Source organism: Streptomyces sp. x-19, from assembly GCF_046549115.1.
In the GTDB taxonomy this organism is placed as follows: domain Bacteria; phylum Actinomycetota; class Actinomycetes; order Streptomycetales; family Streptomycetaceae; genus Streptomyces; species Streptomyces albulus_C.
Genome location: NZ_JAJPWK010000012.1, coordinates 1 through 56,362, shown reverse-complemented (window position 1 = coordinate 56,362; position 56,362 = coordinate 1). Strand labels below are relative to the sequence as shown.

Below are 56,362 nucleotides of genomic sequence, written 5' to 3'. Positions count from 1 at the left end.
GAGCATCAGCGCGACGCGTTCGAGGTCCCGCGGGACGGCCTCGTCGAGGGCCACCGCCCCCTCGGCCGGGGTCAGGGCGAGCAGTTTGAAGCCCGCCTCCCGCACGACGGCCAGATCGCGCGGCCAGCTCTCCAGGCGGGCGTACGGGACCGAGAAGACCGCGCCCATGGAGACCTTCACCGAACGGCGGTAGAGCGGGTCGGCGCAGTCCGGGGAGAGCAGGACCGCGTCCATGCCCAGGGCCGCGGCGCTGCGGAAGATGGCGCCGATGTTGGTGTGGTCGTTGACCGCCTCCATGACCGCGATCCGACGGGCGCCGGCGAGGAGTTCGGCGGCCGGGGGCAGCGGCTTGCGCTGCATGGAGGCGAGCGCGCCGCGGTGCACGTGGTAGCCCGTCACCCGCTCGGCGAGGTCCGGGCTGACCGCGTAGACGGGGGCCGGGACCTCGTCGATGACGTCGCGCATGACGTCGACCCACTTGGCCGAGAGCAGCATCGAGCGCATCTCGTACCCGGCGTGCCGGGCGCGGCGGATGACCTTCTCGCCCTCGGCGATGAAGAGTCCTTCGGCCGGTTCGCGCCGACGCCGCAGCTCGACGTCGGTGAGGCCGGTGTAGTCGCGCAGCCGCGGGTCGTCCGGGTCATCGACGGTGATGATTTCTGCCACGGGAAGAGAGTGCCTTGTCGGTGTCGAGGAGCGGGTGCCGGGGAGCGGATCAGCTACGGGGCGGGGGTGGCGGGGGCGAGGGCGACCACGTCGCCGATGACGATGACGGCCGGCGGGCGGACGCCTTCGGCCCGTACGGTCGCGCCGAGGGTGGCGAGGGTGGCGTCCACCCTGCGCTGGGCGGCGGTGGTGCCCTCCTGGACGACGGCGGCCGGGGTGTCCGCGGGCCGGCCGCACGCTATGAGCTTGGCCGCGATGGCACCGCTGTTCTCCACGCCCATCAGCACGACGAGGGTGCCGCGCAGCTTGGCGAGCGCGGCCCAGTCCACCAGCGACCGCTCGTCCTCGGGGGCGACGTGGCCGCTGACCACGGTGAACTCGTGGGCGACCCCCCGGTGGGTGACCGGGATGCCGGCGGCGCCGGGGACGGAGATGGTGGAGGAGATGCCGGGGACGACGGTGCACGGGATGCCGGCGTCGGCGAGCGCCTGGGCCTCTTCCATGCCCCGACCGAAGACGAACGGGTCGCCGCCCTTGAGGCGGACCACGGCCTTGCCGGCCTTGGCGTGCTCGATCAGGGCGTTGTTGATCGCCTCCTGCGCCATGAACCGCCCATAGGGGATCTTGGCGGCGTCGATGACCTCGACGTGCGGCGGGAGTTCGGCGAGCAGGTCGCGGGGGCCGAGCCGGTCGGCGATGACCACGTCCGCCTCGGCCAGCAGGCGACGGCCGCGGACGGTGATCAGGTCGGGGTCGCCGGGACCGCCGCCGACCAGCGCCACGGTGGGGGTGTGCGGGCGGCGGTGGTGCGGGGCGGCGATGCTGCCGTCGCGCAGGCCCTCGACGACGGCGTCGCGGATGGCCGCCGAGCGACGCGGATCGCGGCCGGTGAGGACCGCCACGGTGACGCCCTCGCTGCGTCCGGTGGCCGGGGTCCAGGCGGTGGCGGCCTCGGCGTCGTCGGCGCGGACGGCCCAGACGCGGCGTTCCTCGGCCTCCTGGGAGGCGGCGGCGTTGGCCTCGGGGTCGTCCGTGGAGATCAGCGCGTACCAGGCACCGTCGAGGTCGCCGGGCCGGTAGCGGCGGCGCTCCCAGCGGAGTTCGCCGGTGTCGGCCATCGCCTCGACGGAGGGGGTGGCGGACGGCGAGACCAGCAGGACGTCGGCGCCGGCGGCCAGGAGGGCGGGCAGCCGGCGCTGGGCGACCTGGCCGGCGCCCAGGACGACCACGCGGCGGCCGGACAGCCGCAGTCCGACGGGGTAGGCGGAGTGTTCGGCGACGGGCTCGGCCATGGTGGTGTGGGCTCCTCGTGCGGTGGTGCGAGTTCGACGCCCGGTTCAGTCGCTGCGACGCCGGAGCGACCGAGGGGTGGAACGGGCTGGGGAACGTACGGCCCCGGCCCACAGCCTATGGGGCTGCGGGCCGGGGGTCATGCGGGGGCCGGGCGCCCCGGTGTCAGCCCTTCTCGGTGACTCCGGCGGCGTCGAAGGTGGCGACCTCGTGCATGGCGCGGGCGGCGCTCTGCACCACGGGCAGCGCCAGCAGGGCGCCGGTGCCCTCGCCCAGCCGCAGGTCGAGGTCGACCAGCGGGCGCAGGCCCAGCTTGTTGAGCGCCGCGACGTGGCCCGGCTCGGCACTGCGGTGGCCGGCGATGCAGGCGGCCAGCGCCTCGGGGGCGATGGCCCGGGCCACCAGGGCGGCGGCGCCGGCGCTGACCCCGTCCAGGATCACCGGCGTGCGCAACGAGGCGCCGCCGAGGATCAGACCGATCATGGCCGCGTGCTCCAGGCCGCCGAGGGCGGCGAGGACGCCGATCGGGTCGGCCGGATCGGGCTGGTGGAGTTCCAGTGCGCGGCGGACCACGTCGACCTTGCGGACGTGCGTCTCGTCGTTGATGCCCGTGCCGCGGCCGGTGACCTCGGCCGGATCGACGCCGGTGTAGACGGCGATCAGCGCGGCGGAGGCGGTGGTGTTGGCGATGCCCATCTCACCGGTGAGCAGCGCCTTGTTCCCGGCGGCGACGAGGTCCCGGGCGGTCTCGATGCCCACCTCGATGGCCTTGAGGACGTCCTCCTGGGTCATCGCCGGGCCCTGGGTGAAGTCGGCGGTGCCGGGGCGGACCTTGCGGGGCAGCAGCCCGGGGGTGGCGGGCAGGTCGCCGGCCACGCCGACGTCGACCACGCAGACCTCGGCGCCGACCTGGTTGGCGAAGGCGTTGCAGACCGCCCCGCCGCCCAGGAAGTTGGCGACCATCTGGCCCGTGACCTCCTGGGGCCAGGGGGTCACGCCCTGGGCGTGCACGCCGTGGTCACCGGCGAAGATGGCCACCGCGGCCGGCTCCGGGATGGGCGGCGGGCACTGGCGGGACAGGCCGCTGAGCTGGGCGGAGATGATCTCCAGCATGCCGAGCGCGCCGGCCGGCTTGGTCATCCGCTTCTGCCGCTCCCACGCCTCGCCGAGCGCCTTGGCGTCCAGCGGGCGGATGCCGGCGAGCGTCTCCTGGAGGAGGTCGTGCGGGTCCGCGCCGGGCAGGGCGCGGCGGCCGTAGGTCTCCTCGTGGACGACCCAGGAGAGCGGGCGGCGCTTGGACCAGCCGGCCTGGAGGAGCTCGGGCTCGTCCGGGAACTCGTCGACGTAGCCGACGCAGAGGTAGGCGACGACTTCGAGGTGTTCGGGCAGGCCCAGTTCGCGGACCATCTCCCGCTCGTCGAAGAAGCTGACCCAGCCGACGCCGAGGCCCTCGGCGCGGGCGGCGAGCCAGAGGTTCTCGACGGCGAGCGCGGAGGAGTACGGCGCCATCTGCGGCTGGGTGTGCCGGCCGAGGGTGTGCCGGCCGCCGCGGGTGGGGTCGGCGGTGACGACGATGTTCACCGGCGTTTCGAGGATGGCCTCGATCTTCAGCTCGCGGAACTGCTTGGCGCGGGCCTTGGGCAGCGACTTGGCGTAGGCGTCGCGCTGCCGCATGGCGAGCTCGTGCATCTTGGCGCGGGTGTCGTCGGACCGGATGACGACGAAGTCCCAGGGCTGCGAATGGCCGACGCTGGGGGCGGTGTGGGCCGCCTCCAGGACGCGCAGCAGGACCTCGTTGGGGATCGGGTCGGAGCGGAAGCCGTTGCGGATGTCGCGACGCTCGCGGATGACGCGGTGCACGGCGGCGCGCTCGGAGTCGTCGTAGCCGGGCGCGGGGGGCGTCGTGGGCACCGGCTCGGCGGCGGGCGCGTCGGCCGGGTGCGCGGCGTCGCCCTCGGCGTGCTCGACGAACTGGGCGTCGTCCTGCGCGTGCGGGCGGGCCTCGGCGGCACCGTCCGCGTCCGTCGTCGCCTCCGCTGCCGGCTCGGCGGTGCCCGCGGCGTCGGCCGGGTCGGTCTGGGCCGGGACGGCGTCGGCGGGCGCTGCGGCCTGCGGGGCCTGGTCGGCGGCGGGCTGCTGCGCGGCGTCGGCGGGGGTCGGCTCGGCGGTGGCCTGGGCCGGGACCTCCACGATGGCGGGCTGCGGCTCGGGCGCGGTGGGCGCGTCGGCCGCCGGCTGGGCGGGGGCCTCGACCTGATCGGCGACGGGCTCCGGGGCGTCGAGGGGCTGCTCGCCCTCGGCCGCGGGCTGCGGCGTCGCGTCGGCGACGGCCGGCTGCTGTCCCTCGGCGGCCTCGACGGCCTCGGGGGCTGCGGGCTGCGGCGCTGCGGCGTCCTGGGGCCCGTTCTGGTTCGCCTCTATGCCGGGCTGTTCGGCGGCCTCCTCCGGAGCCGGCACGGCCTCGGGGGCGTCGGCGGCCTGGGGGGCGGTCTCTGCGTCGGCCGGGGCCGGCTCCGCCTCGGCGACGGGAGCGTCCTCGGGGGCCTGCGGTTCGGCGGCCTGCGTGGCGGCGGGCTCGGGCTGCTCGGCGGGGGCCGGAGCCTCGGCCGGGGCGGCCTGCGCCTCTTCCGCGACGGGCTGCGGTGCCGCGGCGTCCACGGTCGGCGGTTCCACGACCGCGACGGCCTCCTCGGGGGCGTCGGCCACAAGCTGCGGCTCCGCGGGCGGGTTCGCGTCCTGCGGGGCCTGGGGCGGCTCGGCGGGCGCCGGTGCGGGCTCGGCGGCCTGCGGCTCACCGGTGGCCTCGGGCTGCGCCGCCATTTCCGGGGCAACGACCTGCTGCTCGGCCACGGGCTCTTCCGCGGCGGGCGGCTGGGCCTCGGACTCCGCGGCCTCCTGGGGCACCACGGCGTCGACGGGCGGCTGCGGGAGCTCGGCGTCGGGGGCGGGCTGCGGGACGGCTTCCGCGGCGGCCGGCTCGGCCTGGGCCTCGGCGGCCGGCGGCTGCTCGGCACCGGGCTCCGCCGGCTCCACCGGGGCTTCGGCCGGGGCTTCCTGGGCGGCTTCGGGCGCCGCCTCGACGACCGGCGCGGCGGCGTCCGCGGTGGCCGGGGCACCCTCGGCGGGCACCGGCGCCGGCTGTTCCTGCACCTGCTCGACGGGCGCGGGCACGGCCTGGGCGGGCTCGACCGGAGCCTGCTCGGCGGGCACCTGCTCGGCCGGCAACGCGCCGTCCTGGAGGGGGGGATGGGCCTCGGGCACGACCGTTTCCGCGCCGGCCGGATCGCCCGGAACGGCCGTCGGCTCGGCCACGGGCACCGCCGCGGCCTGCGCGGACGCCTCGCCCCACGGCTGCACCTGGGCCGGCGCGTGCGACGGGATCTCGCCCAGCTGCGGGCCCGGCAACGGTCCCTGGCCGGCGGCCCCGTAGGACTGCTCGGCGAACAACTGGCCCTCGTAGGGGTGCTGGCCGTACGTCGGCAGGGCGGCGGCCTGCTGCTCCGGGTACGCGGCGGCCGCGGCCGGCTGCTCCGGGAACGGCTGGTCGGGCACCGCCTGGGGCTGCGCGGCGGCCGCCGCGTCGTCGGTCTGCGGCACGGTGGCGGGCTGCGGCTGGGCGGGCTGCTCCGGCAGGGGCAGCGGCGCGGCCGGGGCGGCCTCCACCGGGACGTCGAGGTGTTCGGGGCCGGCGGCCGGGCGGGCGGCCTGTCGGGCGGCCGGCTGGGGCGCGCCGGCGGGCCCGCGGTCGGCGAGCGAACGGACCACGCCACCGGTCGCGTCCGGGACCGGCGGACCCATGTGGAGCGGGCGGCGGGGCGCGGCGGTCTGCTCTCCGGCGGCTGCGGCCGGCACGTGGGGCTGCTGGGGGGCGGTGGGTTGCGGGACGCGGACCGCGCCGAGGTCGACGGAACCGGAGTCCCGGCCGCCGCTCTCGTGGTCACCGACCGCGGCGGGCACCTGCTCCGGCACGACCGGCGGCTCGAACGGCGCGGTCTGCTGCGCCGGAACGGCCTGCGGCTGCGGAGGGGCGGGCGGCGGCACCTGATGGACGCCGTGCTCGCTCCAGGCGCCCTGGGCGCCCGGCATCAGCAGGTCGTCGTCCTCGACGGAGCCCTCGGCCGGGCCGAGGTAGGCGTATTCGCCCGGGTGCTGGGCGGTGCCGGGGTCGGCAGGGGAGGGAACGGCCTGGGGCTGCCCGTGATGTCCGCCTGCGTTCTCCGGCTGTCCCTGGCCCGGGACCTGGCCGGTGTCGGTCATGCGTACCCCTCGCCCACTGCTAGTGCTCCTTCCAACCGCTCGTGCGACGCGCCGACCGGTGCGCACCGACGCCCCGATAGCGAGAACGAGCGAGCGCGCCTCCCGGCACGTCCGCCCTCAAGTGCTTCATTTTCGTCCAAAACCACGGCAATTTCCGGATATTGGCGTACGAAGCTGAAAGGGGAACGGCGGCGCAACGATCCGCCAGCCTACCTCGCGCGGGTGGTCTTCCTGGTCACGGGTGAGGAACGCGATAGCCGCTCAGCAAAAACACCACAGAGCGTTCACGTTCGACCCAAACGGAAGTGTCCAGTTCCACGGACTGCAGGAGGGCGCACTCGACTTCGTAGCCGCCGTCGGCGAGGGCCCGACCGAGTGCCTCGGCCTGGTCGCGCGTCGAGGCGTGGGTGACGATCCGTTCGGGACGGCGGGCGGCACAGGCCGTGACCACCTCCGCTCCCCCGGCGCCGATCCGCACCACGTCGGGCTCCGGGAGTTCCTCCAGGACCTGCGGCGCCCGGCCCGCGACGGCCTGGAGCTGGACGCCGTGCCGGCGGGCGAGGGCGCGGGCGCGGTCGCAGGCGTCCGGGTCGGCGTCGACCGCGATGACCGCGGCACCGAACCGCGCGGCCTCGACGGCGGCCGCCCCGCTGCCGGAGCCGATGTCCCAGACCAGGTCGCCCACCCGTGGTCCGAGGCGGGCGAGTTGGGCGGTGCGCAGTTGGACGGACTCGCCCTCGCCCAGCGCCCCGCCGTAGGCGCGGTCCGGAAGTCCCCAGCCGCGCGGGCCGGTCGGTTGGCCGACCTGGTTGCCAGGGGATCCGGCGATCCATCCGGTGCCCTGGGCGGCTGCGCCGGCCGGCGAACCGCCCACGACGATGACGACGTTGGGGTCGCGCCACATGTGGTCGGCGACCTTGTCCGATGTGAGGACCGTCACCCGTTCCCGAGTGGTGCCCAGGTCCTCGCAGATGACGAAGGTGCGGTGCACGCCGTCCAGGAGGAGGGCGAGTTCGGCGGGGCCGGCGCCGGGCGAGGTGAGCACCGCGACCTTGGGGTGGGCGCGGCAGACGTTGACGGCGCGGCGCAGATCGCGGCTGTGGGCGACGACGACCTGGGCGTCGTCCCAGGGCATGCCGGCCCGGGCGAAGGCCGCGGCGACCGAGGAGACGGCCGGTACGACCTCGACCTCCAGGCCGTATTCGGGGGCCCGCAGCGTGCGGACCACGCCGAAGAAGCCGGGGTCGCCGTCGGCGAGGACGACGGCCGTGCCGCGGTGCTGGGCGATGCGGCGGGCGGCCAGGGTGACGCTGCCGAGCCGGATCCGTTCGGCGGCCGCCGGGACTTCGGGCAGCGCGAGGTGGTGGGCGGCACCGGCGGCCAGGGTCGCGGCGCCGAGGGCGGAGCGGGCGGCGGCGGTCAGCGGAGAGCCGTCCCATCCGATCACCGTGACCCGGTCGGCCATGCTCGTCAGTCTCCTGGGTGCTGGTGGGGGCGTCCCGGGCGGGCGAGGGGGCGGTCGCTTCCGGGGGTGCGGGGGTGCCGGTCCGTGCTGGTCGGGGCGGGCCCGGCCGCCGTCCGGCAGGCCGAGGGTACCCCGGCGGGTGCGGGCGGGAGGTGGTTCGGGGTCAGTTCCACTCGGGGTAGGCGAAGCCGTTCGCGTCGGTCGTCCGGGCGGGGAGTCCGTCGAGGTCCTCGGGGAGCAGGCTCCAGACGATCTGGTCCGTGCGGATGTCGGTCCAGTCGCCGTCGTCCACCCGGGCCCGGGCTATGCAGGCGTTGCGCAGCACGCCCTCGCTGATGCAGCCGATCTTCTGGGCGACCTGCTGGGAGGCGGTGTTGCCGGCGGCGGTGCGCAGTTCCAGGCGTTCGAACTTCTGGTCCTGGAAGAGCCAGCGGGCGGTGGCGAGGGCCGCCTCGGACGCGTAGCCCTCGCCGCGCGCCCAGGAGGCGACGATGTACGAGAGCTCGGTGGAGCGCACCCGCCAGTTGGTGTTGCCGAGTTGGACGACGCCGACCAGGCGCTGGGTGAGGAACTCGGTGACCGCGAGGTCGAGGCCGCGTCCCGCGATGCGTTCGGTGGGCGCGTACGCGGTGATCCAGGTGCGCGCGGCGTCCTCGGTGTAGGGCTGGGGAACCGCGGTCCAGGAGGCGACCAGTTCGTCGTTCATCATCGCGGCCAGCGCGGGGACGTCGTCCTCGTCGAGCGGGCGCAGCACCAACCGGTCCGTGCTGAGGGAGATGTCCGGAAAGGTGGATGTCATGCCGATGCTCCAACGCCGTTGACTGAGGTGTGCTCCGGGACGCCACGGGCCGTGCGCGCCGTGCGGCCCGGGCCGTCCCGACCGTCTTGAATGCACCAGCATGCAGCATCGGCCGGCGGACGTGCCACGCGCCCGCGCCCCGGGCGTGCGGGCCGGCGCGAACGGGCCCGCCAACCAGGCCCGCCCACCCCCGGGAGGGGGCGGGCGGCGGGGAAGAGCCCTACGGGAGCTGCTGGTCAGCCCTTGACCGGGCCGAAGGCCGGGATGACCGAGCCGTCCTTGTAGGTGTTCTCGATGAACTTCTTGACCTCGTCGGAGTTGAGGAGCTTGGCGAGCTTCTTGACCCGCGGGTCGTTCTCGCGGCCCTTCTTGACGGCGAGGAAGTTGGCGTAGGGGTTGCCCTGCGCCTTCTCCAGGGCCAGCGCGTCGGTGGCGGGCTTGAGCTTGGCGCCGACCGCGAAGTTGCCGTTGATGACGGCGGCGTCGACGTCGGCCAGACGCGGCGCGGTCTGGGCGGCCTCCAGCTCGGTGATCTTTATGCCCTTGTTGTCCTTGACGTCGGTCAGCGTGGCGTCGGAGCCGACGCCGGGCTTCAGGGTGATCACACCGTTCTCGGCGAGCAGCTTGAGCGCGCGGCCCTCGTTGGACGGGTCGTTGGGCACCGAGACGGTGGAGCCGGGCTTGAGGTCGGAGAGCTTGTGGATCTTCTTGGAGTAGACGCCCAGCGGCTCGATCTCGACGTTGACGACCGGGACGATGTCGGTCCCGTTCTCCTTGTTGTACGTGTCCAGGAACGGCTTGTGCTGGAAGAAGTTGGCGTCGACCTGGCCGTCGTCGGTGACCTTGTTGGGCAGCTTGTAGTCGTTGAAGACCTTGACGTCCAGCTTCAGGCCCACCTGGGGCGCCAGCTTCTCCTTGACGTAGTCGAGGATCGTGGCGTGCGGGGTGGGGCTGGCGGCGACGACCAGCGGGGCGTTCGTGTCGTTCTTGTCGCTGCTCGCGGTGACGTCGGAGGGGGCGCTGCAGGCGCTCGCGCCGAGGGCGACGGCGGATGCGGCGGCCACGGCCACGGTGATCTTGATGGTGTTACGCACGAAGAGTGCCTCTTTCTTGTGCACACGGAAGTCCGTGTGAGCTGCGCCCGGCAAAGGGTCCGGGCCTACGGGATGCGGGTGGTGCTGGTGGCGCGGGGGTCAGGCGGCCTCGGTGACCGGTGCCGGCTCCTCGGTGCGGACCCGGCGCAGGCCGACCCGCAGGGAGGAGGCGCGGGTGCCGCGGCCGGCGAGCCGGCGGACGATCAGGTCGCCGACCACCTGGACGGCGGTGACGATGACGACCAGTTCGACGACGGTGACGACCATGAGCGGGGTGTCGTACCGCAGGTAGCCGTAGGTGTAGGCGAGGTTGCCCAGGCCGCCGCCGCCGACCGCGCCGGCGATCGCCGAGTAGCCGATCAGCGTGATGACGGTGGTGGTGACCGCGGCGACCAGGGCCGGCAGGGCCTGCGGGAGCAGCACCTTGAAGATGACGGTCCAGGTGCCGCCGCCCATCGCCTGCGCCGCCTCGACCAGCCCGTGGTCGACCTCGCGCAGCGCGGCCTCCACGAGGCGGGCGAAGAACGGGACGGCGGCGATGGTGAGCGGGACCACGGCGCCGGTCGGGCCGATGGAGGTGCCGACGAGGATCCGGGTGAAGGGCATCAGCACCACGATCAGGATCAGGAACGGGAAGGACCGCCCGATGTTCGCGATCGCGCCGAGGACCTTGTTCACCACGGCGTTCTGGAGCATGGCCCCGCGGGCGCTCAGGTGCAGCAGGACGCCGACGGGGACGCCGATGAGGACCGCGTAGAACGTGGACCACCACACCATGAAGAGGGTGTCGAGGGTGGAGTCGGACAGCAGCGGCTGCATGTCGTTCCAGCTCACTGGGCACCTTCCTTCTGGAGCGGGGTGGTCGTCGGGGCGTCGTCGGCGGTGGCACCCTCGACGACGTCGACCTGGAGACCCTGCTCGCGCAGGAAGCCGATGGGCACGACGTTCTCCTCGAAGCGGCCGGGCAGTTCGATGCGCATCCGGCCGACCTGCTTGCCGCCGAGGGTGTCCATGGCGGCACCGAGGATCGAGACGTCGACGTTGTAGGTGCGGGCCAGCTCGGAGATCACCGGCCGGGTGGCGGCCGCGCCGTGGAAGGTGACGTCGACGACCGTGCGGCCCTCGGCGGACGACTCGCCGCCGACCGGGAACAGCTCGCGGGCCAGCTCGGAGCCGGGGGTGGCGAGGAGCTCCGCGACGGTGCCCTGCTCGACGATCCGGCCGCCCTTCATTAGCGCGGCGGAGTCGCAGATGGTCTTGACGACGTCCATCTCGTGCGTGATGAGGACGACGGTGAGGCCGAGCTGCTGGTTGAGGTCGCGCAGCAGCGTCAGGATGGAGCGGGTGGTCTCCGGGTCCAGGGCGCTGGTGGCCTCGTCGGAGAGCAGCACCTTGGGGTCGCCGGCCAGGGCGCGGGCGATGCCGACGCGCTGCTTCTGGCCGCCGGAGAGCTGGCCGGGGTACGCCTGGGCCTTGTCGGCGAGGCCGACCAGGTCCAGCAGCTCCAGGGCCTTGCGGGCGCGGTCGCGGCGGGGGACCTTGAGGATCTCCAGCGGCAGTTCGACGTTGTCCTGGACGGTCCGCGAGGACAGCAGGTTGAAGTGCTGGAAGACCATGCCGATGTGGCTGCGGGCGGCGCGCAGGGCCGCGTTGGCGCGCTGGCCGCTGCCGCCGAGGGCGGTGAGGTCCTGGCCGGCCACCGTGACCGTGCCGGAGGTGGGGCGCTCCAGGAGGTTGAGGCAGCGGATGAGAGTGGACTTGCCGGCGCCGCTCTGGCCGATGACGCCGTACACCTCGCCCTCTCGGACGTGCAGGTCGACGCCGTCCAGGGCGGTGACCTCACGGCCTCCCGAGCGGTAGACCTTGGTCAGGCCCGTTGTGGTGATCACAGGGAATTCCGTCACTGTCGAGTGCTCGGCGGCTGGCCCGCCGGGCACGGGGCATTCTTGGCGAGTGCGGCAGGGGGAAACGGGGAGCGGCGGCGGGCGCGGGGCCCGGCTCCGGGTTCCGGTGACGCGGGGCGACCGAGGGCGCGGGGGTGCGGCGGTCGGCTCATGGCGGCAGGTCTCGCTTCGGGGCGCGAGGCTCAGGCGGGGGCCCTCAGCGGTCACACATTCGACACATGCAACGAGCACCGGGCGTGGGGTACGCCTCGGTCGCGGGGGTGCGGCGGCTCGTCGTGGTCATGGCGGTCAGTAAACCAGACAGCGGTACGGCCCGATCAACCCCGTCCGCATATCGGACACCGGTGCCCGACCCGTGGACGGCACCCCTTCCCACCTGGACGATCTTGGTCGGTCGGCCGTGGCCTGCACGGATGCCGGCGGTGGGGCGGAGCCCCGGCGGCGGGCCGACCGTCCGGTGCCGGACGGGCTGTGGTCAACGCCACGACCGCCGAGGCGCCCGCGCGCCGCGGCGCCGGCCCGGCGGGCCACGGCGGGGCCGGACGCGGTGATCCGCGGGGCGCCGATTAGCATCGGGCCCATGCCCCACACCCCCACGGCGCGCGGCCGCCTCGACCGGAGGCCGCGGTGATCGACGCGCTGACGATCGCGGTCGGCGTGACCGCTTGCGCGCTGGCCGCCTGGTGCGGCTTCGCCGCGTACCGCAACGAACCCACCAAGGACTGGCACTTCATCGGCATGGCCGTGGTGTCGCTGCTGTGCATCGCCCAACTCATCGTCGCCATAGTGCAGTTGACCGGCGGACACACCCCCGACAAGGGCACCGCGCTCTTCCTGGCGTACCTGCTCGGGGCCGTCGCGTGCGTGCCGGCGACCGGGTTCATGTCGCTGTCCGAGCGAACCCGGTGGGGTTCGGCCACCGTCGCCGCGGGCTCCGTGGTGCTTGCCGTTCTGGAAGTACGGCTCTTCGACATTTGGGGAGGCGGCAGTGTCTGAGACTGCGCCGAAGACCACGGCGGCCGATGCCGCACAGGAATCCACGGTCCGGGATCCGGCCACGAGGCTGGGCGCGGGCCCGGGGCGGCTGCTGGTCACCCTGTACGGGGTGTTCACCGTGGCCGCCGCGTCCCGCTCGATCTACCAGCTGATCGCCCAGTACGACCGCGCCCCGCTGGCGTACCTGCTGTCGGCGGGCTCCGCGCTGGTCTACGGCTTCATCACCTTCTCGCTGGTGCGCGGCGGCGAGGGCGCCCGCCGGGCGGCGATCGTCTGTTGCGCGCTGGAGTTGCTCGGGGTGGTCGGCATCGGCACCTGGACGCTGGTGGACCCCGCGGCGTTCGCGGACTCCACGGTCTGGTCGTACTACGGCATGGACTACCTCTTCATTCCGGTCGCGCTGCCGGTCACCGGGCTGATGTGGCTGCGCCGGGCCCGTACGGCGACCGCGTAGCGGGGGCGGCGTCCGGGCCCGCGCCGCGGGCCCGGACCGGCGTCACAGCACCGCGGCCGGCTCCTTCTCCAGCGTGACCAGGCTCAGCCGCTGGCTCAGCTGCTCGGTGCCGACCGGGGCGTAGCCGTGGCTGCGGTAGAGCCGGAGGTTGGCCTCGCTGCGGTGGCCGGCGAAGAGGCGGTAGCGCTTGGCGGAGCGGTCCTCGGCCAGCCGCCGTTCGACGGCGGCCAGCAGCCGGCCGCCGAGCCCGTGCCGCTGGAGCCGGGGGTGCACGATCAGCTTGCCGATCTTGGCGGTGCCGTCGGCGTCGACCGTGCCGCGCACCGAGCCGACGACCTCCCGGCCGAGTCTGGCCACCATGACGCAGCCGTCGGCGAGTTCGGCGCGCAGGGAGTCCAGCGTCTGGGTGAGCGGCTCGATGCCGTAGTCGTCGTAGAGCTCGGCCTCGGGCTGGTAACAGAGGTACTGGAGTTTGAGGATCTGCTCGGCGTCGTCGTCGGTCGCCGTCGAGATGGTCACGCTCGTGCCCATGCGCGTTTGCCTCCCCTTTTCGGTTCGCTGTCCGCTTCCGGACTCCCCGGCATTCGGCCGCGGCAATCGCCGCCGCAGGCATTCTGCGCGGGCATACGGGACAAGCGGAACGGACCGGCGCCAAGCTCCCCTGTGACATTGCCAACTCAGATGAGTGCGCCACCGGGTGGAGCCGGGCGCCGGTCCGGGCGCGCCGCGGGAGGTCAGTGCCGGCGGAACGCCTCGGCGGCGAGCAGCGCGGTGTCCGGATTGTCGGAGAACAGGCCGTCGATGCCGGTCGCGAAGAGCGCCTTGAAGTACGCGAGCGAGTTGCCGTAGGCGTCCGGGTCCTTGCCGACCTGGAAGTCCAGCGGCAGGAAGCTGTTCTCGTTGCGCACGGTGTACGGGTGGACGACCAGGCCGGCGGCGTGCGCGTCGCGGACCAGGGCGGTGGGCTTGCCCAGCTTGCCCTTGTCGTCCTGGGCGATGATCTGCGGCAGCCAGGGGCCGATGCCCTGGGCGAAGCCGGCGATCCACCTCAGCCCCTCGGGCTTGAGCAGGTCGGCGGTGGTGCGCGGGTCACCGGACTCGACGAAGTCCCAGGGCCGCACGGACGGCTCGTCGAGCAGGACCACCTTCGGGCACTTCACGCCCAGCTCACCGAGCCGGCGGAGGCTGCTGGGCTCGAAGGACTGCAGGAAGTTCGGGGCGTGCGCGGTGTGCCGGCCGTAGCGGCGCAGCAGGTGGGCGAGGCGCTCCTCCAGGCCCAGGCCCAGCTTGCGGAAGTAGGTGGGGTGCTTGGTCTCGATGTGCAGCCAGACCGGACGGCCGCGCTCGCGCCCCTTCTTCTCGGCCCACTGCAGGGCCTCTTCGAAGGTGAGGATCGGCCAGACGCCGTCGTAGAGGGTGTTGTGCTGGCGGACGTCCGGTATGCGCTCCTTGGCGCGCAGCGTCTTGATCTCGGCGAGCGTGAAGTCCTCGGTGAACCAGCCGGTGATCTTCTTGCCGTCGATGGTCTTGGTCGTCCGGCGGCCGGCGAACTCCGGGTGCCGCGCGACGTCGGACGTGGCGCTGATGTCGGGCTCGTGGCGCAGGATCAGGTGCCCGTCCTTGGTGGGGACGAGGTCACCGGCCTCGATGACGTCCGCGCCCATGTCGAGGGCGAGTTGGTAGGAGCCCAGGGTGTGCTCGGGGCGGTAGCCGCTCGCGCCCCGGTGGCCGACGACCAGCGGGACCGGCAGCTTGGCCGGCCGGCCGGCGGGCGCCGGCCGGTTCGCCGGGGCACCGGCCTGCTCCGCGCGCCCCGCGGCGTTCGCCTGTCCCGCGCAGGCCAGTACGGCCGCCCCGGCTCCCAGGGCCGCGGCGCCCAGTACCGTCCGCCGTCCCGGCTCGTGCCGCTTCTCCATGCCCGCGCTCCTCGTTCTACGTCGTGTCCCGGTGCGACCGGTGGCATTCCGGACGTACCGGGGGTTTCCGGTGTGTCCACGGTCCGGAAGGCGTCGGTGGACCCTCCCGGAAGCCCCTTGATCGTAAGCACGGACGGGTGATGCCGGGGAGACGCCCGCGAGGACTGTGGGGAACATGGACGTGACACACGTCAACTCTGCGTATCGACCCGGTGAACCCGATGTGCGCGCGGGAGTGACCCGCGAGTATGGTCCTGGGCTGCAGAGCGCTGTGCCGCCTTGACCTGACCACCACGACCCGGAGGGCCCGTTGTCCCGCATTGTGCTGAAGGCGATCCTCGGACTGATGATGCGCGTCCTGTTCCGCCCGAAGGTCGAGGGCATGGAGCGGATCCCGGAGACGGGTCCGGTGATCATGGCCGGGAACCACGTCACGTTCATCGACTCGCTCTTCCTGAGCCTGGTGGTCAAGCGCCCGGTGTACTTCATCGGCAAGGACGAGTACGTCACCGGCAAGGGGATCAAGGGCCGGCTGATGGCCTGGTTCTTCACCACCGCCGGGATGGTCCCCGTGGACCGCGACGGCGCGCGCGGCGGCGTGGCCGCGCTGATGACCGGACGGCGCATCCTGGAGCAGGGCCAGGCGTTCGGCATCTACCCGGAGGGCACCCGCTCCCCCGACGGCCGGCTGTACCGCGGGCGCACCGGCGTCGCCCGGCTCGCGCTGATGACCGGCGCCCCGGTCGTCCCGTTCGCCATGGTGGGCACGGACAAGGTCCAGCCCGGCGGCAAGGGCCGCCCGCACCTCGCCCCGGTGACCGTGCGCTTCGGCGAGCCGCTGGACTTCTCCCGCTACGACGGCATGGACCGGGACCGGTACGTGCTGCGGGCGGTCACCGACGAGGTGATGAGCGACGTCATGGAGCTGTCCGGCCAGGAGTACGTCGACGTGTACGCCACGAAGGCCCGCACCGCCGCCTGATCCCGCTGCGAACGCCACGGAGGGCCCCGTCCTTCAGGACGGGGCCCTCGGCGTTCTCCGGCCGCTACCGGGCGGTCAGCAGGGGACCCGGAAGCCGCCGGGCGCGCGCTGGCCCTCGGCGTCGCCGGCGAGCGCCTTGCGCAGCGCCTCCTCGGGGCGCGGGATGCGGTCCCCGTCGGCCTGGAGGAGCTGCTGGTGCTCGGCGACGGAACCGACCCGGGCGCCGGCGAGGCGGGCGTTCTTGACCGTGACGCGGTTCAGCTCGGACGGGGAGAGCCGGCGCCGGGAACGGACGTAGGCGATGAAGCTCTCGAAGTCCCGGGTGTGCCGGACCGGATCGGTGAAGCCGGTGAAGGCGCTGAAGCCGTCCTGGTTGATGAGGGTGTACGAGGGGGCGGCGAGGCGGTAGCGGCGGGTGAGGTCCAGCGGCTTGCCGTCGATACGGACGTCCGCGGGGTCGATCCGGTGCCCGGCCCGGCCGGCGGCGTCGAAGGTGTAGCGGACGTTCCCGGAGACGGCGAGCGGGGAGAAGGACAGGCCCTCGCCGGCGGTGGACGCCCACTGCTGTTCCAGGGCGTCGTGGAGCTGCCGGCCGGTGACCGTGACGGTCATGATCGGGTCGCCGAAGCCGACCGCGTTCCACGCCTGCCCGAAGGTGACCACACCGTCCGACGCCTCGTCGCGCACCAGGTCGCCGCCGATGATCGCGGCACCGACCCGCGGGGCCAGGGCGATGACGGCGAGTTCGGCGGGGACGTTGCGGTGGCCGCCGCGGTCGTCCAGCGGGCCGTGCGGCTGGCCGCCCGCCCACAGCGCCCAGTCGGCGACGAGGTTGCCCATGGTGGACTCCCCCACCGCGTTGCGGCGTCGGGTGAAGGAGGCGGTCTGGGTGCCGATCCGGGTGCGAGCGCGGCGGGCGCCGTAGCCCGCCCAGTAGTCAGCGATCGACTTCAGCTCCGGATCCGGCGTCACGTCGCGGGTGTTGGGGTGGTTGACGGAGGTGGTCAGCTCCCGGATCACCTTCCCGCTCACCGGGTCCAGCCGCAGGTTGATCTCGTTGATGATCTGGCCGTAGCAGCCGGCCTCGACGAACGGGCGGGGCACGCCCTTGGGGTCGGGCAGCATCATGGTGAAGGCGCAGTGCCAGTGGCCGGTGACGATGGCGTCGATGAGCGGGGAGACCCGCAGGGCCAGTTCGTAGGCCGGGCCGGAGGGGTTGGTGCCGCTTTCGAAGTTGCTGCCGGCGACCGCGCCGTCGTGCATGCTGAGGACGATCGCGTTGACGCCCCGGCTCTTCAGGGCCGCCGCGCAGCGGTTGGCGGTCTCCAGTTCGTCCAGGGTGCGCAGGCCGGGCTGGTAGGAGCCGGGGAAGGACTCGGTGCCGATGGCGGTCAGGTGGATGAAGCCGATCGGCAGCCGGCGGCCCCGGCCGGCGTCCACGTGCACGATGTTGTACGGCGGCAGCACCCGCTGGCCGGTGTCGTGCCACACCATGTTGGCGCTGTAGTAGGGGAAGTTCGCGCCGCGGAAGCGGTGGCCGGTGGAGTCGGTGAAGGAGACGTCGCAGCCGACGACCGGGAACGCCCGGCCGCGTTCCATGTGTTCCTTCAGGAAGACCGTCGACTTGTCGAACTCGTGGTTGCCGGCCGAGGCGAAGTCCAACTGGAGGGCGTTGAGGGCCTCGATGGTGGGTTCGTCGGCGAAGGAGGCGGCGTCGAACTCCCAACCGGAGAAGAGGTCGCCGGGGGCGAAGAAGAGGGAGTTGCGCCGTCCGGCGCGCAACCGCTCCAGGTGGGCGGCCATGTAGGCGACGCCGCCGACGGTGTGGCGCTTGCCGCCGGCGCCGGTGATGACGGAATTGGCGCCCGGGGCGCCCTGCAGATAGCCGTGCAGATCGGTGATGTTGAGCAGTTGGACGTCGACGTACTCGTCGGCCGTGGCGGCGTCGCGGGCGTGGCCGGTGGCGTAGGCGTTGGTGCCGATCGCGCTCGCGGTGGCCATCGCCCCCGCGGCGGTTACGAAGGACCGTCGTCCGATGTCGCGCACTGCGTCACTCTCCTGAGCGGGTCCGACCGTTGGGGGGACGACGGGAGAGTCAAGCGAGCCGTGCGGGACAACCGGCCACCAAGACGCGTACCGGGCGTGAACGGCAGGGGACAGTCGCCCCCAGGGGCGTGTCCTGTGGATCATGGCCGGTACGTGCGGTCACGATCCACGGGACACGCCTGCGTGGGGGCAGGGGGCGGGGCGGAGTCCCTCGTTCGCCCGCCGGGTGGGGCCTTACGGGTGCCGGGTGGTCCCGGAGCCGGCCATCGGCGCGGCCTCGGGGTCCGCCGCGGGCTCCGGCTCCGCGCTGTCCGCCAGCGACTGGCCGCGGAGCAGGAACCACGCGGCCACCGCGGCGCCCAGCAGCACCACCGCGCCGATTCCGGCCGCGGTGTCCACGCCGCTGACGAACGAGTCCTGAGCGGCCTTCAGCAGCGTCGCGCCCTGGTCGGCGGGCAGGTGGCCGACGGTTTCCACGGCCCCGCCGAGCGAGGAGCGGGCGGCGTCGGCGGCGGGTTCGGGCACGCCGGCGGGGGTGGCGAAGCCCTGGTAGATGCTGGTGACGATGGAGCCGAGCAGGGCGATGCCGAGCGCGGCACCCAGTTCGTACGCGGTCTCGGAGACCGCGGAGGCGGCGCCGGCCTCCTCCTTGGGCACGCTGGAGAGGATGACGTCGGCGGTGACCGTGAAGGCGAAGCCGGCGCCGATGCCCACGACGAACAGCAGGGTGCACAGCGCGAAGGTGCCGGTGTCGGCGTGCAGGGCCATGCAGCCGGCGAGCGAGAGGCCGACCACGGCGAGGCCGCCGGCCACCACCAGGCGCACCGACAGCCGTCGGGCCACCCAGCCGGCGGCCAGACCGGCCCCCACCGCGCCGATCGCGGCCGGGAGTTCGACCAGCCCGGCGTTGAGCGGCGAGCGCATCTGCACCATCTGGAGGAACTGCGAGAGGAAGAAGACCAGTCCGGACATGCCGAGGATGGTCAGCAGGTCGGCCAGGACCGCGCCGGAGAAGCCGCGGTGCTGGAAGAGCTTCATGTTCAGCAGCGGCGCGTCGAGGGTGAGCTGGCGGCGGACGAACAGCAGCAGGGCGAGCAGGCCGATGACCGCGGCCGGCCCGATGTCCCACCGCAGGCCGTGCACCGCCGCTTCCTTGACGGCGTAGACGACGCCGACCATGCCCACCAGGGACAGCAGGACGCTGGGGACGTCCCACGGGCCTGGTGCGGGGTTGCGGGACTCCGGGATCACCTTGGCGCCGACGACGACCAGCAGCGCCATCACCGGAAGGTTGATCAGGAAGACCGAGCCCCACCAGAAGTGGCCCAGCAGGAAGCCGCCGAGGACCGGCCCGACCGCGGTACCGGCCGAGGCCATCGCGCCCCAGATGCCGATCGCCAGGCTGCGTTCCTTCGGGTCGTGGAAGAGGTTACGGATCAGGGCCAGGGTGGAGGGCATCAGCGTCGCACCGGCCACGCCCTGGAGGGCCCGGGCGACGATCATCATCGACGGGCTGGTGGCGTAGGCGGCGAACACCGACAGCGCGCCGAACGCCACCGAGCCGATCAGCAGCAGCTTCTTGCGGCCGACCCGGTCACCGAGGCTGCCCATGGAGACCAGCAGACCGGCGATGACGAAGGAGTAGACGTCGCCGATCCACAGCAACTGGGTGCCGGACGGCCGCAGGTCCTCGCTGAGGAAGGGGGTGGCGAGGCCGAGCACGGTGGCGTCGACGCCGACCAGCAGGACCGCCAGGACCAGGACCGAGAGCGCGAGCCAGCGGCCCGGCCGGGGCTGCTCGTCCAGGTGGGCCGCACCGGCCCGTCCCGAGGCTGCACCGGGCCGCCCTGCGGCTATGGGATCGCTCATTTCTCCATGCTCCGTCGGATGCCGCCGAGCAGCAGCTCGGCGATCGAGTGGTTGAGGTCGTTCCGCGCGACGCGGCCCTCGTGTGCCGCCCAGGCGCCGGCGCCGAGGAGGCCGTAGAACGCCTCGGTCAGCCAGGCCGTGCTGAGGTCGACCCGGAAGTCGCCCTCCTCCTGGCCGCGGCGGAACAGTGCGGCGAGCCGGGCGTCGAGGCGGGCCCAGCCGGCGTTGACCGGCCCGCTCTCGAAGAGTTCGTTCTCGGTGAAGAGGAAGGCCAGCACGCCGGCGACCGGTTCGGCCTCGCGGACCAGGCGGCGCAGCGCGGCGGCGGCGTCCCCGTCGTCGAGCCGGGCGGCGTCCATGGCCTGCGCGAACCGCTCGATGCCGTGCTCCTCCAGGGCCCGGATCAGCGCGTCCCGGCCGGCGAAGTGCCGGTGGAGGGTCGCCCGGCTGATGCCCGCGGCGCGGGCGATCTCGTCCATCGACGTCGTGGCGCGGCGGGCGAGCAGCGCGGCGGCCTCGGTGAGTACCCGTTCTCGATCCACAGCCATGAGACACAGAGTACCCGAATGAGACGTTACTGTCTCATTTAATAAGGCCGCGCCTCATTCGGTGCCTCATCCATCCTCGCGCCGGAGCCCGCCCCACGCCACCGGCGGCCACGACGACGAGGGCGGCCCCCACCCAGGTGGGGGCCGCCCTCTCATCAGTCGGCTAGCGCGGCGCCCGCCGCGCCCTCGTCACTTCTTCGCCGCGGCCCACTCCTGCTGCTGGACCAGGTCCGCCCGCACCTCGGCGAGCTGCACCGCCACCGCCGACGGCGCGGTGCCGCCGCGGCCGTTGCGGGACGCGAGCGCGCCGGGGACGTTGAGGACGCCGCGGACGTCGGGCGTCAGGTGCGGCGAGATCTTGGCGAACTGCTCGTCGGTGAGCTGGTCGAGCTCGATGCCCTGCGCCTCGCACTCCTTGACGCACTCGCCGGCCACCTCGTGCGCCACCCGGAACGGCACGCCCTGCTTGACCAGCCACTCCGCGATGTCGGTGGCCAGCGAGAAGCCGGCCGGCGCCAGCTCCTCCATCCGCTGCCGGTTGACGGTCAGGGTGGCCATCATCCCGGTGAACGCCGGGAGCAGCACCTCCAGTTGGTCGCAGGAGTCGAAGACCGGCTCCTTGTCCTCCTGCAGGTCGCGGTTGTAGGCCAGCGGCAGCGCCTTCAGCGTCGCCAGCAGGCCCGTCAGGTTGCCGATCAGCCGGCCCGACTTGCCCCGCGCCAGCTCGGCGATGTCCGGGTTCTTCTTCTGCGGCATGATCGAGGAGCCGGTGGAGAAGGCGTCGTGCAGGGTCACGAAGGAGAACTCCTTGGTGTTCCAGACGATCACCTCCTCGGCGATCCGGGACAGGTTGACGCCGATCATCGCGGTGATGAAGGCGAACTCCGCGACGAAGTCCCGCGAGGCCGTGCCGTCCATGGAGTTGCCCACCGAGCCGCGCTCGAAGCCGAGGTCCGCGGCGACCGCCTCCGGGTCGAGGCCCAGGCTGCTGCCGGCCAGCGCGCCCGACCCGTACGGCGAGACCGCGGTGCGCTCGTCCCACTGCCGCAGCCGCTCCGCGTCCCGGGACAGCGACTGGACGTGCGCGAGCACGTGGTGGGCGAAGAGCACCGGCTGGGCGTGCTGGAGGTGGGTGCGGCCCGGCATCGCGACGTCCGGGTGCGCCTCGGCGAGGCCGATCAGGGCCTCCTGGAGGTCGGCCAGCAGCCCGCCGACGATCCGGGCGTGGTCGCGCAGGTACATCCGGAAGAGCGTGGCGACCTGGTCGTTGCGGGACCGGCCGGCGCGCAGCTTGCCGCCGAGGTCCGGGCCGAGCCGCTCCAACAGCCCCCGTTCCAGGGCCGTGTGCACGTCCTCGTCCGCGATGGTGCCGGTGAACGAGCCGTCGGCGACGTCGCGTTCGAGCCGGTCCAGCCCGTCGAGCATGCGGGTCAGCTCGTCGGCGGTGAGCAGCTGGGCCTTGTGGAGCACGCGGGCGTGCGCACGGGAGCCGGCGATGTCGTAGGGGGCCAGTCGCCAGTCGAAGTGGACGGAGGCGGAGAGTTTGGCGAGCGCCTCGGCCGGCCCGTCGGCGAAACGACCGCCCCAGAGCCGGACGTCGCCGTTGTTGCTGCTCACTAGCTGTGCTCCTCGTGGATGGTGGAATTCACGGCGAGCGCCGGACGGGCTGGCGATCAGCCCGCTCGGCGCTCGGACGGCGGACGGGGTATCCCGTGCGCCGGGCCCGGGAAGGTCAGCCTGCCAGGTCCCGCTTGGCTGCGATCTTGCTCGACATGCCGAACAGCTCGATGAAGCCCTTGGAGAGCGACTGGTCGAACGTGTCGCCGGTGTCGTACGTGGCGAGGTTGAAGTCGTAGAGCGACTGCGCGGACCGCCGGCCGGTGACCACCGCGCGGCCGCCGTGCAGGGTCATCCGGACGTCGCCGGAGACGGCCTGGTTGGCCTCGTCGACGAAGCCGTCCAGGGCCCGCTTGAGCGGCGAGAACCACAGGCCGTCGTAGACCAGCTCGCCCCAGCGCTGCTCGACCTGCCGCTTGTAGCGGGCCAGTTCGCGCTCGACGGTGACGTTCTCCAGCTCCTGGTGCGCGGTGATCAGCGCGAGCGCACCCGGCGCCTCGTACACCTCGCGGGACTTGATGCCCACCAGCCGGTCCTCGACCATGTCGATCCGGCCCACGCCCTGCGCACCGGCGCGGACGTTGAGCTGCTGAATGGCCTGGAGGACGGTGACCGGCCGGCCGTCGAGGGCGACCGGCGCGCCCTCCCGGAAGGTGATGACGACCTCGTCGGCCGCGCGGGCGGCGGCCGGGTCCTCGGTGTACGCGTAGACGTCCTCGGTCGGCGCGTTCCAGAGGTCCTCCAGGAAGCCCGTCTCCACGGCGCGGCCGAAGGCGTTCTGGTCGATGGAGAACGGCGACTTCCTGGTGGTGGCGATGGGCAGTCCGGCCTTCTCGGCGAAGGCGATCGCCTTGTCCCGGGTCATCGCGTAGTCCCGGACCGGGGCGATGCACCGCAGGTCGGGGGCGAGGGAGGAGATGCCGGCCTCGAACCGCACCTGGTCGTTGCCCTTGCCGGTGCAGCCGTGCGCGACCGTGCGCGCCCCGTGCTTGCGCGCGGCGGCGACCAGGTGCCTGACGATGACCGGCCGCGACAGCGCGGAGACCAGCGGGTAGCGGTCCATGTAGAGGGCGTTGGCCTTGATCGCCGGGAGGCAGTACTCGTCGGCGAACTCGTCCTTGGCGTCGGCGACCTCGGCCTCCACCGCTCCGCAGGCGAGCGCCCGCTTGCGGATGACGTCGAGGTCCTCGCCGCCCTGACCGACATCCACCGCCACGGCGACGACCTCGGCGCCCGTCTCCTCGGCGATCCAGCCGATGCAGACGGAGGTGTCCAAACCGCCCGAGTAGGCGAGTATGACGCGCTCGGTCACGGGCTTCTCCTTACGGTGGCGCATACGCTCGTAGGCATAAGTATGCACTGCACCGTATGTTTCGTCAATGAACGGGGAAGCCCCAGGTCAGAGGCGCCTCACGGAGGCGAGACCGGCACGGAACGACGCCCGCGAGCGGCACTCCCGGCGCCTTCAGCGCTCACCGAGCACCTCGCGGAGCACCTCCGCATGGCTGAGCGGCACCTCCTTCGTCGCCGCCAACAGGACGAGCGGACCGTCCTTCGCAAGCTCCCGCAGATGGGCCAGCGCGTCCTGCGGCGCCCCCTCGGCCAGCTCGGCCCGGTAGCGTTCGGCGAACTCCCCGAACCGCTCCTCGTCGTGCCCGTACCACCTGCGCAGCTCCGACGACGGCGCCACGTCCTTGCACCACTCGGCGTCGGCAACCCGCTCGTCGCCCTTCGCCATCCCCCGGGGCCACAGCCGGTCCACCAGGACCCGCACCCCGTCCGCCGGCTCCGGCGGGTCGTACACCCGGCGCACCTCGACCGCGCGCGCCGCCTGCGCCTTCTTCGCTTTGGGTGTTTTTGCGGACATATTTCCATCGAAGCACGGCCGCCCCACCCCCGCTCCGGGCCCCGGGAACGCTCCGGACGGACCCCGCTTTGGATTCATCGGCCGGGACAGGGTATTTTTCTTTCTGCACGCCCCGACCGGGACTCCCGGTCGGCACGAGCACCGGGACGTGGCGCAGCTTGGTAGCGCACTTGACTGGGGGTCAAGGGGTCGCAGGTTCAAATCCTGTCGTCCCGACGGTGCAGAAACGCCGAGGCCGCCTTCGCAGGGATGCGAAGGCGGCCTCGGCGTTTTTCCGTGCCCCTTTGAGAGGTCACCTCAAATTCATCACCCAGGGTGACCAAATTGCGCGGAAGGCTAGCCGAGGAACCAGGCGGTAGCAGCCATCGCCACGCCCAGGACACCCACGGCAAGCGACAGCTGGACGAGGCGGTGTTTGCGCCAGGAGATCCGCGACATGACGATCACCTGCCGGCTGAGGACAGGCAACGGATCCTTACTGCATAACGCCTCAGCGAGCCGGCACGGGGACCAGTGCCGCAGATGACCGAAGTACACGAACCCCGCCTGCCAATCCGCCTTGGAGCGCACGCGCCCCAGCCGGGGCATCACCACGACCACCGCCATGGCAATCGCCACGATCAAGAACCCCACCCCACACCAGTAGAGACCGATTTCGGCCATTCGTCCGCGGTCGGAAGCTGGGTCGGTGAAACCGCCGGAGAACGCAACGAGTGCGGTCACCGCCGCTGATTCAAGGCTCAACGCGAAGGACGCCTTGGCGTCGACTTTCCCTGTCCAGTCCATGAGGGCCGCGTGGATTCTCCAGGCGGTCTCAGTTGCGTCGTCATGGGCTTCCGACCGTCCGTCCATCGTCCACTCCTGCGGTCGCTTCAGTCAGCACGTCCTCAGCCTCCAAGGTGTTCGAAATCCTGTCTGCCGCAAGTGACACACCCAACTTCCTTTGCAATTAGACTTGTTGACGCCACGACATGTCGCAGGAGGGGAAGTGCCGCGTGCTGCTGTCCGCGCTGGTGACGCGGAGGTTCCGGCCAAGCCGATCCATCCGTTCTCGTCGGACGAGGTGCGGCTGATCCGCGCAACAGGGAGAACGCGGCACTGGCAGCAGGGCGCCGTCCTTTTCCTGGAGGGCGATCCGCCCGACAGCGTGGTGCTGGTCGAGGAAGGTCTGGTCAAAATCACGGCTGAGTCCGACAACGGGTACACCAGCATCCTGGCGATCCGAGGACCGGGCGAGCTCATCGGCGAGATGGCTTGCATCGACAACCGCCCCCGGTCCGCGACGGTGACCGCCATGCACGCCGTGCGGGGAACAACGCTCGCCTCGGAACGATTCCTAGCGTTGTTGGAAGAGCATGGACCTCTCGCCCTGTCCGTCTTGCGCAGCATCGCGGTACGACTCAGGGACTCCGACGGGTTGCGGGCTGACCACGGGGCATTTCCAGCCGGTATACGCGTCGCCCGCGTGCTGCTCGACCTTGCGGTGCGACACGGTTCTGACCTCGTCCTCCCCGGACGGCCGACGGGGCGAGTGCTTTCCGTACATCAGCACGAGCTGGCCGGAGCTGCGGGTACGTCACGCGAATCGGTGGTCCGGGCCTTGCGCCAACTACAGGAGCACGGGCTCGTGTTCCTCTCCCGAGGACACACTCACGTGCCCGACCTGCGGGCCCTCGCACGATGGGCCGGCCACTGAGCGTCGCATAACGCCTATGGCGTTGTGCGTCATCTGACGCTGTTCGGCCATGGACTCCGGGCTTATTCATGACACGAGGCGCCCGGGCGTGCCGAGGGGGCGGTACGGCCCGGGCGCCGGACAGGCAACCATGCGGAGAGGCAATGGAAGGCAAAGCACAGCATTACGCGATCCTCGTGGTCGACATCGAGAAGTTCGGCAGTCGGGGCAATCCGACCCAGGCGACGCTCCGCAAGCGGATGTACGAACTACTGGAGCGTGCCCTCGACGAGGCCGGCATCGATCACCGCGCAGAGCCGCGCCCTGTCGACCGGGGCGACGGTGTGTTCTGGCTGCTGCCGGGATCCGTACCCAAGACGGAACTGACCGGACGATTCGTCTATCTGCTCCAGGCTGCACTACGAGCACACTCCCACCACAGCAGCGCCGATGCCGCACTGCGGCTCCGCGCCGCACTGCACTACGGGGAGGTCGCGTGGGACGGACGCGGCTGGGTGGGCGAAGACCTCAACACGGCGTGCCGGATCGTCGATTTCCAACCGCTACGTGACGCCCTGGGTGCCGGAACGAGATCAGCCTTGGCGTTGGCCGTCTCAGACCCGTGGTACCGAGCAGTCGTCCGGCACGACTACCCGGAGATCGACTCCCGCACCTACCAGGCGGTGCGGTTCGACGCCAAGGAGATCAAGGGATCGAAGGTCTGGATCAGAGTTCCCGGATACGACACTCCGCCCGGCATCGAGCCGTTCGTTGCGGATGAGGACCCCGGCACGACGCTAAGTGCAGAAGGTGAGGGGACGGCGCCCGGCCACTCGGGCGAGAACCACAATCTCGTCAATGCTCACGTCCAGGCACAACAAGTCGTCGCCGGCGACCAGATCGTCAACGGATCGCTGCAGTTCGGCACGTGGCCAGGGCCCGGTAGCGCCATGGGGGACCGATGAAAGCACAAGCCGACGCCGTCGCTGCCGAAGCTGCCTCGCCGGAACCCAAAGTCGACGCCCCTGACAAGTTCGCCGGCGAAGAGGCGGACGCCTTCGGTATGCGGGACCTGCGGGAGGCGCTGGTCGGCCCACCCGGCGACACCCACGAACGGCTCGGCGCTGAGCGAGACGCCTTGGCAGGGCTGAAAGTCCGAGCGCACCAGGTCATCGGAGGTGACCAGTACGTCTTCTCCGCGAGCGGCGCACCCGTCCGGCTGGCCGAGATGTCAGCCGAGGAGATCGACGAGGCGAGGGAGACGCACGTCGCAGCCGCGGATCACGCCGAACTGACACGGCAGCTGGCAGCAGGTCCACGCGTACTGCTGCTGCGGGGTGCGCAAGGCATCGGCAAGTTCGCGGCCGCCCGGGCATTCCTCGTCGGGGCGGGGTACGGCCGGGTGTACCGGTTGGATCCTTCGGCCGACCTCACACGGTTCGATGCACAGACCGTCGGGCCGGGCTCGGGGTTCATCCTCGAGGACCTCCCGCAGGCCGCCGCTGATCAGTTGACCTCCTTCGATCTGAGCAATCTCGAGGCAGCGCTACGCAGGCGGAACGGACGGTTGCTCCTCACCGTGCCGTCGACGGTCCGGCTGTCGGAACCCGACCTGGAACGCTCGATTGTGGAAATGGCCGCCCGCGCAGATCCGAGGGAGGTGGTCCACGCCCACATGCGGTGGAGGTCGGGCCCCGGCCGGGCCACCCGGGTTCGCCGCATTCTGCACCGCAACGACGTCACGGCCCTGGTCGACTCCCTGAACAGCACCCCGGCCCTGGCCAGGGCCGCCGAGGCAGGGCGTCTACTAGCGGAACTCACCGGGCCGGACGAGGAAATCGCGAGGCTGGTGGCCGAACGACTGGAACGGTCGGAACTCTATGCCCCGCACTCCGTCGTCCCCTGGTTGGAAGAACTCCCGGACCTGGCCACGCAGTGCCTGGCGCTGAGCACCGCGGTGTTCGGTGGCGAGGCGTACGAGACGGTCGCCACGCTTGCGGAACGCCTCCGCGCCCTTCTCCAGCCCCCGGAGACCGCTGAACACCCGGACCGGCCGCGCAATCAGCCCTTCGCCTCCAGCGGCAGTCAGCGCTTGCGGGACATTCACGCCACCATCGTCGAGTCCGAGGTGGAGACCCGCCACGGCGGGGCACTCGGTCGCATCGTGCGGTTCCAGGACCCCGACACGGCGCTTCAGGTGCTGGAGGACGTCTGGGCCGAGTACGACGCCGTGCGCGAGGTATTGCCGGAGTGGCTCCGAAAGTGCGCCACGCACGACCTCCCGACAGTGGGGGTCCGTGCCGCAGTCGCGGCCGGGGTACTCGCTCAGCGTTCCTTCGAGTCGATCCGGGCACAGGTGCTCATGCCCTGGGCAATGGCCCGCGAGCCAGGCCTGCGGCACGCCGCTGCAACCGCGTTGTACGTCGCTGCGGAAGACCCCGCACACGCCCCGGCTGTACGGAATCTCATCACCGCTTGGAGTACGGCTGGCACGCCCTCCCGACTGCGGGCCGTCGCCGCTCGGGCCTGGCGCGTGCTCTTCGAGAACGACGGCACCGAACCGGCGTGGGCCCTTCTGCACGCGCTGGCCGCAGCCGAGGAATTGGACGTGGTCGATGCCGTGTGCACAAGTGTGACCGAGTACATGGCGCTTGACGGAGGACAGCACCAGCACGAGGCGCTCGACCTCGTGGACCAGTGGATGGCGTCTGGGCGCTACGGGCCGGCGCGTCTCTTCGTCGGGCAGCTCTGCTTCCTATACGCCGCGAACGACCTGCTCGTGCCGGGCCCGACCGAAGCCGAACGAGGGGACGCGCCCTCGTGGCCCGCCGTGCTGAGGGCCGCGGCGGGCGATGCCGCTGTCGAACGCCACATCGCGGTGCTGTGGGAGTCGGTCCTCAACTCGGCGGAAGTCTTCGAGCAGGCTCAGGAAATCCTGGCCAAGTGGGCTCTGCTCGTCGAACCCGACGACCACGGGCGCCGCGCACTGGCGCACCTGCTCGCAACCAGTGTCTCCACCCGGCGCACCGAACGGATCATTCGCCACCAGGCCGCGGCCTGGGCCCGGGCTGGCACTGGACCGGGAGCACCCCTCACCGCCCGCGAGGTACTGGCGTGCCTCGACGTTAGGAGCATCGCACCGTGAACTACCACCCGACCGTCAGCACATTCCTGGTCACCGGGCCGCACACGGTGAGCATGGGCAACCGTGGCCCGGCCGTCCTGCCCCACCAGGCCCTGGTCTTTTCGTCTGAGAACGGGGAGCCGGTCCACCTGCCCGGCCGCCCGTCAGCCTTCGCGGCCCGCAAGTTCCGGTACCGCTACGACGTGGACATCAGCGAGCACGCTGTGCAGTGGACAGAGGCGCTGCCCAGCGGCACCGGCGGCTTCAGTTTCCAGGCCACACTCGAGGCACGCTGGAAGGTCACCGACCCGCGGGCCGTGGTGAAGGGCAACATCAGCACACTCACCTCGGCCCAGGGCATCGTGTGCGTGGGTGTGCGCGACATGTTGTGGCCGCACACCGGCAAGTTCCCTCTGGAGGAGTGCGGAGCCGCCGAGGGCTTCCTCCGCTCCGCGTTCGGTGGGCAACCACATACCCTGCCCGCGGGACTGACCGTACTGAACCTCATCATCCGGCTCTACCTGGATCAGGACGCAGCCGCCCACCTTCGTGAGTTGAAGAAGCAGAAGTGGGGCATCGAACTCGTCGCGGGCGAATCGCAGAAGAAGCGTGCAGAGCAACGGAGCGAGGCAGAGCTGCTGGCCGAACGGGAACAGAACATCATCGAGGCCGCCAAGAGCGAGGGGGGACTCCTGAGCTACCTGATCGCGCAAGACCCCACCCGCCTGCGAGAGTCCATGGAGGAGATCACCAAACGGCATGACGTGACCGTGAGGCAGAAGTCGGAGCTGCTCAAGGATCTCGTCAACGCCAAACTCATCCAGCCAGCAGAAGCACAGGAGTTCTACCACTCCATCCACCAGCCAGAATCGCTGCTCACCACGGGTTCCGGCGTCGGCACGGGCAACACACACCAACCGTCGGCGCTCCCGGGAGCCATCATCCCGCCGCGCCCGGACGCACCGCCGCGCCCGCGCCCCGGGCGCGGCGCCCCGGACTCCGCCACGCAAAAGGGCGCGGCCCCGTCCAGCCCTCGGTCTCCGGACGCACCGCCAGCCTCGAACGCCAATGGCACGACGCGGCTGGACAAGCGGCGCGGTCCTCAGGGGCCGAGTGACGAATAAGCCAGCGCGGCACGGCCGTATGGCGAGGAGCCGGATTGCAGCCTCGGGGTGCCAAGCCGGTTAGCTGCAACCACCCCGTACCGTAGGGCGCCGAGTCCGGAACTCGGCGCCCAAGGGCCCTACCGCGCCCCTTCCGCCAGTTGCAGCAGGTGGTCGGCGAGCTGTTGGCCGCCCGCCGGGTCGCGGCTGATCAGGAGCAGGGTGTCGTCGCCGGCGATGGTGCCGAGGATGTCGTGGAGTTCCGCCTGGTCGATGGCGGAGGCCAGGAACTGGGCGGCGCCCGGCGGGGTGCGCAGGACGACGAGGTTGGCGGACGCCTCGGCGGAGATGAGGAGTTCGCCGGAGAGGCGGCGCATCCGCTCCTCCTTGGCGGACTCCCCCAGCGGTGCCCGCGGCTTGCGGTCTCCGCCCTCGCTCGGTACCGCGTAGATCAGCTCACCGCCGGTGTTGCGGATCTTCACCGCCCCCAGTTCGTCCAGGTCGCGGGAGAGCGTCGCCTGGGTGACGGAGAGCCCGTCGTCGGCGAGCAGCTTGGCGAGCTGGCTCTGGGAGCGGACCGGCTGCCGGTTGAGGATGTCCACGATCCGGCGGTGGCGGGCGGTGCGGGTCTGCGGTACCGCCGGGCCGTTGGTCTGCGGCTCGGTGTCCTGCGGCTCGGTCATCGTTGCGTCAGTCTCCGGATCATCGTTCCCCGTTGGCCGATTGTGCGGCCGTCTCAAGGACGCCCGGGAGCTTCTGGAGGAAGGTCTCCACCTGCTCGTCGGAGACGATCAGCGGCGGGGCGAGCCGGATGACGTCCGGCGCGACCGCGTTGATCAGAAGTCCCGCGTCCTGGGCCGCCTGTTGCACCTGTGCTGCGAGGGGCCCCGTCAAGACGATACCGAGGAGCAGCCCGGCGCCGCGGACCTGGCCGACCAACGGGTGCTCCAGGGCCTCGATCCCGGCGCGCAGCCGCTCGCCGACCCGCTTGACGTGGTCGAGCAGACCGTCCGCCTCGATGGTGTCCAGCACCGCGAGGGCACCGGCGCAGACCACCGGGTTGCCGCTGAACGTCGAGCCGTGCGTGCCGGGGGTGAGCAGCTCGGCGGCCGGGCCGAAGGCGAGGGTGGCGCCGATCGGGAGGCCGCCGCCGAGACCCTTGGCCAGGGTGATGACGTCGGCCTCGACGCCCTGGGCCAGGGACTCCAGCCAGTGCCCGGTGCGGCCGATGCCGGTCTGGATCTCGTCGAGGACCAGCAGGGTGCCGGTGGCGGCGGTGATCTCGCGGGCGGCGGCGAGGTAGCCGGGCGGCGGGACGATCACGCCGTTCTCGCCCTGGACCGGTTCCAGGATGACGAAGGCGGTGTCGGTGGTCACGGCGGCCCGGAGCGCGGCCACGTCGCCGTACGGGACGTGGTCCACGTCGCCGGGGAGCGGACGGAACGGGTCCTGCTTGCCGGGCTGGCCGGTGAGGGCCAGGGCGCCCATGGTGCGGCCGTGGAAGCCGCCCCCGGTGGACACCATGTGGGTGCGGCCGGTCAGCCGGCCGATCTTGAAGGCGGCCTCGTTGGCCTCGGCGCCGGAGTTGGAGAAGTAGACGCGGCCGGGCCGGCCGGCGAGCGCCAGCAACCGCTCGGCGAGGGCCACGGTGGGCTCGCTGACGAAGAGGTTCGAGACGTGGCCGAGGGTGGCGATCTGGTCGGTGACCGCGCGGACCACCGCGGGGTGCGCGTGGCCGAGCGCGTTGACCGCGATCCCGCCGACGAAGTCGAGGTACGCCGTGCCGTCCGCGTCCCAGACGGTGACGCCCTCGCCCCGCACGAGCGGGATCCGGGGGGTGCCGAAGTTGTCCATCATGGCGCCCTGCCAGCGCCGGGTCAGGGCCTCGTTGTCGACCGGGCCGTGCCCGGCCGCCGCGTCCCGGGTGGTCGGGTTCCCCGCCGTCGTGTTCATGCCGCCCCCTGCGTGGTGTGGTGTGCGATGCCTTCGTGCGGTGCGGTGGGCGGTTCGGGGTCCGGGACCACCATCGTGCCGATGCCCTCGTCGGTGAAGATCTCCAGCAGGATCGAGTGCTGGACCCGCCCGTCGATCACCCGGGCGTTGCGCACCCCGTTGCGCACCGCGTACAGGCAGCCCTGCATCTTCGGGACCATGCCGCTGGCGAGGTCGGGCAGCAGCTTCTCCAGCTGGGTCGCGGTGAGCCGGGAGATCACCTCGTCGCTGTGCGGCCAGTCCTCGTAGAGCCCCTCGACGTCGGTGAGCACCATCAGGGTCTCCGCGCCGAGCGCCGCGGCCAGGGCGGAGGCGGCGGTGTCGGCGTTGACGTTGAAGACCCCCGAGGCGTCGTCCTCGTCGCTGCTGCGGGCGATGGAGGAGATCACCGGGATCCGGCCGTCGTCCAGCAGCGCCTGCACCGCGCCGGAGTCGATCGCGGTGATCTCGCCGACCCGGCCGATGTCGACCGGCGCGCCGTCGACCTGCGCGTAGTGCTTGGTGGCGGACATCAGCCGGGCGTCCTCGCCGGTCATGCCGACGGCGAGCGGGCCGTGCTCGTTGAGCAGGCCGACCAGCTCGCGCTGGACCTGGCCGGCCAGCACCATCCGGACGACGTTCATCGCCTCGGACGAGGTGACCCGCAGGCCGCCCTTGAACTCCGATTCCAGTCCGAGGAGTTCGAGCTGGGCGCTGATCTGCGGGCCGCCGCCGTGGACGACGACCGGGCGCAGTCCGGCGTGCCGCAGGAAGACCACGTCCTGGGCGAAGGCGCGCTTGAGCGCCTCGTCCACCATGGCGTTGCCGCCGAACTTGATCACCACGGTCTTGCCGTGGTGCCGGGTCAGCCAGGGCAGCGCCTCGATGAGGGTGCGGGCCTTGGGCAGCGCGTTGTGCTTGCGGGTGGTCATGCGGCCTCGTTCCGCTGGGTGGGGTGTCCGACCGGTGCGCACGGGTGCGCGGCGGGTCCGGTCATGAGGAGTACGCGCTGTTCTCGTGGACGTAGTCGGCGGTGAGGTCGTTGGACCAGATCACCGCGGACTCCGTGCCGGCCGCCAGGTCGGCGGTGATCCGCACCTCGCGGTAGCGCATGTCGACCAGTTCCCGGTCCTCGCCCACCGAGCCGTTCTTGCAGACCCAGACGTCGTTGATGGCGACGTTGAGGCGGTCCGGGTCGAAGGTGGCGGAGGTGGTGCCGATGGCGGAGAGCACCCGGCCCCAGTTGGGGTCCTCGCCGTGGAGGGCGCACTTGAGGAGGTTGTTGCGGGCGATGGAGCGGCCGACCTCGACGGCGTCGTCCTCGGTGGCGGCGTTGACCACGTCGATGCGGATGTCCTTGCTGGCGCCCTCGGCGTCGCCGATCAGCTGCCGGGCGAGGTCGCCGCAGACCTCGCGGACCGCCTCGACGAAGGCGTCCTGGTCCGGCACGATGCCGGAGGCGCCGGAGGCCAGCAGCAGCACCGTGTCGTTGGTGGAGGTGCAGCCGTCGGAGTCGACCCGGTCGAAGGTGGTGCGGGTGGCGGCGCGCAGCGCGGCGTCCAGTTGCTCGGCCGGCACGTCGGCGTCGGTGGTCAGCACGGCGAGCATGGTGGCCAGGCCGGGCGCGAGCATGCCGGCGCCCTTGGCCATCCCGCCGACGGTCCAGCCGCCGCCCTCGGCCCCGGCGGTGCCGCCGCGGGTCACCTGGGCGGTCTTGTGGACGCTGTCGGTGGTCTTGATCGCGATGGCGGCCTTCTCGCCGCCGTGGCCGGTGAGTTCGGCGGCGGCCTTCTCGACCCCGGGCAGCAGCTTGTCCATGGGCAGGCGCACGCCGATCAGGCCGGTGGAGGCCACCGCGACCTCGCCGGCGCTGTGCCCGTCCAGCACCTCGGCGACCTTCTCCGCGGTCGCGTGGGTGTCCTGGAAGCCCAGCGGGCCGGTGCAGGCGTTGGCGCCGCCGGAGTTGAGGATCACCGCGGAGACCCGGCCGCCCTTGAGGACCTGCTCGGACCAGACGACCGGGGCGGCCTTGACGCGGTTCGAGGTGAAGACGCCGGCGGCGGCCAGGCGCGGTCCGCTGTTGACCACCAGGGCGAGGTCGGGGTTCCCGTTCTCCTTGATGCCGGCGGCGATGCCCGCCGCGACGAATCCCTGCGCTGCCGTCACACTCACGGCGCGACTCCAATCGTGGAAAGGCCCAGTTCCTCGGGGAGGCCGAGGGCGATGTTCATGCTCTGGACCGCGCCTCCGGCGGTCCCCTTGGTCAGGTTGTCGATGGCGCTGATCGCGATGATCCGGCCGGCCGCCTCGTCGAGGGCCACCTGGATCTGCACCGCGTTGGAGCCCTGTACAGCGGCGGTGGTGGGCCACTGCCCCTCGGGCAGCAGTCGGACGAACGGCTCGCCGGCCAGCGCCTTCTCGTACGCGCCGCGGACCGCGGCGGCGTCCACGCCGGACCGTGCCTTGGCCGAGCAGGTGGCGAGGATGCCGCGGGACATCGGCGCCAGGGTGGGGGTGAAGGACACCCCGACCCGCTCGCCGGCCGCGGCGCTGAGGTTCTGGATCATCTCCGGGGTGTGCCGGTGCCCGCCGCCGACGCCGTAGGGGCTCATCGAACCGATCACCTCGGAGCCGAGGAGGTGCGGCTTGAGCGCCTTGCCCGCGCCGGAGGTGCCGGACGCCGCGACGATCACGGCCTCCGGCTCGGCGAGGCCGGCCGCGTAGGCCGGGAAGAGCGCGAGCGAGACGGCGGTGGGGTAGCAACCGGGGACCGCGATCCGCTTGGTCCCGGCCAGCGCGGCACGGCCGCCGGGCAGTTCGGGGAGGCCGTACGGCCACGTGCCGGCGTGCGGCGAACCGTAGAACGCCGTCCAGTCGGCGGCGTCCTTCAGGCGGAAGTCGGCGCCGCAGTCCACGACGAGGACGTCGGGACCGAGTCCTTCGGCGACCGCGGCGGACTGGCCGTGCGGCAGCGCGAGGAACACCACGTCGTGGCCGGCCAGCGCCTCGGGCGTGGTCGGCGCCAGCTCCCGGTCGGCCAGCGGGCCGAGGTGCGGCTGGAGGGCGCCCAGGCGCTGCCCCGCGTTGGAGTGCCCGGTCACCGCCCCGATCTCGACCTCCGGATGCCCCAGGAGCAGGCGCAGGAGCTCACCTCCCGCGTATCCGCTCGCACCGGCGACTGCTGCTCGTACCGTCATGCCCCTGGACCCTCCTTAGCGATGGCATGACTATACGGATGAATGCAGTTTTATGCAATGCTCGGAGCGTTGTCGCGACGACGCGGCCATAACGGGGCGCCCGGCGTGACGCACGTCACGCCAGGCGGCGTCACAGTTGCGGGCCCTACCGGGTCCTCCTGGGGAACGGCAGGGCGATCCCGGCGGCCTCGGCACGGCCGTCACTCCGCGCCCGCCGGCCACGAGAAGGGACGGGCCATGGAAACCTTGACCGTGCAACGGGTCGTCGCGGCGCCGATCGCCGACGTCTTCGACTGGTGCGCCACCACCACCAACTACACCCGGACGCCGTTCGTCCTCAGGGCGCGGTTGGCCCGGCCGGGGCGGGACGCCCCCTACGGAGTGGGCGCCGTCCGGGTGCACACGTGGGCGATCGGCTGGTTCCGCGAGCGGATCACCGCCTACCACCCGCCGTACGACTTCGACTACGCCGTCGAACGCAGCGTCCCGCCGGCGCGCCACGAACGCGGCCGGATGACCTTCACCGAGGTACCCGGCGGCACCCTCGTCGCCTGGACCACCGCCTTCCAGATCCCCCTCCCCCTCGTCGGCGCCGTCCTCACCCGGCGACTCGCCAAGCCGATCATCGCCCACGTCTTCGGCGCGATCCTCGACGCCGCCGACACGGCGCTCACGGCCGCCCCGACACCCCGCCGCTGAACGGACCGCCCGTGCGGTCAGGGCGGCCCGCTACGGGGGATCCGCCGCGGCGCCGCCCGAGGCCGCCCCGGGCTCGCCGTGGAGGACGTCGCGGGCCTGCTCCGCGGCGCGGGCCATGGCGGCGCCGACGACGTCGACGAAGCGGGCGATGCCCTCGAAGCGGGCGGCGGCCGGGGTGCCGGGGCCGAGGACGTCGACGCCGCGTCGTGCGGCTTCGGCGAGCCGGGCGTTGGCGCGGGCGTTGGCCCTCATCGCCTGGTACCAGACGTCATCGTCGACGACGTAGCGCTCGCGGCGGCGGTCGTCGCGCTCCCGGCGGACCAGGCCCTGCCCTTCGAGGAACGCGATCGCCTTGGAGATGGACGCCGGGCTGACCTGGAGGTGCCGGGCCAGTTCGGACGCGGCCAGGCTGCCGGCGTCGGTGGTGTAGAGGCAGACCAGCACCCGGGACACCATCCTGGGCAGGCCCGCCCGCACGAGGACGGCGGTGAACGCCTCCTCGTAGGCGCGCACCGCCTCGACGTCGCGCCCGGGGACCCGCACGGGCTCCCCGGGGGCGCGCGGCGCGGGCTGCCGGCGCCGGTGGGCGCGGTGTTCGGTGGCGCGGTGGGCCAGGTCGGCGCGGTAGTCGGTGGGGCCGCCGTTGCGCATCACCTCGCGCGCGACGGTCGAGGTCGGGCGCCCCAGGCGCCTGGCGATCTCGGCGTAGGCGAGGTCGTCGGCCAACCCCCGCGCGATCTGCCGGCGTTCCTGCTGGGTGAGTCTGCCTCCCGGCATGGCGGCCCCCTTCGCGGTCTGCGGCGTCTCACGGCAGAGCGTTCACCCACAGCCCGTTGCAACGACCTGGAGGTGTTTGCCGCATGAACCTCGAAGGCTGCCGCAACGTTTCTCCGGATTCTATCTGCGACGACCGCGATCCCCCCAGGGGATTTCGTTGCCCTCCCTGTGAATGCAACGTAGCGTTTCTGTCGTAAGAAACGGCGAGCCACTCCTCCCCGGGGGGATGCCGGGCCGTACGCCCGTGCGGCGCGCCACCACCAACGGAACTGCCGGTAACGTCGTTGCCCCCCAAGGGAGTTGGCGCGTTAGCCGGCAGACGGGGGCGGGGCAGCGGGCCTAACGTGGCAGGCCATGGACATCCTGATCGTCGGCGGCAGCGGCTTCCTGGGGCGCGAGTTGGCACGGCAGGCGGCGGCGGCCGGGCACGCCGTGACGGCGACCTTCGCCACCCGCGCCGGTGACCTCCCCGGGATCCGCTGGCTACCGCTGGACCTGCGGCGCGGCGAGGAGATCGCGCCGGTGTTCGGGGCGGCCCGCCCGGACGTCGTGGTCAACGCCGCCTATCGCAAGGCCGATTGGGCCACCACCGCCGACGGCGCGGTCCGCCTCGCGCTGGCCGCCGGCCAGTACGGGGCCCGGCTGGTGCACGTCTCCAGTGACGCCGTCTTCTCCGGCGCCGACGTCCACTACGACGAATCCGCCGCACCGGATCCGGTCACCCCGTACGGGGCCGCGAAGGCGGCGGCCGAGACGGCGATCCGGCTGTTCGCCCCGTCCGCCGCCGTCGCCCGCACCTCGCTGATTATCGGCGACGGCGACTCGGTGCACGAGAGGTTCATCCGCGACCTGGCCACCGGGCGGCGGGAGGGCGTGCTGTTCACGGACGACGTCCGGTGCCCGGTGCACGTCGCCGACCTCGCCCGGGCCCTCCTCGAACTGGCCGGCTCCGCCCGCGCGGGCGTGTGCCACCTCGCGGGCGCGGACGCCGTGAGCCGCCATGAGCTCGGCGTCCTGGTCGCCGGCCGCGACGCCCTGGACGCCGCCAGGCTGACGCCCGGGCGCCGCGCGGGCACCGGCGCCCCGGGGGCGCTGGACGTCCGCCTGGACAGCACGCGGACGCAGCGCACCCTGCGCACCACGCTGCGCGGCGCCCGCGACTTCCTGCGCCGCGCACCCTGACCCGGCACTCCCCCGGGCGGCGCCGGGCGAACCGTTGACTCCCGGTCAGCCGCCGTGCGCGGTGAGGGTGTAGCCCTCCGGGCCCTCGAAGGAGAACATCGGCCCGAACGGGCTGCTGGCCATCGGGGTGAGGATCGTGACGCCGGCGGCGACGAGTTGGTCGTGGAGCCGGTGGGCGTCGGGGGTCCGGAACCAGAGCACCACGCCGAGGCCGGGGCGTGCGGCGTCGGCGAGGTCGACTCCCGGGAGGAGCGCGCGGACGGCGAACGGGGTCGGCCGGGTGTCGAAGACGACCGCGTGCGGCGGCGAGACCGCGGCCCTGCGCAGACCCAGGTGCTGCTCGCAGAAGGCTGCGGCGGCGTCCACGTCACGGACCTGCAGGGCGACGAAATCGGGGCCGTCGAGGGCAACAGACACGGGTACTTCCTCCCTTTGAATGTCAAAACTTTGACATGAGAGAGGTTAGGGAACCCCGGGGCGACATGTCAAAATGCTGACATGAACGAGAGGACGCCCACCGGGCCGCCGCACCCCGCGGACGACGTCACCCACCACGTCGGATACCTGATCAAACGGGCCCAGGCCGCCCTGCGCGCCGCCATGGACAAGGTCCTGCGCGCACACGGGCTCACCGTGCCCCAGTACTCCACCCTCGAACTCCTTGCCCTGCACCCCGGCCTGTCCAACGCCGACCTCGCCCGCGCGACCTTCGTCACCCGGCAATCCGGGAACGTCGTCCTGCGCGGCCTCCAGGAGGCGGGCCTGATCACCCGCCCCGCCACCGCCGACCACGGCCGTGCCCGCCCCACCCACCTCACGGAGGAGGGCCACCGGCGCCTGGCCGCGGTCCAGGAGGCCGTCTACGCCGTCGAGCAGCGGATGGTCGACGCGATCCCGCCGCAGCGCCTGCCCGCGCTCCTCACCGACCTCGAACGCCTGGCGTCGGCCCTGGAGGAATGACCCGGCGCCCCGGTGCGGGCGGCCCGGTCGGCCGCCCACGACAGGTCACCTCCCGTACACCCGGGCGGTGTTGGGTTCCGGTGCCGGGCGGTGGTGCGCCGCCGGACCCGCGGCGAAGGCCCGGAGCAGGTTCTCCGTGGTGCGGGTGACGAAGGCTCCGGTGCGACGGTCCAGGCCGTGGTTGCGGCCGTTGTCCCGGGTGCCCGCCATGAGGGCCTCGACCCAGCGCATGGTGCCGGTGGCGAAGACCCCGGCACCGCCCGGGACGGTGTAGTAGGCGGAGTCGGCGTGGCTGGCGCGGCCCCGGCAGACCAGCGGGGAGTGCGCGACGATCTGGAGGGCGGCGGGCGTGGGGGCGGCCGGCGTGACCCGGTCGTACTCCACGCCGACCAGGTGCGGGAAGGCGTCGCCGGCCCGGACACCGGTGCCCTCGAAGAGCCAGTGGTCGGCGCCGTGCACGACGTAGGGCGCGTCCGTCGGGTAGCCCTCGTAGAAGACGCCGGTCAGGGACGACTCCGGGTCGGCGGCGGGCGGCGCGCGGAAGTCGTGGGTGGGCGGGTCGCGGCGGACGGCGAACCCGGGGTCGTCCCGGTAGGCGGTCTTGTAGCAGGTCACGGTGCGCAACGGACCGGCCGGGCCGGCGTCCAGGCGGACCCGCCGGAAGCACGCGTTGGCGCCGAGGAAGGCGAGGTTGGTCCCGCCGTCGCGGGCCCGGGTGACGTGGTCGCGCTGCTGCGGCGTCCAGTACTCGTCGTGGCCGAGGGAGAGCACGGCGGTGGCGCCGCGCAGCGCGCCCGGGTCGGCGTGGACGTCCACCGAGGTGGTGTAGGCCAGCGGCAGGCCCAGGCGCTCAGCCAGCACCACCAGGGCCCGCTCGTACACCAGGAACTTCTCGGCGCCGGTGGCGTCATAGGGGCGGTCGAAGCTGACCGCGAGGGAGCGGGTGGCGTAGGCGCCGTCCCGGCCCTCGTAGAGGCTGTGGCCGCCCCAGGTGTTGTACGCCTGCCAGGTCGTCACCGCGTGCATCAGGACGGTGCGCCCCGCGGCGCCGGTCGAGCGGACGACCAGTGGGACGTAGCGCTGGTGGCCGTGGTCGGCGTCGAGGCGCAGCAGGTAGGCGCCGGGCGGCCAGCCGGTGGTGCGGACGGTGGCGGTGCGCGGCCAACCGGCCTCCACGGTGCGGGTGTCGGCGAGCAGTCGCGGGGCGGGGCCGCGCCGGCCGGCGAGCCGGTCCGAACGCCACACCAGCCGGGCCTGGGCACCGCCGTACCAGCCGACCCGGTACGCGCGGACGCGGAAGCCGGGTGCGGTGGTGGAGACGTGCAGGCCGAACTCCTCACCGGGCGCCACGCTCACCCGGTCCGCATAGCCCTCGATCGCGTCCGGGGGGCCGGTGGCGGTCAGGCGCCAGTCCGGGTTGCCGGGGCGGGTGCGCTCGGCGGCGAGCGGGTCGGCGGGCCGGTGGCCTCCGGGGGCGCCGCCCGGGGAGTCGCAGCCGGCCAGGCCGGTGGCGAGGGCCGCGAGCCCGGTGGCGGCGCCGAGGAAGTGCCGGCGGTCCAGGCCGGTGCCCGACCCGTCCGCCGGGGGCCGCTGCCCCGCGTCGTGCGCCGCGCCGTCCGCCATCGGCCCGCTCCCGTCGTCGCGTTCCCGGTCGTCCCGGTGGCCGCGGGCGCGGGCGCACCCTCGGGTGGCCGGACGCCGCGGGGCGCCACCGCGGGGCGGCGGCCGGTCGGTGTGCCGCCCCAGGACGATCCTGCGCCCGGCGGCGCGGCGCGACGACCGCAGCGGGCCCGAACGCGGGTACCGGCCCCGGACGCGGAAGTCCGGCCGTCCCCGGGGACGGCCGGGCTCGGCCCACCGCTCGGCCGGCGGCTCACGCGGGCTGCGGCATCTCGTTCTTGAGGGACTTGCGGAGTTGTTCGCGCAGTTCGGGGCTGTCCGTGTGGCCGTGCACGGAGATCGCGTGCGCGGTGGCGGCGCGGAGCACCTCGTCCTCCTCGCCGATGAGGACGAGGCTGCACCTCGTCTCGCTCGGGTGGTCCCGGCAGTCGATCATCTTGCGCATCGCCCACCACCTCCTCCTCTTCAGTGTCGGCCGCCCCCGCCCGCCCGGCGCCGCGCGTACGGGGAACCACGTATGGCGCGCCGACCGGGCGAGCTGGTGGAGTGGAGACGCACGGCAGTGTGGCGAGGAGGTGACGGCCATGGCGGTGTCCGCCCCGGCCGCACCGGGCGCCGCCGGGAACGGCGGAACCACCCGGGAGGACCGGGTGGACGCGTTCCTGGAACGGGTCATCGCCGACGGCGGGGCCGCGGTCGCCGGCCTGTGCACCTCCCTCGGCGACCGGCTCGGGCTGTACCGGGCGATGGCCGGCGCCGGCCCGCTGACCGCCGCGCAGCTCGCCGCCCGCACCGGACTGGTCGAGCGGTACGTCCGGGAGTGGCTGGCGGCCCAGGTGGCCGGCGAGTACGTGACGTACGCGCCGGAGCGCGGCACCTACCAGCTGCCGGACGCGCACGCCGCGGTCCTCGCGGACCCCGCGCTCGCCAGCTACGCGGCCGGCTTCTTCACCGTGCTCCAGGCGGTGTACGCCACCGAGGACAGCCTGATGGAGGCGTTCCGCACCGGTGCGGGCATCGGTTGGGAGGAGCACGGGCCGGCGCTGTTCGAGGGCACCGCGAAGTTCTTCCGCCCCGGCTACACGGCGGCGCTGGTGCCGGAGTGGTTGGCCGCGCTGGACGGCGTGGTGGAGAAGCTGGAGCACGGCGGCACGGTGGCGGACGTCGGGTGCGGCTACGGCTACTCGACGGCCCTGATGGCGCGGGCGTTCCCCAACTCCCGCTTCACCGGCTACGACTTCCACCGCCCGTCGGTCGAGGCGGCCCGCGGCGTCGCGGCCGAACAGGGCGTGGCCGACCGGGTGTCCTTCGAGGTGGCGGCCGCCGACGACTTCCCCGGCGCGGACTTCGACCTGATCACGTACTTCGACTGCCTGCACGACATCGGCGACCCGGGGGCCGCGCTGCGGCACGCCGCGCACGCCCTGGCCGAGGGCGGCACCTGCATGATCGTCGAGCCGAACGCCTCCGCGCGCGACGAGGAGAACGCCACCCCGGTGGGGCGGGTGCTGACCGCCGCCTCGGTGGCCGTGTGCCTGCCCTCCGCGCTGGCCCAGCACGGTCCGCAGGCACTGGGGAACCACGCGGGTGAAGGGGCCCTGCGGGACCTCGCCGACGCGGCCGGGTTGCACCACTGGCGGCTGGCGACGCAGAGCCCGGTCAACCGCGTCTATGCCGTCGGGCGCTAACCGCGCCCGACGCCCCCGGCCGGTCTTCCCCCGGCCGGCCGGGTGGCCCCGCTCCGGACGGCTCCCGCACGTCCCGGGAGCCGTCCGCACGGCCTTGACCGGGGTCGGGCGGCTCGGCACGCTGGACGTATGAGCGCGGCCGCGGAGGTCGGCCTGCGGCGCATCCTCTCCGTCGTGGACCTGCTGATCGACGCCGTGGACGAGGACACCCTGGTTCCGGCGCTGCTCCCGCTGCTGCTCGGCGCGCTGCCCGGCGACAGCGTCATCTGGTCGCCCCGGCCGGACCCGGCCCATCCGCTGCGCACCCTCCCGGACGACCTGCTGAGCCGGGACGTGCTGGACGCCTTCGACCGCGGGTGGCGGTGCGACTCCTTCGTCCGGCACACCCGGATCGGCAGCGGCACCCCCCTGCTGCGCTCGGCCCTGCAGACCACCGGCGAGTTCCACGCGCTGCCCTTCTACGCCGACGTCTACCGGTCGTTCGGCGCCGAACGGCAGCTGGCGATGTCGTTCCCCGCGGGGTACGTCGCCGGTGTGCCGCGGCGGGTCTCGGTGGTGGTCAGCCGCGACCGGCACGGCAGCGAGTTCAGCGACGCCGACCTGGCCGCGGCCGGTCTGCTGCGCACCCGCCTCAGCCGGGTCCTGGGCCGCCTCGCCCCGCCCGCGCCGGCCTCGGCCAGGGAACTGGTCACCGACCGCGAATCGGCCGTGCTGGGACTGCTCGCCGACGGCCTGACGAACCAACAGATCGCGCACCGGCTCGCGATCAGCCCGCGGACCGTCGACAAGCACCTGGAGCACGCCTACGCCAAGCTGCGGGTGGCCGGCCGGGTCGCGGCGGCCAACGCCTGGCTGCGCCGGGAGGCCGGGCCCCCGGAACGCGGACCCCACGCCCCGGCCTGAGCCGTCCGTCGGGACGCATGGGCACTTACGTCGGCGGCCAGGCGGGCCGGCGCCCGGGCCGCCCCGGTGGCGGGCGGCGGTGCGGGCTGCCCGGTCGCGGCCCGGCCCCCGGCGTCAGGGGCCGACCGGGCCCGGATCGAGCAGCCCCAGCGTCATCCACTGGTCCGGGGAGGTCAGCGGCCGGAAGCCGACCTTGGCGTAGACGCCGTGCGCGTCCTTGGTGGCGAGGGTGATCCGGGCCAGCCCGTGCGGGGCCAGGTGTGCGGCGACCGCCTCCACCAGGGCGCTGCCCAACCCCTTGCCGCGGTCGTCGCGGCAGACGTAGACGTCGCAGAGCCAGGCGAAGGTGACGTAGTCGGTGACGATCCGGGCGTAGGCCACCTGGCGCCCCGAACCGGACTCGTACAGGCCGAAGTTGAGCGAGCCGGCGAGGGCGCGGTCGTGGTGTGCGCGGGTGCGGCCGAGCGCCCAGTAGGAGTCGGTGGCGAGCCAGTGGTGGACCAGGTCGGAGTCGAGCCGGTCCGGGTCGGTGGAGACCTCGTAGCCGTCGAGGGCGCGGGCAGTCATGCCGGGAGCCTGGCAGACGGCGCGGGCCCGAGTCGAACGGGTTGCCGGGCCGGGCCCGCCCCGCCCGGATCAGGCCACCGGGACGCCCAGTTCGTCGCAGGCGACCCGGAGGCGGCGGGCCCCCTCGGCCAACTCGCCGGCGCCGGCGGCCGAGGCGAAGCTCAGCCGGAGGTGGGCGGCCGGCGGCTCCGCCGGGAAGTAGGGGCGGCCGGCCGCCACCGCCACGCCGGCCCGCAGCGCGGCGCCGGTCAGCGCCGCCTCGTCGGTGCCGGCCGGCAACCGCAGCCACAGGTGGTAGCCGCCGAGGGGCGTGTGCCGCTCGGGCCCCGCGACGTCCAGTGCAGGCAGCTCGCGCCGCAGCGCGGTCCGCAGGGCCTGCCGGCGCACGGCCAACTCCCCCGCTATCAGCCGCAGGTGGCGGGTCCAGGCGGGCGACCCGACGAGTTCGAGCGCGGCTTCCTGGAGGGGTCCGGGGACGAAGAAGCTGTCGACGACCTGGATGGCGTGGAGCCGGTCGAGCACCGGGCCGCGGGCCGCCAGGGCGCCCACCCGCAGGCTCGGCGAGGTGGCCTTGGTCAGCGAGCGGACGTGGACCACGGTGCCGTCGGGGTCGTCGGCGATAAGGGTGGGCGGCAGCGGGGGCGCGTCGGCGTGGCCCAGCAGCCGGGCGAAGTCGTCCTCGACCACGAAGGCGCCGGCGGCGCGGGCCACCCGCAGCACCTCCCGGCGGCGTTCGGCGGCCAGCACCGTGCCGGACGGGTTCTGGAACAGCGGCTGACAGACGAACAGTCGGGCGCCGCTGGCCCGGAAGGCGTCGGCGAGCAGGTCGGTGCGGACCCCGTCGGCGTCCACCGGGACCGGGACCGGGCGCAGTCCGGAGGCGCGGGCGACGGCCAGCATCCCGGGGTAGGTCGGCGACTCGACGAGGACCGGGGCGCCGGGCGCGGCGAGGGCGCGCACGGCGGCGGTCAGGGCGCTCTGGCCGCCCGCGGTGATCAGGACGTCGCTGGCCGCGAGCGAACCGCCGGGGCCGCCGATCTCCCGGGCGAACCAGGCCCGCAGCTCCGACACGCCGCCCACCGGCGGGCGGCTCCAGGCACCGGGCCGCCGGCCGGCCCGGGCCAGCGCGGCGGCCAGGGCGCGCTCGGGCTGGAGGGTGGGGTGCAGATAGCCGCCGTTGAGCTCGATGACGCCGGGTGCCGGGGTGGCGAGGGTGGCCAGCACGCCGGTGGCGTCGACGCTGCGCGGCACCTGGTCGCCGGCCGGTTCGGCGCTCAGGGCGATCTCCTGCCAGGAGGTGTCCGCCGGCCGCGGTGCCGCGCGGCGCGGCTCGGCGCGGAACGCCCCGGCGCCGGGGCGGGTGACGACCAGTCCTTCGGCGACCAGTTCGGCCAGCGCCCGGGAGACCGTCACCGGGCTGACCCGGTGCCGCTCGATCAGGGCGCGACTTGACGGCAACTTCTCCCCTGGCGAGTAGCGCTTCAGCTCTTCTCGCAGGGTCGCGGCCAATTCGGCCCCACTGCTACGCTCATGCATGAGAGCAAACGATAGCGCTATCGCCACCGCACCGATAGCGGTCACCACCCCGGCCCCCTCCGCGCCCCTCCCGGCGCGACCGGGCGGCGCGTCCGGCTCCGGCGCCCTGCTCGCCGCGCTCGGCGTCGCCACCTTCTCCCTGACCTTCCCGGCGACGGCCTGGGCACTGGAGGGCATGGGCCCCTGGACGGTGGTGATGCTGCGCAGCGTGCTGGCCGCCGCACTGGCCGGCGCCTGCCTGGCGGCCTGCCGGGTCCGGGTGCCCGAGCGCCGTCACTGGGCCGGGATCGCGGTGGTGGCGGGCGGCGTCGTCCTGGGCTTCCCGCTGTTGACCACCCTCGCGCTCCAGACCTCCACCACCTCGCACGCCGCCGTGGTCATCGGACTGTTGCCGCTGGCCACCGCGGCGTTCTCCGCCGTGCGCACCGGAGCCCGGCCCTCGCGCGCCTTCTGGGGCGCCGCACTGGTCGGCGCGGCGGCCGTCCTCGCCTTCGCGGTGCAGCAGAGCGGCGGCGCCCTGGGCACCGGTGACCTGTTCCTGTTCGCGGCGCTGTTGGTGTGCGCGGCCGGCTACGCCGAGGGCGGCCGGCTGGCCCGCCACCTGCCGGGGTGGCAGGTGATCGGCTGGGCGCTGGTGCTGGCACTGCCGGTGACGGTGCCGGGCGCCGCCTGGGCGCTGGCGACCGAGCCGCTGCACCTGACCGGTCACGCGGTGGCCGGCGTGCTGTGGTTGGCGATCGGCTCCACCTTCCTCGGGATGGTTGTCTGGTACCGCGGGATGGCCGCCATCGGCGTCTCCAGGGCCAGCCAAGTCCAGCTCGCTCAGCCGCTGTTGACCCTGGTCTGGTCGGTGGTGCTGCTCGGCGAACGCCTGCCGCCGGCCGCGCCCGTGACGGCGCTGGCGGTCCTGGCGTGCATCGTGGTCACCCAGCGGGCCCGGGCGTGACGGCCGCGGGCCCGGACGGCGGTCCGGGCCCGGGGCGGTCCGGCTCCCCGGGTGCGCCCCGGGCCCGCGGACATAAACTGGCGGCGATGGCAGTAGTGCCGTCCGGGCCGTTCGGCGGGCCCGCAATCCGTTGGCCGTCCCACCGCCCGGCCGTCGCGCGCGTCGGCCGCCCCGGTAGGCGGCCGCCCGAGGCGGGAGGAGCCCAGATGCACGCGAGCAAGGGCGACCGGCTGCTGATGCACGGCAGAACCGTCGGTCACGGCGACCACATGGTCGAGATCGTGGAGGTGCTGGGGACCAACGGCGAACCGCCCTACCGCATCCGCGCCGAGGACGGCCACGAGACGATCATGTGGCCCGGCCCGGACTGCGTCGTCCAGCACCCCAGGTCCAAGGAACCCCACACCATCCGCTGACGACCCCACGGCGGTGGCGGAGCGCCCGTGTGGCGGCCCGCCCCCGCCGCGGCACGCGCGGCGGGACCGTCACGGCCGGGCCGCGGCACCCCCGTAGTGGTCCTCCACGACCCGGGCCAGCGCCCCCAGCGGGTCCCTGACCACGTCCTTGGTCGAGAAGTAGACGTGCCCGCCGACCTGCGGGTACCGCCGGGCGAAGGCGACGTGCCGGGAGAGTTCGGCCGGATCCCGCCACGCTTCGGGCTGCGCGGTGCGGCCCGCCTTGTACAGCGCCTCGCCGATGTAGAGGTCCACCCGGGTGCCCGCCACGGTCCGGGCCCACCACGGCACCAGCTCCGCGTAGTCGGCGGCGGCGAACCCCAGCGGCCAGTACACCTGCGGCACGATGTAGTCGAGCCAGCCCTCCCGCACCCAGCGCCGGGTGTCGGCGTAGAGGTCGTCGTAGGTCTGCACCCCGGCCTGGGTCCGCGAGCCGTGCGGATCGGTGGCGGCGTTGCGCCAGACCGCGAACGGGCTGACGCCGAACCGCACCCGCCGGCCGGTGCGCGCGATGCCCTCCCGCATCTCGCGGATCAGCAGGTTGATGTTGTCCCGCCGCCAGTCGCCGCGGTTGGCGAAATCAGCGCCGTACGCCTCGTAGGCCGCGTCGTCGTGGAACGCCTGGCCGGCGACGGGGTACGGGTAGAAGTAGTCGTCGAAGTGCACCCCGTCGACGGGGTAGCGGCGCACCGCGTCCAGCATCGCGTCCCGGACGAAGCGGCGGACCTCGGGCAGCCCGGGGTTGTAGTAGAGCTTGCCGCCGTACGGCAGGACCCAGCCCGGGTGCCGGCGGGCCGGGTGCTCGGGCGCCAGCCGGCCCGGGTCGGTGTGGTTGGCGACCCGGTACGGGTTGAACCACGCGTGCAGTTCCAGGCCGCGCCGGTGGGCCTCGCGGAGCGCGAACTCCAGCGGGTCCCAGCCCGGATCGCGGCCCTGGACGCCGGTCAGGCACTCCGCCCAGGGCTCGTACGGCGACGGCCACAGCGCGTCGGCCGTCGGCCGCACCTGGAAGAACACCGCGTTCAACCGCCGCTCGACCGCCGTGTCGAAGAGCGCGGCCAGCTCCCGCTGCTGGGCGGCGCGGTCCGGGCCGGGCCGGGACGGCCAGTCCAGGTGGGCCACCGTCGCCAACCACATCCCGCGCAGCTCGCGCCCTGCCGGGGTGCCGGCGCCCGCCCGGGCACCCGCGCCCAGCAGCAACGAGCCGGCACCCAGTGCCGCCGCGCCGAACCCGCGGCGTGTGATACCTCGCATGAAAAGCCCCCATCTTGTCCGTTATGTCCCGTGTGGCAGCCTCAGAATGCCCGCCCCGACGCCGTCCTCCCAGCACCTCGCGGAGTAACGTCGGGGGCGAGGCGGGCGTCGGACCCTTACGGCGTACCGCCGGTCCTGAAGATCAGCGAAAGGCACGAGGTGACGGACTCATTCGCCGACATTGCACGCGTCGGAGTGGTCGGCTGCGGCCAGATGGGCGCTGGCATCGCCGAGGTGTGCGCCCGCGCCGGGCTGGACGTCAAGGTCGCGGAGACCACCGGCGAGGCATTGGAACTGGGGCGCACCCGCCTGACCAACTCGCTCGGCAAGGCCGCCGAACGCGGCAAGATGACCGTGGCCGAGCGGGATGCGACCCTCGGTCGGCTCAGCTTCACCACCGACCTCGGCGAGTTCGCCGACCGTGACCTCGTCATCGAGGCCGTGGTGGAGAACGAACAGGTCAAGACCGAGATCTTCCAGGTGCTCGACCAGGTGGTGGTGCACCCGGACGCGATCCTGGCCTCCAACACCTCGTCCATCCCCCTGGTGAAGCTGGCGGTCGCCACCTCCCGGCCCGACAAGGTCATCGGCATCCACTTCTTCAACCCGGCGCCGGTGCAGAAGCTCGTCGAGCTGATCCCGGCCCTCACCACCGGCGAGGAGACCCTCAAGCGCGCCGAGGCGCTCGTCCAGAACGTCCTCGGCAAGCACGCCATCCGCGCCCAGGACCGCTCGGGCTTCGTGGTGAACGCCCTGCTCATCCCGTACCTGCTCTCCGCGATCCGGATGTTCGAGTCCGGCATGGCCAGCCGCGAGGACATCGACAACGGCATGGAACTGGGCTGCGCCCACCCGATGGGCCCGCTCAAGCTCTCCGACCTGATCGGCCTGGACACCGTCGCCTCGGTCGCCGCCTCCATGTACGAGGAGTACAAGGAGCCGCTGTACGCCGCTCCCCCGCTGCTGCAGCGGATGGTGGACGCGGGGCGGCTCGGTCGCAAGAGCGGGTCGGGGTTCTACTCGTACTGAGACGTTTGAGAAGTCCGTCAACTGGTGCTGTTCCAGAGGAAGTTCACCCGGAACAGCGCCAGTGGCGGCGTGGCGGGCGAGTGGCTCCCTCAGCCCCGCCGCGCCCTCGTCCACGCCGTTGGGCAAGGCTGACGGAGTCCTCGAGGGGAAACGCCCCAGCGAGCGTCGTCGACGAGTAGAAAGCCAGCCCCGACCTGGGACTTTGCGTCTTTCAGAGCTGTCGGCCCCTTTCCCGCTTACTCAGCGAAAAGTCCCTGGAAAGTCCCTGGGGCAGAGCTGAAAGTCCCTGAAAATCCCTGGGATGTCCCCGTTGCGGAGCGTCCCGACCTGCGTTTCGAGCACTGCGTCGGGCGGGCGATGGACGGCGGCAGTAGTTCGCCCTCTCGCCTGAGGCCCCCCTCATGGGCACGATGCCCGGACCGAACTGACGTCCTTCGAGCGACTGAGTACCGGTCTGATGGTGATGGGCAGGTTCGGGCTGGTGCTATCGCAATCACCGCAAGGTGCTGCCCTACACCACGCCCGTCGGCCACGGCGCCCTCTCCCTTCTCGCCGTCTTCGACGTCTAGGCGCGAACGACGACTGACTGCTACGCCTGCCAGCCTGCTTGTGCGGCTTCTCCACGCGCCTGCCCTTGCCCTGGGCCACCACGACGGTGCCGTTTGACCAAAACATCCACGTCCGTGTCCAGCGCTGCCTACTCTGATCACCAACCGGCGGTAACAGAGACGGCGGCGAGAACGTAGCACAACAGGGGTGCAGAATATGGGACTTATCGCAGTACCGCTGACCGATGGGGACAAAGAGCCCACGGTGTTTGAAACCGACATCGAGCTCGTCGGCTCAGATCTTGAACTTGCAGCAGGAGATGCTGGCGTGGTGGCCCGGGCACGCGTGTCCTTGGACGATGCCATGGCTCAGGTCCGGCCGACACTTACCCGAGTGGTTGACACGTTGCGGGAACTAGGCCCTGATGAGGCCGAGGTCGAGTTTGGGCTCAAGATCGGCGGTGACACCTCGGTGATCATCGCGAAGGGAACAGCCGAAGTGAATTTCGCTGTTCGACTCAAGTGGGCTCGCACGGTGGACGCCAGCTAAAGCCAGTGTCAACGCCGCGAGAAGGGTTCATCGTCAAGGTCCGGCAGAGCGCGAGTGAGCAAGCCGCTGGCGTCGGCTATGTCGTCGGCGAGAAGCACATTGTGACGTGCGCTCACGTAGTGAACGTGGCGCTGCGCCGGGACAAGGCCACCACAGCCCGCCCCCATGCCGATGCACGTGTCCAGGTTGAGTTCGTACTGCTCGGCGATGCTGAGGGTGCGCCGTTACGGAACTGCCGCATCGACGCCTGGGATCCGCCGGCAGTCGGTGGGGAATCTGGGCGTGATACTGCCGGCTTGGTGATGGTTGGTGGTGAGCCGTTGCCCGCCGGCGCCGGCGCAGCACGGCTCCTGGACGCTCCTGCAAGTCGCGCCGGCGAAGCCGACGTCTTTGGCTATCCCACCACTCCTTCGCGACCGGCAACCGGCGCCTGGAGCAGTTGCGTGCTCCGTGGGGCTGTTGGTGGCGGCATGATCCAGCTGGATAGGGAATCAGAGTCAGCATTACGAGTGCAGCCCGGCTACAGCGGCGCTCCTGTCGTAATTCGGGACCAGTGGGGCGATGCAGTTGTAGCCATGCTCGCAGTGGCCAGCCGCGTCGAGACTGCCGGCGATGCATACGCCGTACCGGCAGCGGAGGTCGCAGCGGCCTGGCCGCAGGCCCTTGGCCGCAGCATGCTTCCCGCCTGCCCCTACCGCGGCCTACATGCCTTCACCCCCGCAGACGCAGAAGCAGGTCTCTTTGTCGGGCGGGAAAATGAAGTGTCCCGCCTGCACGAGATGGTCAAAGCACAACCTTTGGCCCTGGTGACGGGTCCATCTGGAGTGGGGAAAACGTCCCTTGTAGCAGCCGGCTTGAAGCCCGCACTGCAAGCCGAGGGGTGGCGAGTAGTCACGTTCCGACCCGGCTCGTCTCCGTTCCATGCGGCTGCGCGTGCACTGTTGGAGGCCGAAGGTTCCGGACGTGACCGCGTAAAGGACCTCGATAGCACTGCGGAGAATTTGCGCGAAGGGGGGTTCTGGCGCGTTGCGGCCAAGACTGCTCTCGTGTCAAATCAGCGACTCATTCTTGTAGCTGACCAGTTTGAAGAAGTTCTAAGTTCCACACACGGGAAGACAGAAGAAGCATTACATTTTCTACAAAAATTCCTTCCCTCTCAGGACTGTCCCCACGCTCCGGACGTGCGCCTGGTGTGCACTCTGCGATCCGATTTTCTTCCCACCTTGCTAAACCTTCCCGACATCGGATCACGCCTTCAGGACCGGCAACTCAACGTCTCACCTCTGGACAAGGTCGCCATGACCCGAGTGATCGTCGAGCCAGCACGGATGACGGGAGTTACCTTCGCCGAAGGACTGCCCGATATGATTGCGACTGAGGCAAGCAGGGGTCCTGGCGGTCTACCACTCTTGGAATTCGCCTTAACTGAACTTTGGCCGCAGCAAAGCCAGCACCACGTCACTTATGACAGCTATCATCGCGTAGGCGGTGTCACAGGGGCCCTGAACCGGCATGCCGAGCAAGCCTTCTCCTCACTGACGCGACATCTGGAAGAGGACCGCATCCGGCGTGTACTGCTGTCGATGGTGAGAGCACGCAGCGGGGCTGCAAACGCAGTGCGCGCCACGGCGTATCAAGCTCACCTTCAGCACGACTGGCAGGTCGCTCAACAATTGGCTGCCCCAGAACACCGCCTCGTCGTGCTGGGGTCGCACGGTCCGGGTACCGCTGAAATCGCCCATGAGGCGCTCATTCGCGAGTGGCGAAGGCTCACCAACTGGGTAGACGCCGATGCAGACTTCCAGAGGTGGCTATCGCTTGTGGAGGAAAGAGCTGCTGAAGGTGACCTTCTTTCGGCTCAACGTGTAGCCGAGGCTCAAGGTTGGCTGAGTGAGCGCCCTCAAGACATCCCAGCCAATGTGGCTTCCTTGATTGATGAGAGTCACCAACAGGTAGTAGCGCAGGAGAAAACCGAGTCGTTGCTCGTTCAGTCACTGGAGTTGACTCAACAACTGAGGGACCGCTCTTTAGAGCTAGAGAAGCGTCAAAACGCACTGGAAGAATCAAACACCGAGCTGGAGGAAAAAGCAGAACAACTACGTGCACAGAACAGGAGAATCGAAGTTGTCAATCAAGAAATCGAGGAGGCGCGGGAGACCTTACAGGAGCGCAGTGAGCAACTCGTCGTAGCCATGCGCAACAAGACTGAATTCGTGGCGAACATGTCCCACGAGATGCGCACCCCGCTCAACTCACTGCTTATTCTTTCCCGACTACTGGCCGAAAACGCTGAGGGGCATCTTTCTCCGAAGCAGGTAGAATTCGCTGAAACCATCCACGGCGCAGGGTGCGATCTGCTCCAGATTATCAACGATATTCTGGATCTGTCGCAAGTGGAAGCGGGAAGAATGGATGTATTCCCTACCAAAATCGCCCTAGTGCAGCTCACCGATTACATCGAGGCGATATTTCGACCACTAACCACGGAGAAGGGACTCGACTTCTTCGTACGTGTGTCCCCGACCGTGCCCCCAGTGCTGCATACCGACGAAAGACGGCTGCTGCAGGTCCTTCGAAACTTGCTATCCAACGCAGTGAAGTTCACCGACGAAGGCGCCATCGATTTAGTTATTCGGCCGGCTGGAGCGGATGTCCCCGTGGCTATCCGCGAGCGATTGCTGGAGTGGGGTTCATTGCCATCCCCAGATGCTAACCTACTCGCCTTCTCCGTAGCTGACACTGGAATCGGCATAGATCCAAGCAAGTTAGGTGTCATCTTCGAAGCCTTCAAACAGGCAGATGGGACCACTAGTCGCCGGTACGGCGGTACCGGCTTGGGTCTTTCCATCAGCAAGGACGTTGCACGGCTGCTGGGCGGTGAGGTCCACGCCACAAGTGAGCCCAACCGCGGCTCCACCTTCACTTTGTATCTTCCTTTGCCTCAGGCGCTGACGAACAGCTAAACGGCAGAACTTCCTTGTGGCGGAGACCCAGTACTCCTCCTGCCATCGCGGCCTCCTGTGCTGCGCGCGCCTGCGGAGGAACGGAGTCGAGGACCAGCACCAGATGGCAGGTCCCGTGACCGTGAGGGTGGCCCCGCCCTAGGCTTCGCCCCTGTCTCACGGCTGTGGACGTGAAGATCCACAGTGCCGCTCGGTTGCCCGTCCGCTGGCGATCACAGACAGCAGCTCGATGGCACCGATGATCGCAGCCGGCCGGTGGAAACGGCTGCTCGCAGCGTGCCCTCGGCCGACGAGTAACACTTGTCCTCCCGGCGCCCAGTGAGTGCTGCGTGTGCCCGCTGTCGCAGGGGCGACCATAGCGGCATTGGGTTCATCCAAGGGAGGAGTCTCCGTGCGCCGTGCATTGATCGTCGTCGATGTGCAGAAGGACTTCTGCGAGGGCGGCAATGTTCCGGTGAAGGGCGGCGCGGACAGGGCCACCGCCATCACCGGCCTGGCTGGGCACGCCGATGGGAGCTACGCGTACATCGTCGCCACCCGCGACCACCACATCGACCCCGGGGCCCGCTTCTCCAAGCACCCTGACTTCGAGAACTCCTTCCCCGTGCACTGCGTCGTCGACAGTGAAGGAAGCCAGTTCCATCCGAACTTCGAGCCCGCCGTCGACTCCGGGGCCGTCGACGAAGTCTTCTACAAGGGGGCGCACTCCGCATCAAAGAGCGGCTTCGAGGGCTCGGCCCAGGACGGCACCTCACTGGCCGACTGGCTGCGTACACGTGACATCAGCGATCTCGACGTCGTCGGGATCGCCACCGACCACTGCGTGAAGGCCACCGCGCTGGACGGCGTACGAGCAGGCTTCGCAGTTCGGGTCCTGCTCGACTACACGGCCGGCGTTGCCGCCGACACCACCAGCACCGCGATCAGCGAGCTGCGCCAGGCGGGTGTGATGCTGAGCGGCGAGCCCGTCGTCCTCGCTTGAGGCAGCCGCCACTTCCACCGAGGGATCTTTTAGGGTCTGTGCGGAGTTTGGATCACTGGGTTGGTTGGTCCCGGCTCAGGAGGGCGGTCGGCTCCGGTGTCAGGTGTGCTGGCGGGGCGTGGAAGAATTCGCCGAATTGGTGCGCGAGTGCAGTGGTCAAGCGGTCTCGGGCGCGGGTCAACTGCTCGATGCGCTGGCTGAGGTCGGCCACTCGATGGATGGTGACTTCGGCGACCGGGCAGTTGCCCGGCCCGCCTTCACTGGCCGTTGCGGAGGTCCTGACCCCGGACGGTGGCTTGATGTCGAGGACGTGAACGAAGGCCCGTACGTCTCCGATCGTCAGGCCCGCGTCCAGCAACTCGCGAATGGCTCGCAACCGCTCGATGTCATGCTGGCCGTAGTCGCGATGACCCGACGGCGTACGCCGCGCTGTGAGCAATCCCCGTTGCTCGTAGTAGCGCAGCGCCCGCGGGGTGAGGCCCGAGGCCGCCGCCGCATCACCGATACGCATCCTTGTTTCCCTTCGGGCCCGGGTTCAGAGCTCTACGAGCACTGCTCCCACATGACGTCCTTCGATCAACTCACACAACGCTCTCGGTGCTTGATCAATGCCCGACAGCCGGGTGTGCGGGAAGGTGAGGGTGCCCTCGTGCAGCCCACGGCTGAACGCCCGGAACCATTCGGGGATCGCGTCCAGGTGATCGCTGCCGGACATGCCGCGCACGGTGATGCCCCGCAGGATGAGGGCGCCGGTGTCGATCTCGACCGGTGCGCTCAGGCTGCCGGACATCTGGCCGGACAGCGTGCCGACGAGAGCGACGCGGCCGCCGCGGCGGGCGACGGCCAGCGCGGCCCTTAGTTGTTCTCCGCCGACGTTGTCGAAGACCGCGTCAATACCGGCAGGAGCCGCCTCGCGCAGTTGGTCTTCGATCGGGCCCGCATCGCGGGTGACGACGGCGTCGTAGCCAAGTTCCTCGACCAAGTACCGGCCCTTGCGGCGGGAGCTGGTACTGCCGATGATCCTCGTCGCGCCCCTCAGACGGGCGAACTGCCCGGCCAGGGAGCCGACTCCACCGGCCGCAGCGGTGACGAACACCGTGTCTCCGGCCCGTACCTCGGCTCCCCGCACGACCCCCAGCCATGCGGTCAGCCCCTGTGACAGATGGGCCGCGGCATCCGGCAACGACTCGGGGTCGATGCGCTGCGCGTCTGTCTCGTCGACGAGTGCGTACTCGCGCCAGCCGCCGTTGTGGGTGATGAGGTCGCCGGGTTTGAAGTCGGTGCCCGGTGCGGCGATCACCACGCCGATGGCCGGTCCTGCCAGGACGTCGCCCGGCTCGTAGGGTGGCATCGGCAGATCGGTGGCGCCGCGCACAAGGGTGTCCATGACCGCAGCGACGCTCATCATCTGGTTCCGCACGAGCACTGTGCCGGGGACCGCCGCGGGCACGGGAACCTCGGCCATGCGGAAGTGGCCGGTGCGGAGAGGGCCTTGCGGACGTGCGGCCAGGCGCACCTCCCGATGGGTGGCAGGGACAGCAGTCGTCATCCAGACTCCTCGACGAGAAGGCGGGCAAAACCCGCAGGGCGCGGCCGGCTCCACAGGGCCGACGCACAACATCCCGACGACGTTAAAAGTTGACGCATACGTCAAGTGCAAGCTCCCGTCCGGCCCCGGCAGGGGGTACAGCGGGGCGTCGAGTCGGGTGGCGCACAGGCTGTGTCACAAGTGGAGTCCCGTCCACCGGCATTGCCATGTGAACCACCGCACGCTGATGTGCTCCATCGCCTTGGACGGGGCCTCCACCATCACCATGCTGCGCCGTCTCGGCGTTCATGACGCTGGTGGCTTAAGGGCCTGTACGGAACCGTGATCAGCTGAAGGGGACGCAGGCTGCGGAGCCAGATGATCGCGCCGCGGAGGTGGAGTGCTGCGAGGTAGCTCTCGGGAGTCTTGTCGTAGCGGGTGGCGATACCGCGCCACGCTTTCAGTTTGCTGATCAGGCGCTCGACGATGTTGCGGTCCCGGTAGAGCTCGGCGTCGTAGGCGGCGGGCCGTCCTCCGCGGCGGCCCTTCTTCTTACGGTTGGCGGCCTGGTCGGCCTTCTCCGGGATGACCGCCTTGATCCCGCGGGTGCGCAGGTGGGTGCGGTTGTGGCGGGAGGAGTACGCCTTATCGCCGGCGACCGCGTCGGGACGGGTGCGCGGTCGACCCACCGGGCCGTGCACCTTGATGCCCCGCAGGACGGGGACGAACTGCGGGCTGTCGGCGGCCTGCCCGGGGGTGAGCACGAAGGACAGCGGACGGCAGCGTCGTTCGGCCGCCAGGTGCACCTTGCTGGTCAACCCGCCCCGCGAACGCCCCAGAGCAGCGGCCTTCAGCCGCGCGCGGCGCCTCCGACGGACCCGGCGCGGCTCGGCACGGGCGGGGCCGGCCACGGCGGCGTCCTCCGCACCTTCTTGATGGTTTTGTCCTATCCTGCGGCCCCCCTTGAGTGCTCGTTGGCTTCCTCCAGGGCGGCCAGGACGTCCTCACTCACCCGTGCGCCCGCCGCGTCGTGATGCGCACGCACAACCGTGGAGTCCAGGCTGACCAGTGACAGGTCCACCTGCCCGCGCCGGGCGGCCTCCGTGATCAGCGCCTCCATCAGGGCCTGGAACACCCCAGCATCACGCCACTGGCGGAACCGGTCGTAGACCGTTGACCAGGACCCAAACTCCTCCGGCATCTCCCGCCACTAGTAGTGCTTGGTCAGGTTCACTCGCCGGTGGCGTGTCCGTTTGATCGGGTGTGTCGTTGACTGGGTGTGCTGGGTGGGGAGTTGGCCGCGGTCCGGTGTGATCTGGAGGACTTCGCGGCGGA

At 71.8% G+C, this 56,362-nt stretch carries 48 protein-coding genes, 1 tRNA gene and 3 pseudogenes (1 of these 52 cut by a window edge); 20 read left to right on the top strand and 32 right to left on the bottom strand.

All coding sequences use genetic code 11. The features are described from left to right. The 8 genes from ACLJT4_RS25030 to ACLJT4_RS24995 all read right to left on the bottom strand — a co-directional run. Nucleotides 1-666 carry the 5' portion of a TrmH family RNA methyltransferase gene (locus ACLJT4_RS25030; protein ID WP_411125396.1) on the bottom strand. Its footprint begins 150 nt before the window's first position, so the window shows 666 of its 816 coding nt (coding positions 1-666); it begins with the start codon at nt 664-666; its stop codon lies off the left edge, out of view. Nucleotides 667-719: 53 nt separating this feature from the next. Further along, the gene (cobA, locus tag ACLJT4_RS25025; RefSeq protein ID WP_233657964.1) at nt 720-1,958 is read right to left on the bottom strand and encodes a uroporphyrinogen-III C-methyltransferase; all 1,239 of its coding nucleotides are present in this window, start codon (nt 1,956-1,958) and stop codon (nt 720-722) included. A gap of 163 nt (nt 1,959-2,121) precedes the next feature. Next, nucleotides 2,122-6,213, bottom strand: a complete 4,092-nt coding sequence (cobT, locus tag ACLJT4_RS25020) for a nicotinate-nucleotide--dimethylbenzimidazole phosphoribosyltransferase (RefSeq protein WP_411125394.1) — start codon at nt 6,211-6,213, stop codon at nt 2,122-2,124. A gap of 235 nt (nt 6,214-6,448) precedes the next feature. Further along, nucleotides 6,449-7,678, bottom strand: a complete 1,230-nt coding sequence (cbiE, locus tag ACLJT4_RS25015; protein WP_411125392.1) for a precorrin-6y C5,15-methyltransferase (decarboxylating) subunit CbiE — start codon at nt 7,676-7,678, stop codon at nt 6,449-6,451. A 163-nt stretch (nt 7,679-7,841) separates the two neighbouring features. Next, nucleotides 7,842-8,477, bottom strand: a complete 636-nt coding sequence (locus ACLJT4_RS25010; protein ID WP_411125390.1) for a GNAT family N-acetyltransferase — start codon at nt 8,475-8,477, stop codon at nt 7,842-7,844. A gap of 236 nt (nt 8,478-8,713) precedes the next feature. Further along, complete coding sequence (locus ACLJT4_RS25005) at nt 8,714-9,571, bottom strand: MetQ/NlpA family ABC transporter substrate-binding protein (protein WP_411125388.1); 858 nt, start codon at nt 9,569-9,571, stop codon at nt 8,714-8,716. A gap of 99 nt (nt 9,572-9,670) precedes the next feature. Next, nucleotides 9,671-10,405, bottom strand: a complete 735-nt coding sequence (locus tag ACLJT4_RS25000; RefSeq protein WP_411125386.1) for a methionine ABC transporter permease — start codon at nt 10,403-10,405, stop codon at nt 9,671-9,673. Further along, complete coding sequence (locus tag ACLJT4_RS24995; RefSeq protein ID WP_016579076.1) at nt 10,402-11,460, bottom strand: methionine ABC transporter ATP-binding protein; 1,059 nt, start codon at nt 11,458-11,460, stop codon at nt 10,402-10,404. The genes ACLJT4_RS25000 and ACLJT4_RS24995 overlap by 4 nt, the downstream gene beginning before the upstream one ends. A 642-nt stretch (nt 11,461-12,102) precedes the next feature. Here ACLJT4_RS24995 and ACLJT4_RS24990 point away from each other — a divergent pair. Beyond that, entirely contained in the window at nt 12,103-12,471 is a 369-nt protein-coding gene (locus ACLJT4_RS24990) for a hypothetical protein (protein ID WP_411125384.1), read from the top strand. Beyond that, complete coding sequence (locus ACLJT4_RS24985) at nt 12,464-12,925, top strand: hypothetical protein (RefSeq protein WP_411125382.1); 462 nt, start codon at nt 12,464-12,466, stop codon at nt 12,923-12,925. Before ACLJT4_RS24990 ends, ACLJT4_RS24985 begins: the two co-directional genes overlap by 8 nt. Before the next feature lie 42 nt (nt 12,926-12,967). On the opposite strand, the gene ACLJT4_RS24980 is transcribed toward ACLJT4_RS24985, so the two are convergent. Next, nucleotides 12,968-13,456, bottom strand: coding sequence for a GNAT family N-acetyltransferase (locus tag ACLJT4_RS24980; RefSeq protein WP_411125380.1), 489 nt, complete (start codon nt 13,454-13,456; stop codon nt 12,968-12,970). Between the two features lie 203 nt (nt 13,457-13,659). After that, nucleotides 13,660-14,841: a glycerophosphodiester phosphodiesterase gene (locus tag ACLJT4_RS24975; protein ID WP_411125378.1), complete on the bottom strand. Its 1,182-nt coding sequence runs from the start codon at nt 14,839-14,841 to the stop codon at nt 13,660-13,662. Between the two features lie 310 nt (nt 14,842-15,151). Between ACLJT4_RS24975 and ACLJT4_RS24970 the strand changes: the two genes are divergently transcribed. Further along, the gene (locus tag ACLJT4_RS24970) at nt 15,152-15,823 is read left to right on the top strand and encodes a lysophospholipid acyltransferase family protein (protein WP_411125376.1); all 672 of its coding nucleotides are present in this window, start codon (nt 15,152-15,154) and stop codon (nt 15,821-15,823) included. Nucleotides 15,824-15,898: 75 nt separating this feature from the next. On the opposite strand, the gene ACLJT4_RS24965 is transcribed toward ACLJT4_RS24970, so the two are convergent. The 6 genes from ACLJT4_RS24965 to ACLJT4_RS24940 all read right to left on the bottom strand — a co-directional run bounded on the left by ACLJT4_RS24965 (nt 15,899) and on the right by ACLJT4_RS24940 (nt 23,770). Then, nucleotides 15,899-17,869 carry a bifunctional metallophosphatase/5'-nucleotidase gene (locus tag ACLJT4_RS24965; RefSeq protein ID WP_411125374.1) on the bottom strand — a complete coding sequence of 657 codons (1,971 nt, stop codon included), beginning with the start codon at nt 17,867-17,869 and terminating at the stop codon, nt 15,899-15,901. Between the two features lie 234 nt (nt 17,870-18,103). Beyond that, complete coding sequence (locus ACLJT4_RS24960) at nt 18,104-19,738, bottom strand: MFS transporter (RefSeq protein ID WP_016575304.1); 1,635 nt, start codon at nt 19,736-19,738, stop codon at nt 18,104-18,106. Further along, a complete protein-coding gene (locus ACLJT4_RS24955; protein WP_016575303.1) occupies nt 19,735-20,286 on the bottom strand; it encodes a TetR/AcrR family transcriptional regulator in 552 nt (183 codons plus the stop codon). The genes ACLJT4_RS24960 and ACLJT4_RS24955 overlap by 4 nt, the downstream gene beginning before the upstream one ends. A gap of 189 nt (nt 20,287-20,475) precedes the next feature. Further along, a complete protein-coding gene (gene argH / locus ACLJT4_RS24950; protein WP_411125371.1) occupies nt 20,476-21,903 on the bottom strand; it encodes an argininosuccinate lyase in 1,428 nt (475 codons plus the stop codon). Between the two features lie 115 nt (nt 21,904-22,018). Then, the gene (locus tag ACLJT4_RS24945; protein ID WP_411125369.1) at nt 22,019-23,215 is read right to left on the bottom strand and encodes an argininosuccinate synthase; all 1,197 of its coding nucleotides are present in this window, start codon (nt 23,213-23,215) and stop codon (nt 22,019-22,021) included. Between the two features lie 153 nt (nt 23,216-23,368). Next, nucleotides 23,369-23,770, bottom strand: coding sequence for a DUF488 domain-containing protein (locus tag ACLJT4_RS24940; RefSeq protein WP_411125367.1), 402 nt, complete (start codon nt 23,768-23,770; stop codon nt 23,369-23,371). A gap of 142 nt (nt 23,771-23,912) precedes the next feature. On the opposite strand from ACLJT4_RS24940, the gene ACLJT4_RS24935 reads away from it, so the two are divergent. Further along, a tRNA-Pro gene (locus ACLJT4_RS24935) sits at nt 23,913-23,986 on the top strand. 120 nt (nt 23,987-24,106) lie between these two features. On the opposite strand, the gene ACLJT4_RS24930 is transcribed toward ACLJT4_RS24935, so the two are convergent. Further along, nucleotides 24,107-24,622, bottom strand: coding sequence for a Pycsar system effector family protein (locus tag ACLJT4_RS24930; RefSeq protein ID WP_411125365.1), 516 nt, complete (start codon nt 24,620-24,622; stop codon nt 24,107-24,109). Between the two features lie 136 nt (nt 24,623-24,758). Between ACLJT4_RS24930 and ACLJT4_RS24925 the strand changes: the two genes are divergently transcribed. The 4 genes from ACLJT4_RS24925 to ACLJT4_RS24910 all read left to right on the top strand — a co-directional run bounded on the left by ACLJT4_RS24925 (nt 24,759) and on the right by ACLJT4_RS24910 (nt 29,693). Next, nucleotides 24,759-25,466 carry a Crp/Fnr family transcriptional regulator gene (locus ACLJT4_RS24925; RefSeq protein ID WP_411125363.1) on the top strand — a complete coding sequence of 236 codons (708 nt, stop codon included), beginning with the start codon at nt 24,759-24,761 and terminating at the stop codon, nt 25,464-25,466. A 143-nt stretch (nt 25,467-25,609) separates the two neighbouring features. After that, nucleotides 25,610-26,410: a hypothetical protein gene (locus tag ACLJT4_RS24920; protein ID WP_411125361.1), complete on the top strand. Its 801-nt coding sequence runs from the start codon at nt 25,610-25,612 to the stop codon at nt 26,408-26,410. Next, the gene (locus tag ACLJT4_RS24915) at nt 26,407-28,590 is read left to right on the top strand and encodes a hypothetical protein (RefSeq protein ID WP_411125359.1); all 2,184 of its coding nucleotides are present in this window, start codon (nt 26,407-26,409) and stop codon (nt 28,588-28,590) included. Before ACLJT4_RS24920 ends, ACLJT4_RS24915 begins: the two co-directional genes overlap by 4 nt. Further along, nucleotides 28,587-29,693 carry a hypothetical protein gene (locus tag ACLJT4_RS24910; RefSeq protein WP_411125357.1) on the top strand — a complete coding sequence of 369 codons (1,107 nt, stop codon included), beginning with the start codon at nt 28,587-28,589 and terminating at the stop codon, nt 29,691-29,693. Before ACLJT4_RS24915 ends, ACLJT4_RS24910 begins: the two co-directional genes overlap by 4 nt. 119 nt (nt 29,694-29,812) lie before the next feature. Here ACLJT4_RS24910 and ACLJT4_RS24905 read toward each other — a convergent pair whose 3' ends face one another. The 5 genes from ACLJT4_RS24905 to argC form a co-directional block, all read right to left on the bottom strand. After that, a complete protein-coding gene (locus ACLJT4_RS24905; RefSeq protein ID WP_016571459.1) occupies nt 29,813-30,355 on the bottom strand; it encodes an arginine repressor in 543 nt (180 codons plus the stop codon). Nucleotides 30,356-30,374: 19 nt separating this feature from the next. Then, complete coding sequence (locus tag ACLJT4_RS24900) at nt 30,375-31,625, bottom strand: acetylornithine transaminase (RefSeq protein ID WP_411125355.1); 1,251 nt, start codon at nt 31,623-31,625, stop codon at nt 30,375-30,377. Continuing rightward, nucleotides 31,622-32,575, bottom strand: coding sequence for an acetylglutamate kinase (argB, locus tag ACLJT4_RS24895; RefSeq protein ID WP_233657976.1), 954 nt, complete (start codon nt 32,573-32,575; stop codon nt 31,622-31,624). The genes ACLJT4_RS24900 and argB overlap by 4 nt, the downstream gene beginning before the upstream one ends. Nucleotides 32,576-32,636: 61 nt before the next feature. Further along, on the bottom strand, nt 32,637-33,815 hold the full coding sequence (gene argJ / locus ACLJT4_RS24890) for a bifunctional glutamate N-acetyltransferase/amino-acid acetyltransferase ArgJ (RefSeq protein ID WP_411125353.1): 1,179 nt from the start codon (nt 33,813-33,815) through the stop codon (nt 32,637-32,639). Next, nucleotides 33,812-34,840 carry an N-acetyl-gamma-glutamyl-phosphate reductase gene (gene argC / locus ACLJT4_RS24885; RefSeq protein WP_411125351.1) on the bottom strand — a complete coding sequence of 343 codons (1,029 nt, stop codon included), beginning with the start codon at nt 34,838-34,840 and terminating at the stop codon, nt 33,812-33,814. The genes argJ and argC overlap by 4 nt, the downstream gene beginning before the upstream one ends. Nucleotides 34,841-35,077: 237 nt before the next feature. Between argC and ACLJT4_RS24880 the strand changes: the two genes are divergently transcribed. Continuing rightward, the gene (locus ACLJT4_RS24880) at nt 35,078-35,539 is read left to right on the top strand and encodes an SRPBCC family protein (RefSeq protein ID WP_411125349.1); all 462 of its coding nucleotides are present in this window, start codon (nt 35,078-35,080) and stop codon (nt 35,537-35,539) included. A gap of 30 nt (nt 35,540-35,569) precedes the next feature. Here the strand turns inward: ACLJT4_RS24880 and ACLJT4_RS24875 are convergent, their stop codons facing one another. Next, nucleotides 35,570-36,316: a helix-turn-helix domain-containing protein gene (locus ACLJT4_RS24875; RefSeq protein ID WP_411125347.1), complete on the bottom strand. Its 747-nt coding sequence runs from the start codon at nt 36,314-36,316 to the stop codon at nt 35,570-35,572. Between the two features lie 354 nt (nt 36,317-36,670). Between ACLJT4_RS24875 and ACLJT4_RS24870 the strand changes: the two genes are divergently transcribed. Then, nucleotides 36,671-37,498, top strand: a complete 828-nt coding sequence (locus tag ACLJT4_RS24870; RefSeq protein ID WP_411125345.1) for an SDR family oxidoreductase — start codon at nt 36,671-36,673, stop codon at nt 37,496-37,498. A 45-nt stretch (nt 37,499-37,543) separates the two neighbouring features. Here the strand turns inward: ACLJT4_RS24870 and ACLJT4_RS24865 are convergent, their stop codons facing one another. After that, nucleotides 37,544-37,915 (bottom strand): VOC family protein, encoded by a 372-nt coding sequence (locus ACLJT4_RS24865; RefSeq protein WP_411125343.1) that lies wholly within the window; start codon nt 37,913-37,915, stop codon nt 37,544-37,546. Nucleotides 37,916-37,996: 81 nt separating this feature from the next. Between ACLJT4_RS24865 and ACLJT4_RS24860 the strand changes: the two genes are divergently transcribed. Next, on the top strand, nt 37,997-38,458 hold the full coding sequence (locus tag ACLJT4_RS24860; protein WP_411125341.1) for a MarR family winged helix-turn-helix transcriptional regulator: 462 nt from the start codon (nt 37,997-37,999) through the stop codon (nt 38,456-38,458). A gap of 45 nt (nt 38,459-38,503) precedes the next feature. Here ACLJT4_RS24860 and ACLJT4_RS24855 read toward each other — a convergent pair whose 3' ends face one another. Then, nucleotides 38,504-40,081, bottom strand: a complete 1,578-nt coding sequence (locus tag ACLJT4_RS24855) for a N,N-dimethylformamidase beta subunit family domain-containing protein (protein WP_411125339.1) — start codon at nt 40,079-40,081, stop codon at nt 38,504-38,506. Between the two features lie 250 nt (nt 40,082-40,331). Beyond that, nucleotides 40,332-40,523, bottom strand: a complete 192-nt coding sequence (locus ACLJT4_RS24850; RefSeq protein WP_233657984.1) for a DUF1059 domain-containing protein — start codon at nt 40,521-40,523, stop codon at nt 40,332-40,334. Nucleotides 40,524-40,662: 139 nt separating this feature from the next. Between ACLJT4_RS24850 and ACLJT4_RS24845 the strand changes: the two genes are divergently transcribed. Further along, nucleotides 40,663-41,766, top strand: a complete 1,104-nt coding sequence (locus ACLJT4_RS24845; RefSeq protein WP_411125337.1) for a class I SAM-dependent methyltransferase — start codon at nt 40,663-40,665, stop codon at nt 41,764-41,766. 129 nt (nt 41,767-41,895) lie between these two features. Beyond that, nucleotides 41,896-42,669: a helix-turn-helix domain-containing protein gene (locus ACLJT4_RS24840; RefSeq protein ID WP_411125335.1), complete on the top strand. Its 774-nt coding sequence runs from the start codon at nt 41,896-41,898 to the stop codon at nt 42,667-42,669. Nucleotides 42,670-42,783: 114 nt separating this feature from the next. On the opposite strand, the gene ACLJT4_RS24835 is transcribed toward ACLJT4_RS24840, so the two are convergent. Further along, complete coding sequence (locus ACLJT4_RS24835) at nt 42,784-43,236, bottom strand: GNAT family N-acetyltransferase (RefSeq protein WP_411125333.1); 453 nt, start codon at nt 43,234-43,236, stop codon at nt 42,784-42,786. 69 nt (nt 43,237-43,305) lie between these two features. Further along, nucleotides 43,306-44,772 (bottom strand): PLP-dependent aminotransferase family protein, encoded by a 1,467-nt coding sequence (locus ACLJT4_RS24830; protein WP_411125331.1) that lies wholly within the window; start codon nt 44,770-44,772, stop codon nt 43,306-43,308. On the opposite strand from ACLJT4_RS24830, the gene ACLJT4_RS24825 reads away from it, so the two are divergent. Both ACLJT4_RS24825 and ACLJT4_RS24820 read left to right on the top strand, forming a co-directional pair. After that, nucleotides 44,771-45,718, top strand: a complete 948-nt coding sequence (locus ACLJT4_RS24825) for a DMT family transporter (protein ID WP_411125329.1) — start codon at nt 44,771-44,773, stop codon at nt 45,716-45,718. The two genes, ACLJT4_RS24830 and ACLJT4_RS24825, sit on opposite strands and share 2 nt — an antisense overlap. Nucleotides 45,719-45,924: 206 nt before the next feature. Then, nucleotides 45,925-46,134: a DUF1918 domain-containing protein gene (locus ACLJT4_RS24820; protein ID WP_016578021.1), complete on the top strand. Its 210-nt coding sequence runs from the start codon at nt 45,925-45,927 to the stop codon at nt 46,132-46,134. Between the two features lie 69 nt (nt 46,135-46,203). Here ACLJT4_RS24820 and ACLJT4_RS24815 read toward each other — a convergent pair whose 3' ends face one another. Then, entirely contained in the window at nt 46,204-47,427 is a 1,224-nt protein-coding gene (locus ACLJT4_RS24815; RefSeq protein ID WP_411125327.1) for a glycoside hydrolase family 10 protein, read from the bottom strand. Nucleotides 47,428-47,586: 159 nt separating this feature from the next. On the opposite strand from ACLJT4_RS24815, the gene ACLJT4_RS24810 reads away from it, so the two are divergent. The 5 genes and pseudogenes from ACLJT4_RS24810 (at nt 47,587) to ACLJT4_RS24790 (ending at nt 53,499) form a co-directional block, all read left to right on the top strand. After that, complete coding sequence (locus tag ACLJT4_RS24810) at nt 47,587-48,456, top strand: 3-hydroxybutyryl-CoA dehydrogenase (protein WP_411125325.1); 870 nt, start codon at nt 47,587-47,589, stop codon at nt 48,454-48,456. 813 nt (nt 48,457-49,269) lie between these two features. Further along, a complete protein-coding gene (locus ACLJT4_RS24805) occupies nt 49,270-49,554 on the top strand; it encodes a CU044_2847 family protein (RefSeq protein ID WP_411125323.1) in 285 nt (94 codons plus the stop codon). Next, a pseudogene (locus tag ACLJT4_RS24800) lies at nt 49,527-51,380 on the top strand (AAA family ATPase); the annotation flags it as partial. The gene ACLJT4_RS24805 and the pseudogene ACLJT4_RS24800, both read left to right, overlap by 28 nt. Nucleotides 51,381-51,518: 138 nt before the next feature. Beyond that, nucleotides 51,519-52,502 (top strand): annotated as a pseudogene (locus ACLJT4_RS24795) (sensor histidine kinase); the annotation flags it as partial. Between the two features lie 406 nt (nt 52,503-52,908). Further along, nucleotides 52,909-53,499 carry an isochorismatase family protein gene (locus tag ACLJT4_RS24790; protein WP_411125321.1) on the top strand — a complete coding sequence of 197 codons (591 nt, stop codon included), beginning with the start codon at nt 52,909-52,911 and terminating at the stop codon, nt 53,497-53,499. Between the two features lie 52 nt (nt 53,500-53,551). Here ACLJT4_RS24790 and ACLJT4_RS24785 read toward each other — a convergent pair whose 3' ends face one another. The 3 genes and pseudogenes from ACLJT4_RS24785 to ACLJT4_RS24775 all read right to left on the bottom strand — a co-directional run. Continuing rightward, on the bottom strand, nt 53,552-54,010 hold the full coding sequence (locus tag ACLJT4_RS24785; RefSeq protein WP_411125319.1) for a MerR family transcriptional regulator: 459 nt from the start codon (nt 54,008-54,010) through the stop codon (nt 53,552-53,554). 24 nt (nt 54,011-54,034) lie between these two features. Continuing rightward, nucleotides 54,035-55,048, bottom strand: coding sequence for an MDR family NADP-dependent oxidoreductase (locus tag ACLJT4_RS24780; RefSeq protein WP_411125646.1), 1,014 nt, complete (start codon nt 55,046-55,048; stop codon nt 54,035-54,037). Between the two features lie 341 nt (nt 55,049-55,389). Further along, nucleotides 55,390-56,237 (bottom strand): annotated as a pseudogene (locus ACLJT4_RS24775) (IS5 family transposase); the annotation flags it as partial. Nucleotides 56,238-56,362 lie beyond the last annotated feature (125 nt).

Bases quoted from the DNA above. Each gene is read 5' to 3' on its own strand.
- cobA (WP_233657964.1), bottom strand. From the start codon at position 1,958: ATGGCCGAGCCCGTCGCCGAACACTCCGCCTACCCCGTCGGACTGCGG.
- cobT (WP_411125394.1), bottom strand. From the start codon at position 6,213: ATGACCGACACCGGCCAGGTCCCGGGCCAGGGACAGCCGGAGAACGCA.
- cbiE (WP_411125392.1), bottom strand. From the start codon at position 7,678: ATGGCCGACCGGGTCACGGTGATCGGATGGGACGGCTCTCCGCTGACC.
- ACLJT4_RS25010 (WP_411125390.1), bottom strand. From the start codon at position 8,477: ATGACATCCACCTTTCCGGACATCTCCCTCAGCACGGACCGGTTGGTG.
- ACLJT4_RS24980 (WP_411125380.1), bottom strand. From the start codon at position 13,456: ATGGGCACGAGCGTGACCATCTCGACGGCGACCGACGACGACGCCGAG.
- ACLJT4_RS24975 (WP_411125378.1), bottom strand. From the start codon at position 14,841: ATGGAGAAGCGGCACGAGCCGGGACGGCGGACGGTACTGGGCGCCGCG.
- ACLJT4_RS24960 (WP_016575304.1), bottom strand. From the start codon at position 19,738: ATGAGCGATCCCATAGCCGCAGGGCGGCCCGGTGCAGCCTCGGGACGG.
- ACLJT4_RS24955 (WP_016575303.1), bottom strand. From the start codon at position 20,286: ATGGCTGTGGATCGAGAACGGGTACTCACCGAGGCCGCCGCGCTGCTC.
- ACLJT4_RS24940 (WP_411125367.1), bottom strand. From the start codon at position 23,770: ATGTCCGCAAAAACACCCAAAGCGAAGAAGGCGCAGGCGGCGCGCGCG.
- ACLJT4_RS24930 (WP_411125365.1), bottom strand. From the start codon at position 24,622: ATGGACGGACGGTCGGAAGCCCATGACGACGCAACTGAGACCGCCTGG.
- ACLJT4_RS24920 (WP_411125361.1), top strand. From the start codon at position 25,610: ATGGAAGGCAAAGCACAGCATTACGCGATCCTCGTGGTCGACATCGAG.
- ACLJT4_RS24915 (WP_411125359.1), top strand. From the start codon at position 26,407: ATGAAAGCACAAGCCGACGCCGTCGCTGCCGAAGCTGCCTCGCCGGAA.
- ACLJT4_RS24905 (WP_016571459.1), bottom strand. From the start codon at position 30,355: ATGACCGAGCCGCAGGACACCGAGCCGCAGACCAACGGCCCGGCGGTA.
- ACLJT4_RS24900 (WP_411125355.1), bottom strand. From the start codon at position 31,625: ATGAACACGACGGCGGGGAACCCGACCACCCGGGACGCGGCGGCCGGG.
- argB (WP_233657976.1), bottom strand. From the start codon at position 32,575: ATGACCACCCGCAAGCACAACGCGCTGCCCAAGGCCCGCACCCTCATC.
- argC (WP_411125351.1), bottom strand. From the start codon at position 34,840: ATGACGGTACGAGCAGCAGTCGCCGGTGCGAGCGGATACGCGGGAGGT.
- ACLJT4_RS24880 (WP_411125349.1), top strand. From the start codon at position 35,078: ATGGAAACCTTGACCGTGCAACGGGTCGTCGCGGCGCCGATCGCCGAC.
- ACLJT4_RS24875 (WP_411125347.1), bottom strand. From the start codon at position 36,316: ATGCCGGGAGGCAGACTCACCCAGCAGGAACGCCGGCAGATCGCGCGG.
- ACLJT4_RS24870 (WP_411125345.1), top strand. From the start codon at position 36,671: ATGGACATCCTGATCGTCGGCGGCAGCGGCTTCCTGGGGCGCGAGTTG.
- ACLJT4_RS24860 (WP_411125341.1), top strand. From the start codon at position 37,997: ATGAACGAGAGGACGCCCACCGGGCCGCCGCACCCCGCGGACGACGTC.
- ACLJT4_RS24855 (WP_411125339.1), bottom strand. From the start codon at position 40,081: ATGGCGGACGGCGCGGCGCACGACGCGGGGCAGCGGCCCCCGGCGGAC.
- ACLJT4_RS24850 (WP_233657984.1), bottom strand. From the start codon at position 40,523: ATGCGCAAGATGATCGACTGCCGGGACCACCCGAGCGAGACGAGGTGC.
- ACLJT4_RS24845 (WP_411125337.1), top strand. From the start codon at position 40,663: ATGGCGGTGTCCGCCCCGGCCGCACCGGGCGCCGCCGGGAACGGCGGA.
- ACLJT4_RS24840 (WP_411125335.1), top strand. From the start codon at position 41,896: ATGAGCGCGGCCGCGGAGGTCGGCCTGCGGCGCATCCTCTCCGTCGTG.
- ACLJT4_RS24835 (WP_411125333.1), bottom strand. From the start codon at position 43,236: ATGACTGCCCGCGCCCTCGACGGCTACGAGGTCTCCACCGACCCGGAC.
- ACLJT4_RS24825 (WP_411125329.1), top strand. From the start codon at position 44,771: ATGAGAGCAAACGATAGCGCTATCGCCACCGCACCGATAGCGGTCACC.
- ACLJT4_RS24830 (WP_411125331.1), bottom strand. From the start codon at position 44,772: ATGCATGAGCGTAGCAGTGGGGCCGAATTGGCCGCGACCCTGCGAGAA.
- ACLJT4_RS24820 (WP_016578021.1), top strand. From the start codon at position 45,925: ATGCACGCGAGCAAGGGCGACCGGCTGCTGATGCACGGCAGAACCGTC.
- ACLJT4_RS24815 (WP_411125327.1), bottom strand. From the start codon at position 47,427: ATGCGAGGTATCACACGCCGCGGGTTCGGCGCGGCGGCACTGGGTGCC.
- ACLJT4_RS24785 (WP_411125319.1), bottom strand. From the start codon at position 54,010: ATGCGTATCGGTGATGCGGCGGCGGCCTCGGGCCTCACCCCGCGGGCG.
- ACLJT4_RS24780 (WP_411125646.1), bottom strand. From the start codon at position 55,048: ATGACGACTGCTGTCCCTGCCACCCATCGGGAGGTGCGCCTGGCCGCA.